Source organism: Pseudomonas sp. MF6767 (assembly GCF_016405475.1).
Classification (GTDB): Bacteria; Pseudomonadota; Gammaproteobacteria; order Pseudomonadales; family Pseudomonadaceae; genus Aquipseudomonas; species Aquipseudomonas paracarnis.
In genome coordinates this window covers 1-43,284 of sequence record NZ_JAEKCY010000032.1, presented here as the reverse complement: position 1 = coordinate 43,284, position 43,284 = coordinate 1, and the positions used below count along the sequence as shown (strand labels likewise).

Annotated in this window: 52 protein-coding genes, 1 tRNA gene and 1 pseudogene; 5 read left to right on the top strand and 49 right to left on the bottom strand. The window is 60.4% G+C overall.

The window, feature by feature from the left end; all coding sequences use genetic code 11:
- From JFT58_RS28940 to JFT58_RS28885, 12 genes are all read right to left on the bottom strand, one after another.
- Positions 1-1,497 (bottom strand): secretin N-terminal domain-containing protein (locus tag JFT58_RS28940; RefSeq protein ID WP_198834837.1); only part of this gene is annotated, 1,497 nt, incomplete at its 3' end.
- A gap of 5 nt (positions 1,498-1,502) precedes the next feature.
- Positions 1,503-2,003 carry a hypothetical protein gene (locus JFT58_RS28935; RefSeq protein WP_054898353.1) on the bottom strand — a complete coding sequence of 167 codons (501 nt, stop codon included), beginning with the start codon at positions 2,001-2,003 and terminating at the stop codon, positions 1,503-1,505.
- Positions 2,000-2,602: a type II secretion system protein GspM gene (gene gspM / locus JFT58_RS28930; protein WP_032902001.1), complete on the bottom strand. Its 603-nt coding sequence runs from the start codon at positions 2,600-2,602 to the stop codon at positions 2,000-2,002. The genes JFT58_RS28935 and gspM overlap by 4 nt, the downstream gene beginning before the upstream one ends.
- The gene (locus JFT58_RS28925; protein WP_054898352.1) at positions 2,577-3,569 is read right to left on the bottom strand and encodes a PilN domain-containing protein; all 993 of its coding nucleotides are present in this window, start codon (positions 3,567-3,569) and stop codon (positions 2,577-2,579) included. The genes gspM and JFT58_RS28925 overlap by 26 nt, the downstream gene beginning before the upstream one ends.
- Positions 3,566-4,267, bottom strand: a complete 702-nt coding sequence (locus tag JFT58_RS28920) for a hypothetical protein (protein WP_054898351.1) — start codon at positions 4,265-4,267, stop codon at positions 3,566-3,568. The genes JFT58_RS28925 and JFT58_RS28920 overlap by 4 nt, the downstream gene beginning before the upstream one ends.
- A complete protein-coding gene (locus JFT58_RS28915; RefSeq protein WP_054898350.1) occupies positions 4,264-4,872 on the bottom strand; it encodes a prepilin-type N-terminal cleavage/methylation domain-containing protein in 609 nt (202 codons plus the stop codon). Before JFT58_RS28915 ends, JFT58_RS28920 begins: the two co-directional genes overlap by 4 nt.
- Positions 4,869-5,201, bottom strand: coding sequence for a type II secretion system protein (locus JFT58_RS28910; RefSeq protein ID WP_054898349.1), 333 nt, complete (start codon positions 5,199-5,201; stop codon positions 4,869-4,871). The genes JFT58_RS28915 and JFT58_RS28910 overlap by 4 nt, the downstream gene beginning before the upstream one ends.
- Positions 5,198-5,623, bottom strand: a complete 426-nt coding sequence (locus JFT58_RS28905; protein WP_054898348.1) for a GspH/FimT family pseudopilin — start codon at positions 5,621-5,623, stop codon at positions 5,198-5,200. The genes JFT58_RS28910 and JFT58_RS28905 overlap by 4 nt, the downstream gene beginning before the upstream one ends.
- A gap of 7 nt (positions 5,624-5,630) precedes the next feature.
- Positions 5,631-6,041 carry a type II secretion system major pseudopilin GspG gene (gspG, locus tag JFT58_RS28900; protein WP_087715863.1) on the bottom strand — a complete coding sequence of 137 codons (411 nt, stop codon included), beginning with the start codon at positions 6,039-6,041 and terminating at the stop codon, positions 5,631-5,633.
- 20 nt (positions 6,042-6,061) lie between these two features.
- Positions 6,062-7,258, bottom strand: coding sequence for a type II secretion system inner membrane protein GspF (gene gspF, locus JFT58_RS28895; RefSeq protein WP_054898347.1), 1,197 nt, complete (start codon positions 7,256-7,258; stop codon positions 6,062-6,064).
- Positions 7,255-8,922: a GspE/PulE family protein gene (locus tag JFT58_RS28890; protein WP_371264153.1), complete on the bottom strand. Its 1,668-nt coding sequence runs from the start codon at positions 8,920-8,922 to the stop codon at positions 7,255-7,257. The genes gspF and JFT58_RS28890 overlap by 4 nt, the downstream gene beginning before the upstream one ends.
- Positions 8,923-9,179: 257 nt before the next feature.
- Positions 9,180-10,217, bottom strand: coding sequence for a LacI family DNA-binding transcriptional regulator (locus JFT58_RS28885; RefSeq protein WP_054898346.1), 1,038 nt, complete (start codon positions 10,215-10,217; stop codon positions 9,180-9,182).
- Between the two features lie 201 nt (positions 10,218-10,418).
- Between JFT58_RS28885 and JFT58_RS28880 the strand changes: the two genes are divergently transcribed.
- Together JFT58_RS28880 and JFT58_RS28875 are read left to right on the top strand one after the other, a co-directional pair.
- Positions 10,419-12,611, top strand: a complete 2,193-nt coding sequence (locus JFT58_RS28880) for a TonB-dependent receptor (protein ID WP_054898367.1) — start codon at positions 10,419-10,421, stop codon at positions 12,609-12,611.
- A gap of 1 nt (position 12,612) precedes the next feature.
- Complete coding sequence (locus tag JFT58_RS28875; protein ID WP_054898345.1) at positions 12,613-13,944, top strand: LLM class flavin-dependent oxidoreductase; 1,332 nt, start codon at positions 12,613-12,615, stop codon at positions 13,942-13,944.
- 70 nt (positions 13,945-14,014) lie between these two features.
- Here JFT58_RS28875 and JFT58_RS28870 read toward each other — a convergent pair whose 3' ends face one another.
- Complete coding sequence (locus tag JFT58_RS28870) at positions 14,015-14,413, bottom strand: VOC family protein (protein ID WP_072446255.1); 399 nt, start codon at positions 14,411-14,413, stop codon at positions 14,015-14,017.
- A gap of 374 nt (positions 14,414-14,787) precedes the next feature.
- On the opposite strand from JFT58_RS28870, the gene JFT58_RS28865 reads away from it, so the two are divergent.
- Positions 14,788-15,192 carry a hypothetical protein gene (locus tag JFT58_RS28865; protein ID WP_140915296.1) on the top strand — a complete coding sequence of 135 codons (405 nt, stop codon included), beginning with the start codon at positions 14,788-14,790 and terminating at the stop codon, positions 15,190-15,192.
- 432 nt (positions 15,193-15,624) lie between these two features.
- Positions 15,625-15,984 carry a hypothetical protein gene (locus JFT58_RS28860; RefSeq protein WP_198834836.1) on the top strand — a complete coding sequence of 120 codons (360 nt, stop codon included), beginning with the start codon at positions 15,625-15,627 and terminating at the stop codon, positions 15,982-15,984.
- Here the strand turns inward: JFT58_RS28860 and JFT58_RS28855 are convergent.
- Positions 15,976-16,185, bottom strand: coding sequence for a hypothetical protein (locus JFT58_RS28855; protein ID WP_057978572.1), 210 nt, complete (start codon positions 16,183-16,185; stop codon positions 15,976-15,978). The two genes, JFT58_RS28860 and JFT58_RS28855, sit on opposite strands and share 9 nt — an antisense overlap.
- 83 nt (positions 16,186-16,268) lie before the next feature.
- Here JFT58_RS28855 and JFT58_RS28850 point away from each other — a divergent pair, with 83 nt between their 5' ends.
- The gene (locus JFT58_RS28850) at positions 16,269-16,949 is read left to right on the top strand and encodes an SOS response-associated peptidase family protein (RefSeq protein WP_057978574.1); all 681 of its coding nucleotides are present in this window, start codon (positions 16,269-16,271) and stop codon (positions 16,947-16,949) included.
- 153 nt (positions 16,950-17,102) lie between these two features.
- On the opposite strand, the gene JFT58_RS28845 is transcribed toward JFT58_RS28850, so the two are convergent.
- The 35 genes and pseudogenes from JFT58_RS28845 to JFT58_RS28680 all read right to left on the bottom strand — a co-directional run.
- The gene (locus JFT58_RS28845; protein WP_057978576.1) at positions 17,103-17,618 is read right to left on the bottom strand and encodes a lysis system i-spanin subunit Rz; all 516 of its coding nucleotides are present in this window, start codon (positions 17,616-17,618) and stop codon (positions 17,103-17,105) included.
- Positions 17,615-18,040 carry a structural protein gene (locus JFT58_RS28840; RefSeq protein ID WP_082631627.1) on the bottom strand — a complete coding sequence of 142 codons (426 nt, stop codon included), beginning with the start codon at positions 18,038-18,040 and terminating at the stop codon, positions 17,615-17,617. The genes JFT58_RS28845 and JFT58_RS28840 overlap by 4 nt, the downstream gene beginning before the upstream one ends.
- 43 nt (positions 18,041-18,083) lie before the next feature.
- Positions 18,084-19,094: a phage tail fiber protein gene (locus JFT58_RS28835; RefSeq protein WP_198834835.1), complete on the bottom strand. Its 1,011-nt coding sequence runs from the start codon at positions 19,092-19,094 to the stop codon at positions 18,084-18,086.
- A gap of 28 nt (positions 19,095-19,122) precedes the next feature.
- Positions 19,123-19,770, bottom strand: a complete 648-nt coding sequence (locus JFT58_RS28830) for a hypothetical protein (protein ID WP_057978641.1) — start codon at positions 19,768-19,770, stop codon at positions 19,123-19,125.
- Between the two features lie 325 nt (positions 19,771-20,095).
- Entirely contained in the window at positions 20,096-23,929 is a 3,834-nt protein-coding gene (gene gpJ, locus JFT58_RS28825) for a TipJ family phage tail tip protein (RefSeq protein ID WP_198834834.1), read from the bottom strand.
- Between the two features lie 57 nt (positions 23,930-23,986).
- Positions 23,987-24,568: a tail assembly protein gene (locus tag JFT58_RS28820; protein ID WP_198834833.1), complete on the bottom strand. Its 582-nt coding sequence runs from the start codon at positions 24,566-24,568 to the stop codon at positions 23,987-23,989.
- Complete coding sequence (locus JFT58_RS28815) at positions 24,565-25,320, bottom strand: C40 family peptidase (RefSeq protein ID WP_198834832.1); 756 nt, start codon at positions 25,318-25,320, stop codon at positions 24,565-24,567. Before JFT58_RS28815 ends, JFT58_RS28820 begins: the two co-directional genes overlap by 4 nt.
- Before the next feature lie 3 nt (positions 25,321-25,323).
- Entirely contained in the window at positions 25,324-26,073 is a 750-nt protein-coding gene (locus tag JFT58_RS28810) for a phage minor tail protein L (RefSeq protein ID WP_160049498.1), read from the bottom strand.
- A 10-nt stretch (positions 26,074-26,083) separates the two neighbouring features.
- Complete coding sequence (locus JFT58_RS28805) at positions 26,084-26,422, bottom strand: phage tail protein (RefSeq protein WP_160049496.1); 339 nt, start codon at positions 26,420-26,422, stop codon at positions 26,084-26,086.
- Positions 26,423-26,424: 2 nt separating this feature from the next.
- Positions 26,425-29,511, bottom strand: coding sequence for a phage tail tape measure protein (locus JFT58_RS28800; RefSeq protein ID WP_198834831.1), 3,087 nt, complete (start codon positions 29,509-29,511; stop codon positions 26,425-26,427).
- A 10-nt stretch (positions 29,512-29,521) separates the two neighbouring features.
- Complete coding sequence (locus tag JFT58_RS28795; protein WP_198834830.1) at positions 29,522-29,770, bottom strand: DUF1799 domain-containing protein; 249 nt, start codon at positions 29,768-29,770, stop codon at positions 29,522-29,524.
- A 62-nt stretch (positions 29,771-29,832) separates the two neighbouring features.
- Positions 29,833-30,216 carry a phage tail assembly chaperone gene (locus JFT58_RS28790; protein ID WP_198834829.1) on the bottom strand — a complete coding sequence of 128 codons (384 nt, stop codon included), beginning with the start codon at positions 30,214-30,216 and terminating at the stop codon, positions 29,833-29,835.
- A 3-nt stretch (positions 30,217-30,219) separates the two neighbouring features.
- Entirely contained in the window at positions 30,220-30,873 is a 654-nt protein-coding gene (locus tag JFT58_RS28785; RefSeq protein WP_198834828.1) for a phage tail protein, read from the bottom strand.
- A gap of 72 nt (positions 30,874-30,945) precedes the next feature.
- Positions 30,946-31,362: a phage tail terminator-like protein gene (locus tag JFT58_RS28780; protein WP_198834827.1), complete on the bottom strand. Its 417-nt coding sequence runs from the start codon at positions 31,360-31,362 to the stop codon at positions 30,946-30,948.
- Positions 31,359-31,784: an HK97 gp10 family phage protein gene (locus JFT58_RS28775; RefSeq protein WP_198834838.1), complete on the bottom strand. Its 426-nt coding sequence runs from the start codon at positions 31,782-31,784 to the stop codon at positions 31,359-31,361. The genes JFT58_RS28780 and JFT58_RS28775 overlap by 4 nt, the downstream gene beginning before the upstream one ends.
- An 11-nt stretch (positions 31,785-31,795) precedes the next feature.
- A complete protein-coding gene (locus tag JFT58_RS28770) occupies positions 31,796-32,182 on the bottom strand; it encodes a hypothetical protein (RefSeq protein WP_160049490.1) in 387 nt (128 codons plus the stop codon).
- A complete protein-coding gene (locus tag JFT58_RS28765) occupies positions 32,182-33,237 on the bottom strand; it encodes a hypothetical protein (RefSeq protein WP_160049488.1) in 1,056 nt (351 codons plus the stop codon). Before JFT58_RS28765 ends, JFT58_RS28770 begins: the two co-directional genes overlap by 1 nt.
- The gene (locus JFT58_RS28760; protein ID WP_198834826.1) at positions 33,234-33,755 is read right to left on the bottom strand and encodes a DnaT-like ssDNA-binding protein; all 522 of its coding nucleotides are present in this window, start codon (positions 33,753-33,755) and stop codon (positions 33,234-33,236) included. The genes JFT58_RS28765 and JFT58_RS28760 overlap by 4 nt, the downstream gene beginning before the upstream one ends.
- 51 nt (positions 33,756-33,806) lie before the next feature.
- Complete coding sequence (locus JFT58_RS28755) at positions 33,807-34,196, bottom strand: hypothetical protein (protein ID WP_198834825.1); 390 nt, start codon at positions 34,194-34,196, stop codon at positions 33,807-33,809.
- A 10-nt stretch (positions 34,197-34,206) separates the two neighbouring features.
- Positions 34,207-35,166 carry a DUF2184 domain-containing protein gene (locus JFT58_RS28750; protein ID WP_198834824.1) on the bottom strand — a complete coding sequence of 320 codons (960 nt, stop codon included), beginning with the start codon at positions 35,164-35,166 and terminating at the stop codon, positions 34,207-34,209.
- Position 35,167: 1 nt separating this feature from the next.
- Complete coding sequence (locus JFT58_RS28745) at positions 35,168-35,647, bottom strand: structural cement protein Gp24 (RefSeq protein WP_198834823.1); 480 nt, start codon at positions 35,645-35,647, stop codon at positions 35,168-35,170.
- A gap of 9 nt (positions 35,648-35,656) precedes the next feature.
- Positions 35,657-36,784, bottom strand: a complete 1,128-nt coding sequence (locus tag JFT58_RS28740; protein WP_198834822.1) for a DUF2213 domain-containing protein — start codon at positions 36,782-36,784, stop codon at positions 35,657-35,659.
- A complete protein-coding gene (locus JFT58_RS28735) occupies positions 36,781-38,136 on the bottom strand; it encodes a DUF1073 domain-containing protein (RefSeq protein ID WP_198834821.1) in 1,356 nt (451 codons plus the stop codon). Before JFT58_RS28735 ends, JFT58_RS28740 begins: the two co-directional genes overlap by 4 nt.
- A complete protein-coding gene (locus tag JFT58_RS28730) occupies positions 38,133-39,413 on the bottom strand; it encodes a terminase large subunit domain-containing protein (RefSeq protein WP_198834820.1) in 1,281 nt (426 codons plus the stop codon). Before JFT58_RS28730 ends, JFT58_RS28735 begins: the two co-directional genes overlap by 4 nt.
- The gene (locus JFT58_RS28725) at positions 39,388-39,771 is read right to left on the bottom strand and encodes a hypothetical protein (protein ID WP_233095464.1); all 384 of its coding nucleotides are present in this window, start codon (positions 39,769-39,771) and stop codon (positions 39,388-39,390) included. Before JFT58_RS28725 ends, JFT58_RS28730 begins: the two co-directional genes overlap by 26 nt.
- 114 nt (positions 39,772-39,885) lie before the next feature.
- A pseudogene (locus JFT58_RS30905) lies at positions 39,886-39,957 on the bottom strand (HGGxSTG domain-containing protein); the annotation flags it as partial.
- Positions 39,958-40,027: 70 nt separating this feature from the next.
- Entirely contained in the window at positions 40,028-40,243 is a 216-nt protein-coding gene (locus JFT58_RS28720; protein ID WP_198834818.1) for a hypothetical protein, read from the bottom strand.
- Positions 40,240-40,449: a hypothetical protein gene (locus JFT58_RS28715; protein ID WP_198834817.1), complete on the bottom strand. Its 210-nt coding sequence runs from the start codon at positions 40,447-40,449 to the stop codon at positions 40,240-40,242. Before JFT58_RS28715 ends, JFT58_RS28720 begins: the two co-directional genes overlap by 4 nt.
- Before the next feature lie 49 nt (positions 40,450-40,498).
- Positions 40,499-40,795: a hypothetical protein gene (locus JFT58_RS28710; RefSeq protein WP_198834816.1), complete on the bottom strand. Its 297-nt coding sequence runs from the start codon at positions 40,793-40,795 to the stop codon at positions 40,499-40,501.
- 49 nt (positions 40,796-40,844) lie between these two features.
- Complete coding sequence (locus tag JFT58_RS28705) at positions 40,845-41,180, bottom strand: hypothetical protein (RefSeq protein ID WP_198834815.1); 336 nt, start codon at positions 41,178-41,180, stop codon at positions 40,845-40,847.
- A complete protein-coding gene (locus tag JFT58_RS28700) occupies positions 41,177-41,506 on the bottom strand; it encodes a hypothetical protein (RefSeq protein WP_047274405.1) in 330 nt (109 codons plus the stop codon). Before JFT58_RS28700 ends, JFT58_RS28705 begins: the two co-directional genes overlap by 4 nt.
- A 189-nt stretch (positions 41,507-41,695) precedes the next feature.
- Positions 41,696-41,771: transfer RNA gene (locus JFT58_RS28695), tRNA-Met, on the bottom strand.
- 16 nt (positions 41,772-41,787) lie between these two features.
- On the bottom strand, positions 41,788-41,952 hold the full coding sequence (locus tag JFT58_RS28690; protein WP_178089428.1) for a hypothetical protein: 165 nt from the start codon (positions 41,950-41,952) through the stop codon (positions 41,788-41,790).
- Positions 41,953-42,086: 134 nt separating this feature from the next.
- Positions 42,087-42,764 (bottom strand): hypothetical protein, encoded by a 678-nt coding sequence (locus JFT58_RS28685; RefSeq protein ID WP_198834814.1) that lies wholly within the window; start codon positions 42,762-42,764, stop codon positions 42,087-42,089.
- A partial coding sequence (locus tag JFT58_RS28680; RefSeq protein WP_198834813.1) for a recombination protein NinG occupies positions 42,761-43,284 on the bottom strand: 524 nt, incomplete at its 5' end. The genes JFT58_RS28685 and JFT58_RS28680, both read right to left, overlap by 4 nt.

Below are 43,284 nucleotides of genomic sequence, written 5' to 3'. Positions count from 1 at the left end.
CCCCAGCCCTGCCCCGCCACCGCCCAGGGCGCCTTGGCTGCCGGAGGCATTGGCCACCGTAGTACTGGTGGAATTACCGGCCAGGCGGCCCAGGTACCACTGCACCCCCAGGTCCAGTTCGCCGGTGAGCTTGACCTCCAGAATGCGGGTCTCGATCTGCACTTGCAGCGGTGGGTTGTCGAGGCGTTTGATCGCCGCTTCGATTTCTTTCCATTGCGCCGGGCGGGTGCGCACCAGCAGTTGGTTGCTGCTCTTTTGCGCGGTGATGCGCGTGCCCGCTTCGAGGTCGCTGGTGGGCGATGCCTGGGTGTTTTCGGCAGGCTCGGATTCAGGTTCTTCGGCTGCGGGCACCGGGGCGCTCGCCTGCAAACCGGCACTGGTGGATGAGGACAAGGTGGTGGTACGCAACCCCGGCGCTACTTTCGCCGGGGCGTCATCCTTGATCGCGCCATTGCCGTAGATCTGCCGCAGGTACTTGGCCAGATCGCCGGCCTTCATATTGCGCACGTCGTACACATACATCTGCGGCTCGTTGCCGCCGCCCTCGTCGATGGTACGGATCCAGTCGCCCACTTCGCTGAGGTACTGGGGCTGGGAAGAAATCGCCACCACCGAGTTGGTGCGCTCGACCGGCAAGAACCGCAGCATGCCGGCCAGGGGTGTGCCACTGTCCGCGCCGAACATGGCTTGCAGCTCGGGCATCAGCTCGGCCACCGAGGCGCGTTGCAGGCCGAACACCGCCACCGACATGCCCTTGAGCCAGTCCACGTCGAAAGTGTCGATGGTGTCCTGGTAGTTGGCCAGTTCGTCGGGCGTGCCGGCCAGGCTCAGGACATTGCGCGCCGGGTCCACCAACAAAAAAGCGTTTTCACGAGCGAAGGGTTTGAGCAGTTTCTGCATCTCGGTGGCCGAGATATAGCGCAGTGAAAACAGACGTGCCGAGAGGCCGCTGGCCGGTTGCGCCACGCGCATCTGCGGCACCAGCTTGCCCGCCACTGCCTGGTTGGCCGGCAGGATCACATAGCGGTTGCCCTGTTTGATCATGGCGTTGTCGGTCCAGGACAACAGGGTTTCGAGAATCGACAGCGCTTGCTGTTTGTCTACAGGCTTGGAGGTGGAGAAGCTGACCGTGCCCTTCACGCCCTCGGCGATGCTGTAGTTCTCGTGCAGCAGGTCGCCCATCACGCTGTTGATCACGGCCTCGATGGGCTGATCGGCGAAGTTGAACACGATGTCGCCGCCCTGCTCCGGCACGTTTACGGGTGCCGCGGGCTGGCGCACAAACGCTTGATTGCCACGAATGAGCTGGCGCTGCGGCGGAGCCTGGGTGGCAGGTGGAGCGGTTTCGGCCACAGGCGCCTGAAGCGGCGGGCGTTGTGCGCCGGTGCCCTGCAGGGCCTCGTGCAGCAGGTCGTCGTCCGGGTCGAGGGTGTCGGGCAAAGAGCCACAGCCGCCCAGGGAAACGGCGGTAGCCAGGCAAAACAGCGAAGTGCGCATATCAATCAAGGGAGAGACTCGCGGGGATGTGAGATCAGGGGTAACCGCTTACCGTAGAGGCTCAGGGTCTGGGTGCGCCCGTCCAGGGCAAAACGAGCGTATTGCGGGGTCAGGTGTTCCAGGCGCCAGCCGTTGGGCAACGCCTGGCCCAAGCGCACCGTGAGCGTTGGGCCACCGGCTTGCTTGAGCATGGCCATTTGCAGGTTGCCGGTGATCATGATGCCGCTGAGGGTCAGGTTGGCCAGGCTCGCCACTTGGGTTTTACCCACCTCCCGGTCCGGACGGCGATCCGGGCTGAACAGCGGCGCTTGCCAGGTACCGGCAAGGTCTTGCAACGCTGGCGTGGGAGCGGCCTGCACCTGGAACGAGGGTGGCGCGTGCACCGGCGCATCGGGTAACCACCGGGGGGCGTCGCCGATGCTGCTGAGGATCATCGCCATCAACAGCCCCAAGAGCCCGGCCACGCCGAGCCAGCCCCATTCAAGAGGACGCAAGGGGCCAATCATGGTGCCACCCGCGCCGGTTGCAGGTAGCCGCGCACCAGCAGTTGCACCGCCAGCTTGCCCGCCCCGCCACTGGCTGGCGCCTGTTTGTCGCGACGAATATGCAGCTCATCGACGAACAGAAAAGGCGGTTGATATTCCAGCCCATGCAGGATCGCGGTCAGCGGTTCGATGGCGCAATTGAGCGTGAGGCTGACCTTGACCTGACGATAGGGCTCGCTGTCGTTCTGTTCAGGCGTGATCGGTTTGCGCTGGGTCAGGTTGCAGCCGCCGCCGAGGTTGGCGTGGCTGTTGATCAGGTCGGCGAGACGCTGCATCAGGTCGGCGGCGACCACGTCCGGGTCGTCCCCTGGCAACAGGCTGGCGCTGCTGGCCGGGTCTTGCTGTGCTTGCGCCAACTGTTCGCGCAAAGCATCGCCCTGGCGTATGACGCTGGCATAGCGCTGCTGCTGTTCACGCAACTGTTCGGCCTGTTCACCCATGGCCCGCAGCGGCCCGGCGAACCAGCTGTCGATCAACAGCCAATAGGCCGCGCCGAGCACCAACGCCAGGGTCAACAAGGCGGCGCCGCGGCGTTCACGGCGTGTGAGGGGTCGGCGCATCGGCGGCCTCCTGGCGTAAGTGGGCACGCAAGGCAAACTGGTCCTTGCCGGTGCGTGCGTCGGGTTGGATCACCCCTTCGAATTGCGCGTTGTCCAAGCGCTGGCAGCCTTTGATGCGGCTGATCAGGCCACTGGCCTTGGCGCTCTGGCCGGAGAAACTCACCTCGCCGTCCTTGACGTCCAATTGGTCGAGCCAGGTGTCTGCGGGCAGGCAACTGGTCAAGTCATTCAGCAGCGCGGCCAGGGGCGGTTGCGCCCGTTTACGCTGGCTGAGGTACTGCGCCGCGCCACGGGTGTTGAGCAGTTGCTGGCGCAGGGCGTGCACCTGGGCGACCTCGGCTTTTTGCTGTTGGACAGTGGCGTGCATGCTGTCGAGTACCCGCTGGCGGTCGTTGAGCCACAACAGCATCGCCGCGATCAGCAACGCGCCGCACAACCACGGCAGGCTGCGCTGCAATTGCTTGCCGGCAGGCCGCGAACGCGGGCGTAACGGCGCGGGCAGCAGGTCGATACCCAGGCCCGCCACATCCACGCGGTGTGGGTACAGGCCGAGGGCGGCGCAGTCAGTGAGGACCTGGTCAAGGCGCTCGCGCAGGATCGCCACCACCCTCACCTCCAGGTGGCTGGGTGTGCGCCGCTCCTGGCGGGCGACGAAATAGAGCTGCCCGGCGTTGAACGGGGTGTAGCGGTCCAGTTCATAGCCAACCACCTCCACGAGGTTGCGCGCGGCAGCCAGAGGCAGTTGCACGCTTTGCTGCAACACGGCATCAGGAGCAAGCATCAGCACCTGGCGCGCATTGCCTGGCAACACTGGAGCCGTCAGCGGCCAGTGATGAACCTGCTCAGGCGGTTCCTGGAACGCCAGCCACTTCGGCACACAGCCGCGTAACTCCGTGAGCCACAGGCGCCAGCCTTGTTGCAGCAGGCTGCCGCGCCAGTAGCGGGCAATCGGTTCGAGTTGAATCATTCTTGCCACCGCACCACCCGATAGGGCTGTGCGCTGTCCTCCGCAGGGCTCAATAAAAGGGTCAGTCGCAGGCGTGCCTGATAGCCGCCGGGGCGCTCGGCGCGGCTGTCGATTTCCACGACCTGGCCGGGGTCGACGCCCTCGGCGTCCTGGCGTGGCAGGTTCAACGCCTTGCGCATCAGGGGGCTGGCGAATGCCGGAGCGGGCCGGTCGAGGTCGCTCCACAAGGTGATGTGCGGCAGTAGTTGGCTGTAGAGCGCCGGGGTCATGCCGGGAAGTTGACGTACCTCCTCCAGCACCCGAAACGGCGCCAGGCCCTGATGGCGGCGAGTCTCAAGGGCCTTGGCCAACTGCTGGGCCTGAACCGGTGTGGCGCCGCAGGCCAGGGCCAGGCGCGTGAGGTCCTGGGGGGCAGCGTTGACCAGGTACAACTTGCCGCGCTCACTGCGCAGACTGACCTGCAAGCGGGCGTCGTCGAAGGTCAGCGCAATAGGACGCCCGTCCGCCACCCACTGCCCTTGCGCCATGACCTCTGCGATACCGGCCTGGGCGGCCAACAGTGTCTGAGTGTGCTGGCGCAGCCATAGCGCCTGGCGACTTTGCAGTTGCACCCACCCGGCCAGGCCACCCAGCAATACGCTGAGCAAGGCCAGCACCCACAACACCAGCAACAGGGCCGCACCGCGTTGGCGCTTCATTCTTCGCTGCTCGCGCTGGACAGGTTCAGGCGCAGCGCAACCACCTGGGCGACCCATGGCACCGGCCCGTCGACAGAGGCGTCGATACGCACCGCAGTGGGCAGGCGCCGGGGCCAGGGCCACGGGCTCAACCAGTCGGTGGGCTGGCCCAGTGGCGAGACACCGCGATAGCTGAACTGCAGCGCCTCGACGTCATGCAAAAGCACCTGCGGCTCATCGCGCTGCGCGTTGGCGTGGGAGGCCCTCTGCGAAAAAGCCACCTGCAGATCCTGCCCGACCCGTTGCAGGGTAAAGCGCTGGATACCCCCGCCCAATACACCGGGCAAGGTCGCCACAAACTGCAGACGCTCAGGCGTGCCGATAAAAAAACCTTCGGCCTGGCTGTCATCGTCAGTGAGCTTTAGCGGCAGCGCCTCGCTGATCGAGGTGCGCAAAAACTGTTGGGCGGCGCGCATTTCATCCAGGCTGACGGTGTAGGCCTGGGCCTTGGCCACCGCCCGATTGGCCCCCAGCAACGCTGCGCTCACCAGCAGCAACAACACCGACAGCAAGCTGAGCACCACGAGCACTTCCAGCAGGGTGAAACCCTGCTCACGGCGCTTCACAGGCGCGCCTTCAAAGTGCTGAAGTGCGCCTGATGCGCGCCTTCACGCACGTTAAGGTCGAGACGAAACAGGTGCGGCTGTTGGCGGGTACTGGTCAATTGCCAATAGATACCCTCGAGTTCGCCTTGGCGGGTTCCCTCCGTCAGCGGGCCGGCGGCTTCCTGGTCCAGCAGCGTGAGCGCGGCATGGTTGAGGCGGTCGCTGCGGGCCACCTGGGACAAGGCGCGCGCGCTCTGGCCGAAGGCAACCAGCAACACGCTGCTGCACACCGCCATCAACGTCAGGGCGGCGAGCATTTCCAGCAGGGTGAAACCGGCCTGGTGCTTCATGGCAGCGCCTCGGACTGCACACTGCCGGTAAGCCAGCCAATGTCGATACGCCAACGACGGCTGCCGTTGGCCAGCAGCAGGTTACCGCCTGTGGAACTGCCGTCGGGATAGAACACCACGGCGGCCCCGGCCTGCTCGGCACTGTGCAAGGTCACTTGCACCTGCGCTGGCCACTGCTGTGACGCACGCCCTGGGGCCTGGAACGAGCGGCCCTGGAGGTCGAACTGAGTGCGCGCCGCCTGGCCGCTGACGATGGCGCTCGCCCGCGTGGCGCGCAGCGCCTCGACCATCTGCGCGACCACCCGGCGCTCCTTGGCCACCTGCAGCCCTTGCCGTACACCCAACCCCAACAACCCCGCCGCAATGCCGATCAATAGAATGACGACCAGCATCTCCAGCAGGGTAAAGCCTCGCTGGGTCACGGGCGGGTTATTCCCAGTTGCCCAGGTCGGCACTGTAGCCCTCGCCGCCGGGTTGGCCGTCCTGGCCGTAGAAGATCAGGTCGAAGGCACCGTGCTCACCGGGGAAGCGATAGCCGAACCCGTGGCCGAACGGGTCTTTCAGCTCCGAAGGCTTGGCGTAGGGGCCGGACCAGTTGGAAGCACTGGCCGGCTTGTCGAGCAGTTGTTGCAGGTTGTTGGGCGGCGCCCCCACGTCCAGGGCGTAGCTGTCGATCTTCATGCTCAAACTGGCCAATTGCGCCTTGCCCGCGCCGTACTTGCCCTTGTCCACATTGCCACCGACCTGGCGCACCACAATGGTCGCGACAATGCCCAGCAGCACGATCACCGCCAGCATTTCCAAAAGGGTGAAGCCGCCTTGGCGGTGTCGGGTTTTCATCGGTTCTGCTCCTTGAAAGTTCATATATGGCTGGTGAGGCTCATCAGCGGCAGCATGATCGCGAGCATGATCACCGCCACCAGCACCGCCATGACCACGGTCAGGGTCGGCACCAGTGCAGCGAGCAAGCGTTCGATGGCGCGCTTGGCCTCGACGTCGAAGATGTCGGCGACCTTGAGCAGCATGCTGTCCAGTTCACCGGCCTGTTCACCGACTTCAATCATGTGCAGCGCCAGCTCCGGTAGCAGCGGCTGGCGACCGAACGCATCGGCCAGGGTGCCGCCGCCCTTGACCCGTTGCGCGGCCAGCGCCACTTGCGCCTGGAGCGCACGGTTGCTGCAGACTTGCCGGGCGATCACCAGCGCGGGCAGCAGCGCCACGCCGTTGCTGAGCAACGTGCCGAGGGTGCGGGTCAGGCGGGCGGCTTGCACCCGTTGCAATAGCGGGCCGATCACGCGGATGCTCAGCAGGTGACGGTCGTAACGCTCACGGCGAAGGGGATCGCGCAGGCGCGCCGCCAGAATCCACCCACTGATCGACAACCCGGCCAGCACCACCAGGCCATAGGCGCCGAGGAACTCGCCGAGCGCCAGGATCACCTGGGTGATCAGTGGAATCGGTACACCAAGGTCCTGAAAAATCGGCACGAATTGCGGCACTACATAGGCCAGCAACAGCGCCAGGGAACCCAGTACACCCACCACCAGGAACGCCGGGTAGATCAGCGCATTGATCACCTCGCCGCGCAGCAACTGGCTACGCTCCAGGTAGTCGCTGAGCTGGCGCAGGGTACCTTCCAACGCCCCGCCGGCTTCACCGGCGCGCACCATGCTCAGGTACAGCGGGGAAAACGTGCCGCCCTCCTCCTCCAGCGCAGCCGACAGCGGTTTGCCGGCCTTGACCTGGTCGCGGATACGCTCGATCAAGGCCCACACCTGAGGATGGCGGGCTTGCTTGAGCAACAGGTTTAAAGCGCGTTCGAGGGGCTGGCCGGCGCCCAATAACGTGGCCAACTGCTGGGTGAAACTCACCAGCGCGGCGCCCTTCAACTGCCCGCGTGCCTGGCGCAACAAGGGGCTGCTGGCCGTTTCGATGTGCAGCAGCAACCACCCGCGCTGCTGCAAGACGGCGACAGCAGCCGCCTGGTCAATGGCCTGCAACGTGCCGTTCTGGGCCACGCCCTGGCTGTCCAGGGCACGGAACTTGAACAGGCTCACACGTCATCTCCACGGGTGACACGCAACACTTCTTCCAGGGAGGTGACACCGGCCAGGGCCTGGCGCAAACCGTCTTCATACAAGGTGCGCAAACCCGCGCGGCGGGCGGCGTGCTCGAGGCTGGCGGCGTCGGCGTGGCCCATCAGCAGGCCACGCAACTCGTCGTTCATTACCAACAACTCAGTGAGGGCACTGCGGCCGTGATAGTCACCGCGGTAAAGCAGGATCGGACGCTGCTCGGTCAGGCGATCCAGGCCGTGCTCCTTGATCAGTTCCGGCGGGGCCTGGAAGGCCACGCGCGTGGCCGGGTCCAGGCGCCGCACCAGGCGCTGGGCGAGAATACCGCTGACCGTGGAGGCAATCAGGTAGCTCTCCACGCCCATGTCCAGCAAGCGCGTGATACTCGCAGCGGCGCTGTTGGTGTGCAGGGTTGAGAGCACCAAGTGACCCGTGAGGGAGGACTGTACGGCGATGCGACAGGTTTCCAGATCGCGGATTTCGCCGATCATGATCACGTCCGGGTCCTGGCGCACGATGGCGCGCAGCGCTCCGGCAAAGTCCAGGCCGATGGCGGGCTTGACCTGGATCTGGTTGATCCCTTCAAGCTGGTATTCCACCGGGTCTTCCACCGTGATGATCTTGCGTTCAGCCGTGTTGAGTTGCGACAGCGCGGTATAGAGCGTGGTGGTTTTGCCCGAACCTGTGGGCCCGGTGACCAACAGGATGCCGTGGGGCCGCGTCAATAGATCCTGGAAGGCCGCCAGGCGCGGGCCGTCGAAGCCCAGGCTGGGGAAATCGAATTGCACGGTTTGCCGGTCCAACAGGCGCATCACCACCGACTCGCCAAAGCTGGTGGGCACCGTGGACACCCGCAGGTCCAACGCTTTGCCCTGGATGCGCAGCATGATGCGCCCGTCCTGGGGCAGGCGTCGTTCGGCGATGTCCAGGCGCGCCATGATCTTCACCCGCGAGATCACCGCCGCCGACGAACTGGCAGGCGGTGCTTCGGCGTCGTGCAGCACGCCGTCGATGCGGTAGCGCACCTTGAGTTGGTTTTCGAAGGGTTCGATATGGATATCCGAGGCGCGCTGTTCCACGGCGCGCTGCAGGATCAGATTGACCAGGCGAATCACTGGCGCTTCGGAAGCCATGTCCTTGAGGTGTTCGATGTCCTCCAGCACGCCGCCCTGCTCATCGAGGTTTTCGATCAGGCTGCCCATGGCGGAACGGCCCTGGCCGTAATAGCGCTCGATCAGCGTCTCGACTTCATTATGCGAACCGACTGCCAGCCAGACCGGCACCTCACAGGCATACGCCAGGGCCTGGAACGGATACCACTGCGCCGGGTTGGCAGCCATTACGCGCAACCCGCCCTGATGCCAACCCATCGGCACTAGCTGGTAATGGCGCATAAAGCGCTCGGTGAGCACGGGAAGCGGGTCGAGCAACGGCGGCGCCGCGTCGGCCACCAGTAGTGGCGCATCCAGCAAATCGGCCCAGGCGCGAGCCAGTTCGACTTCGGACACCAGGCCCAGGCGCGTGAGTAAACCGAGCAGGTCGCCAGGCTCAGTGGATAAACGCTGGGCGCGTTCCAGATCAGCGATTTTGAGCCCGGCGTGCTGCATCAGCCACGCGCACACTTGGTCGGTGTGCGGGATCTGCATCTTGCAAGCATCGATGGGCGCTGACGACATCATTGAGGAATATCTAACGTTGCGAAAAGTATGGCTATTTAGAACTACCGAACAATGCCATTAGTTCGCCATAGCCCAGGCAGGCGTTAGCCGGGTGTATCGACTGGAAGTTATAGCCCTAGTTCCGGATAAGGGGGTAATTAAATACAAAACATTGCCCAATGCACTGATTTAGAGCGTTAGCAGCCAATAGCCACTAGTTGCAATTAGCCATAACGGCGGGTCATTCAGGTGCTCTCTCTTTCAATTAACTGACAGTGCAAAAGATTCAAGCGCTTAACTTCATCGGTGGCTAATACGCCCAGACTTTGCAGGACGCGTGTGGCAGCGAGTACACCAATCTCCAACGCGGGTGGCTGGAGGGTGCTGAGGCTGGGCAGCAACATGTGGGCAAACGGGTAGTCGCCAAATCCCAATACGGCGCAGTCCTGGGGAATGCTCAGCCCGGCGCGTTGACCGGCCAGCAAACCGCCGGCGGCGAGGTTATCGTTGGCGAAGAAAATCGCGTCGGGCGTGACCGCCTGCCCCATCAGCGCTTCCATGGCCTGCTTGCCGGCTTCGAAGGGCGCACGGTCGGCGTCCGGCACAAAGACCCACGGCTGCACACCCAACTCGGAGAGGGTCGCGGTAAACCCATCGCGCCGCTCCAATGCGCTGAAGTCGCCCACTGCACTGTTTTGTACGAAGGCGATGCGCCGATAGCCTTTGCCATGCAAGTAGCGAGCGGCGGTGACGCCCACTTCATGATGAGAAAAACCCACTTGCAACGGCGCGCGTTCCGGCACGTAGTCCCAGGTTTCGACGATCGGTATATCTACCTCGGCGATCATCTTCTCGGTGCCAGGGCTGTGAAAGCGGCTGGTCAGCACCAGCGCTGCCGGCGACCAGCCGAGAAAGGCACGCACCGCACTTTCCTCCTGCTCGACGCTGAAATAGCTGGAGGCCAGCAACAGCTGGTAGCCGTGACGACTGAGGGTGTCGCTGAAGCCCTGCAGCGTATTGGCAAAAATCGGGCCCGAGATATTCGGAATCACCATCGCGACGATTTTGCCTCGCGCAGAGGCCAAGCCACCGGCCACCAGATTGGGCACATACCCCAATTGCGCCACCACCTCGGCGATACGCTCGCGGCGCTCGGGCGAGACCTGTTCAGGTTGGTTGAAGTAACGCGACACGGTAATGGCCGACACCCCGGCCTGGCGTGCCACGGTGTTCAGGGTGACGCGTCCGGCGCCCCGGCGTTTGCGCGGTGGATGTTCGCTCACGAAATAGCCCTATAAAAAAGGAATATAAAACTAATTTTTTAGTATTTGACGCTCTAAACGGCCCGCTTCAATAATGCCGATGTTAGCGCTAACAAAGCGCGCTGTCTGCTACTCGCTCGAGCGAATGCCCAAGACATGTTCACAGGCGCTGACGGTCGCAGAACCGCAGCGGACCAGGGTATTTTTTCGAGCGGGCACAGCATGCATAACTTTCCACGGCACACCCATTTGTTGCTTCTGGCCGGCCTCAGCGCCTTGCCCGTCTGCGGCGCTGTTGCAGCTGATGAGCAGGAACCCACGCTCCAATCCGTGACAGTCACCGCTACCCGCCGCGAAGAATCGCTGCAAAAAGTCCCGGTGGCCGTCTCGGTGCTTGAGGGCGAGCAACTGGAGCGTGACAATCGCAACGAAGTGGCGAGCATCGCGCAGCAGGTGCCATCGCTGAACTTTCGCACCGGTGCTTCGAACAAGGACACCTCATTGTTCGTGCGCGGCGTGGGCACCATTTCTACCTCGCCTGGAGTGGAGCCCACTGTGGCCACGGTGATCGATGGCGTGGTCTATGCACGCCCCGGCCAGGCCACCCTCGACCTGCTGGACCTTGAGCGCATCGAAGTACTGCGCGGCCCGCAAGGCACGCTGTTCGGCAAGAACGCCTCGGCCGGCGTGCTGAATATCACGAGCAAGGCGCCGACGGCCCAGACCCACGGGTTTATCGATCAGTCGTTCTACAGCGGCAATGAAAGCCGCACGCGCTTCGGCATCGGCGGCAGCCTGGTACCGGAGGTACTCAAAGGCTCGATCAGCACCTTGTTCGGCAGCTACGACGGCAACGTCGACAACCGCCATAACGGTCAGGAGGTCAATGGCTACAACCACAAGGGCGTTCGCGGCAAGCTGGAGTTCACGCCCAACAACGACGTGAAGCTGACCCTGATCGCCGATTACATGCAGTCCCACGATGACGCGCCCAATGGTGTGGTCAGCAAGTCCCTGAACCCGGCGTTCAGCAATGCCTTGAGGCCGGTGCGCGCCTCAAGCGACAACCGCGATATCAACACCGATACCCGCAGCCATGTGCAAGACACCAACAAGGGCCTGTCGGCACAGTTGGACTGGAACCTGGGCGACTACACCCTCACCTCGATCACCGCCTGGCGCGGCTGGGACAACATTCAATATCAGGATGGCGACCGTCTCGGCACGGTCACCGCCGCATTCCCCGGCACCGCTGACAAGGGCGACCTGGCGTTCGACCAATACTCCCAGGAGCTGCGCCTGGCCTCGCCCAAAGACGAGTTCCTGGAGTACGTCGGCGGCCTGTTCTACATGCATGGCAAGGATGAGGAGACCTATCAGCGCACCCTCACCACCACGACGCGTGTCGATAGAGGCATTGCTAACTACAAGACCACCAGCGACAGCTACGCGGCGTTCGGCGAGACCACGCTCAACTTCACCTCGCGCTTTCGCGGCATCGCCGGGTTGCGTTACACCCATGACGACTTGAAGTACGACCATCGCCGCGTGTCCACCTCGCTCACCACCGTCAGCGGCATCCAACCGGCAACATCAAGTTCGGGTTCGGTGGATGAGGACGGCTGGTCCGGTCGGCTGGGTGTGCAGTACGACCTCAGCGACAACATCACCAGCTACCTCACCTACTCGCGTGGCTACAAAGGCCCGGCCTATAACGTGTTCTTCAACATGCAGCCGCGCGACACCGACGCGCTCAAGCCGGAGACTTCCAATACCTGGGAAGCCGGAATCAAGGCCACTGCCTGGAACAACCGCCTGACCACCAACCTGGCGGTGTTCCACAGTGACTACGACAACTACCAGGCCAACTTTTTCGACACCGTCGCCGGCCAAGTCGTGACACGCCTGATCAACGCTGGCAGCGTCAGCACAGAAGGCGTCGAGCTCGATTACGCGTTGCAAGCCACCCAGCAACTCAAGCTCTCCGGCGCCCTGGCCTATACCCGAGCGCGCATCGATCAGTTCGCGTGCCCGCCAGGCGCGGCGGCGACCTGCAACGTCAATGGCAAGCCACTGCCCTTCAGCCCGGACTGGAAAAGCTACGTGCGCGCCGACTACAGCATCCCTCTGAATAACGGCCTGGATATCGAACTGGGCACTGACTACAGCTGGCAGAGCGAAGTGCAATACGACATCAGCCAGAACCTGAACACCAAACAAGGCGCCTACGGCATCTGGAACGCCAGCGTGGCCCTGGTCGACTACACCAATGGCTGGCGCGTGGCGCTGTTGGCGAAGAACCTCGCCGACAAATCCTACTCACCGCTGCTAGCCAGCGGCGGCAACTACATCTACCGCGCCGTGCCTCGTGACGATGAGCGTTACTTCGGCGTGCAACTGCGCAAGGATTTCTAGCATGAGCCGTCAACTCAAACTCGGCGCCTTCCTGATGGCTACCGGGCACCACGTGGCCGCCTGGCGCCACCCCGACGTACCGGCGAATGCTGGCCTGGACTTCGCCCACTACAAGCATTTGGCACGGGTGGCGGAAGCGGCGAAGTTCGACGCACTGTTCGTGGCCGACAGCATCGCCGCCGCCACCGGTGAGGTCGCGAGCCAGATGGCGCGTTCGGATCATTTCGAGCCGCTCACCCTGCTCTCGGCCCTCAGTGCCGTGACCGAACATATCGGCCTGATCGCCACCGCTACCACCAGCTACAACGAGCCGTACCATGTAGCGCGCAAATTCGCCTCGCTGGATCACCTCTCCGGCGGCCGCGCAGGGTGGAACCTGGTGACGTCGGATAACGCGGCCGAGGCGCTGAATTTTGGTCGTGACGAGCACCTGGGTCACGCCGAACGCTACAGCCGCGCACGGGAATTTCATCAGGTGGTGACGGGACTGTGGGACAGCTGGGACGAAGACGCCTTCGTGCGCGACAAGGCCAGCGGGCGCTATTACGAACCAAGTAAACGCCATGTGCTGGACCATGTGGGCGAACACTTCCGAGTCAAAGGCCCCCTGAACGTGGCGCGCTCGCCCCAGGGCCAGCCAGTGATCGTGCAGGCTGGCTCCTCGGAAACCGGCCGTGAACTGGCCGCGCAGACCGCCGAAGTGGTGTTTACCGCGCAGACCTCACTGGCCGACGCGCAGGCCTTCTACAGCGACCTCAAAGCTCGCCTGGGCCAATACGGGCGCGAGGCCGATTCGCTGAAAATCATGCCGGGCGTGTTTGTGGTGGTGGGGCAAACCGAAGCCTTGGCCCAGGCCAAATTCGAAGCGTTCCAGGCGCTGGTCGAACCCAAGGTGGGGGTGGCGTTGCTGGGGCGCATGCTGGGTAATTTCGACCTGTCCGGCTACCCCCTGGATGGGCCGCTGCCGCAGCTACCCTTGACCGACAGCGGTCAACGCAGCCGCCAGCAACTGCTGAGTGAACTGGCCCAGCGTGAACAGCTGACACTGGCGCAACTGGGCCGACGCATTGCCGGTGGCCGCGGTCATTACAGCGTGATCGGCACGCCGATTCAGATCGCCGATGAACTGCAGCGCTGGTTCGAAGAAGGTGCGGCGGATGGCTTCAATATTCTGGTACCGCACCTGCCGGGCGGGCTGGAGGATTTTGCCCGCTGGGTGGTTCCCGAGTTACAGCGGCGCGGTTTATTTCGGCGCGAATACACCGGCACCACACTGCGCGAAAACCTTGGTTTGGTGCGCCCGGTCAGCCGTTTCAAGAAGACGCGATCATGAAGCCGCAGGTAAGACGGCAGCCAGAACGGCACTGCCGCAAACACCCCGTACAAGCCAGAATGTGCCGAACTTACAAATCTCCACGATGAACAACATGTACCTTATTGCCATCTGGATCACGCAAGTATGCGCCGTAGTAACCTTCACCATACTGCGGACGTAAGCCGGGCATTCCCTCATCCGATCCGCCCGCATGAAGCCCGGCGGTATAGGCAACGTCTACCGCATCTGGAGAGGGAGCCGAGAAAGCGACCATGCTGCCATTCCCTGCCCTGGCTTCGTTGCGATCATAAGGGCTGTACACATAAAAGCGAGGAAGAGCGCTATCTGGCTTGACCCAGCATGCCGACGTCGGTCCACCATCAGGAGTTACGGTGCGGCGACACAGCCCCAGCGGGATCAGTACAGCGTCGTAAAAAGCGGCAGCCTGATCAAGATCATTTGTACCAACAGTGATGTGACTGAACATCCGCGACCCTCCTTTGTTTTTGATGCGAGGGATTCTATCTTGCCTTTCAGGCAGAAGGTTACACAGTCACCATTGGCGGCTGAAAGACAGATACCCCGCCTGGCGACACTCCCCAGATAAGGTCCGAGCCCATTGTCATTGCTGAATCCTGAAGGAACTCATATAAAGGTTTCGGCCGAACCATGGCGTTCGATTCTCGGACGTCCGCTAAGATAAGGCAGTCGGATCTCATCTCATTCACAAAGCTGAGCGTGAAAATGCCGAAAGAACATAATTAACAAGTACATCCGAGAAGCGGGTGGGCTAAAGCGGGCACAGTAATCGCGGTATTGGTGCCTGCCCTCACACTGCTCGGTGGTGCGGGCTACCAACTCATGGAATTCGGTAACGTCAAAGCTACTGTTAAGCAGCAAAGCTTAAGAATTGATGAGTATCGAGAGCAAAACCGTAAGCTTTCGGACACCAGAGATGAACTGTCGAAAGAACTCAACTTAGTGAAATCGAAACTCACGGCAGCGGAAAATAAACTGGTAGAGGTCGATAAACAACTCGGCACTGCATACGCAACGATCGAGCATTACACCATAACGTCTGATCGACTCCAGAGGCAGCTCTCTAGGAACGACCCGTGCATCGCCATACAACAGACCATCGCGAAACTTGAGGCGACCCTGGCTCGTAATGATTACTTTCGCTTAGCGGATGATCGGAGGGAAGAGACGAAAGCCCAGATTATCGAACATCAGGGATCACTGAGAGCCTGCTTAGGCCGAGCCTAATAAACGCAATGGCGGAATGACTGAAAGCTCCCAGGGAGACCAACGAAGAATCATCTGGTCCGAGGCAATACTGGACCTGAATATCATTGAGATCACCGGGTAGTTTTTGTGCAAGTTTTTGCGCAGGCACAAAAAAGCCGATCTAGCTGATCGGCTCAAGTGTCTGATTTTACTCAGGAATAATGGTCGGGACGGAGTGATTCGAACACTCGACCCCTAGCACCCCATGCACGCAGTACACCTGTAAGACCTTGTTAAGTAGCTGTTTTTATTGGCGCTCGCTGCAATCGACTGCCCACAAGAGCTTACAAGTGCGTGAGAGAGTCACGCAAATGTCACGCACCCTCCCCGGCGTCCTGCCGACGAACACCACTCCCCAAACCTGCCACACCTCGATTACTGTACGCACATACAGTATTTGAGGTTCTAGCTATGAACGTAGACATGGACACCGATGATTGGCTCGGTTGCCCCACTCCCCTAGAAATGTATCAGCACCAGTGCTCAATTCTCGTAGATGAGCTGGTGGAGACCGAGCGCATGCTGCGTCGAGCGCGGGCGAATATCGCGGGCCTGGTGCAGATGAACGACCTGCTGTCCACGGAGAAGGCCAAGGCTGAAACGGAACTCAGGCAGGCAATGGCAGACCTGAGCCGAGCGAACGTGCATGCTTCAGAAATGAGCAAGGACATCATGGGCTTGAAGATGATTGCCAGCCAGAACGAGCATTTACGCAGGGAAAACCAGCGACTACTGCTTGAGCTTAGCGTTTACAAGCAGCCACTAGCCTAACTCGTCGGCATAGGCCGCAACTGCCTCCTCAGTCAGCTCACGCCACTCACCTTCGTTGATCAGCCCCTGTTGCTTGAGGTCGTCAGCCAGGGCCAGTCGCGTTTCGTAGCGTTCTTCCGGTGTGGCCGATATGAAGGTTGGATCGTTACGCAGCGCAAACCACGTCTCCATTGCGTTCACCTGATCAATGTTGATCGCCATGACGAATACCTCGGGCCAGTGTCTACAGTGTAGAGATTGGCCGGGGATCGGCTGTTCATCGGGGCCGACGAGCGGAGATGCTTATGTGCGGGAGACTTTCGCAGTACCGGGGGATCCACGACTTCGTTGCAGCGTTGAGCATGCCCAATGCTCTGGCGAACTCACTGGGCGATCAGCCGATTGAGCGGTACAACGTCGCACCGACAACCTCGGTTGCGCTGCTGCACCTGCAGGGCGACCTACTCCACGCCGATCCGGTGCGCTGGGGCTGGCGGCCGCACTGGGCAAAAGACCGGGCAGCGCCGATAAATGCCCGAGTGGAGAAGGTAGCCCACGGCCCGTTCTTCCGGGCGATCTGGCCGCACCGGGCGATCACGCCTATCGACAACTGGTTTGAGTGGGTGGATGAGGGCGGGCCCAAGAAGCAGCCATACCTCATCCGCCGGCGGGATGGTGCACCAATATACTGCGCTGCCATTGGCCAACTGCCGGACGCTGATGAAGGACCGGGCGAGCATGACGGCTTCGTCATCATCACCGCGGACAGCGCCGGGGGAATGGTGGACATCCACGACCGGAGGCCCGTGGTGCTGACGCCCGACCTGGCCCGGGAATGGTTGGACCCGGCCACGCTCAAGGAGCGCGCCGAGCAAATGGTTCTGCACCAGGGCGAGCCGTCCGACGTGTTCGAATGGTTCAAGGTCAGCATGGCCGTGGGTAACGTGCGGAATAAGGGACCAGAATTGATACGACCTTTAGGTTAATTGTCGTAGAAATACCACATGACAGACGCCACTGTGACGACCCATCCAAGGGTGAGCAGTATTGACAGCCCCGCAAGCCGCTTATCCATGGTGCCCTTCAGTTACCAAAATGATCGAAGTTAGAGCGCACCCGGCAATATTAGCTCAACGCACTCATCGTGCAATTGCGCGGACATAGGCCTGGCAAGCACGCAAAGCGATTATGGCGTTATCCCCGTCATCGGTGATGCGGATAATTCTTTGAGAATGCGCTGGGTCAAGTTGGGCTCGACGGGCTGCATGAACCACGCCGGCGGTGCCGGGGGTGGTAGGCACGTTGCAGCCACTGGCTGAATCCTCGGCAAGGAGGACTGACAGCCGGACATCAGCAGTAGCAAGCTGGTCACGCAGGCGAGCCTGGTTGCGCTGGGCATCGGATAATTCCTTTGTATGTTGTTGGTCCTGGCCAGCGAGCTGCTGCTCCAGACCCAGGCGCTTGCCCTGCTCGGCGCGGGCTTGGGCGGTGGCGGCATTACTGATCGCGGCAAGGTCATCCCCGTGCAGGACGGCCTGCTGGGCGAGCTTATTGCCCATCCGCCAGTCTTGAACCTGCCAGGTAACGCCCGCGGCACTGGCCATCAGCACCAGGATCAGCACCACCAGGCCGGCCAGCTTCTGTACCGACGTCATGCCAGCGCCCGCCGCACGCCTTCTGCCAACACCGCATCAGGGTAGGCATATCCGGCGTTCTCGTGATGGATGATGGCTTTGACGAAGCCAGCCATTACCACCGGGTTGACCAGGTCAATCTCGGCGCCAGGCCGGGTGCCGGTGTTCGCTTCGACCGCGCGCACGTACGCCGCAGTGTCGTTCTCTACCGAAGGCGCCCACCGGCTGATGATCGCCTTCACAGTTTTCAGGCCATGTTTGCGCTGATAAGTCAGCAGGAGCTTGCCCAGGGCGCGGATACCATTCTCCGGCGTGTCGAACCTTGCGAAGCGCTTCTCTAAAGCAGGGTCTGCCTTCAGCTGGCCCTGCCACTGGTTGGCCGGGTTGTAATCGATGTTGCCGGGGTTGTTGTTGCGTACCCCGCGAGTTTCGGTGATCGACATGCTTTTCTCCAGGCGTAAAAAAGCCCGCTCAATTGGCGGGCTGCTATTCTTCGGTCGATCTGAGTGGCGGCGGCGTATCGACCTTGGGCATTTCAAGCCGCACATCGATCCAGCTATTCAGCGGGACATCCATTGGCGCGCCACGGCCCGGCACCATCTCTCCGTCATCGGTGAGCGTCCAGCGCTGTTTGAATAGGCGAATGATGACAGTGCCATCCTCTTCCTGATGACTGTCGGTGATACCAAGCATCCGGCCGCCGTCTGGTGAGCTTGGGTCGTGGGTCCGCCAGCCCTCCAGCGCCAAGCCAAGACTTCCCGTCACCCGATACTCGCCAACGCCGAGGCGCTCAACAATAACGCCGCGTGCTTCATCGTTGGCCACACCCCATTCGCCGGCGGGGAGAAACGATTCCTCTTGGAGGTCGCGGCGCTCGCTGGCGGACACACTCGCGATTCTCAGGATTGGCGATGCCGCAGAAAGCGCACCGCCCGAGCCGCGGGTGGTGTTGCCTGTGTGATAAAGCTTGTATGTGGGGCCGAAGGCGCCGCCACTGTTAGATTCCGTAGTTCGAAAATGTAAGTTACCGGTACCTTGAGAAACGGGAATGAACAACTGCGCCTCGAAGTCCTGGGCGTAGGGAATACGGATAACTGTGCAGTACGACAAGCCTGAAGACGAGCCTGGAGCGCCAAGCCTGGAAAAAGCACCACCTTGGCCGGGTTCGCCAGGCCTATCTGCTTGATATGTCGTCGGCGCATTGTTCGAATAAAACCCACTGTAAGTACCCGCAGGGATAAGCTCGCCTTCTTGCAGCCCGAAGCTTTTAGTTGAGGCAGCGCCTAACCCTAAGCCTTGCCGGGCAGCACTCTGCGTAGTCCCGCCTGTTCCGCCTTTCGCAACGGGCAGCGCCGCAGGCAGCTGTCCGTTAGCCGGAGCCCCAAGGGCAGTATAAAGCTCGTTCGAGTTGTCGTTATTCTTCTGGCTGGCAGTGCGGAACGTATCGCCGCCTTGACCTGTCGGCGCCGTGCCAAGATTAATGCCTTGTCTTGCCATTGAATTAAACCCCTATACGAAATGAAAATTAAACAGCCAGCTTCCCAAATACCGCAGAGAGCGAAAAGTATGTTGGATTCGTCACGGTAGTAACGCTAAATCTGATAAGCCCGGCCGGGAAGTCATATCGCAGCCCCGTCCCTCTAGACTCATTATTTCCCGCCATCATGGGCATCCTTGCATTATTGATCATCAAGTAATCACCTAGTGCATAGTTGAGAGGAACCGAATACCAATTTGTTATTAGCCCTTGTCCGCTCTGCTCCGCGTGCGTAAATGTCCAGTTTTGCGCGACCCTTGTGAATACTGCTGCCTGAACAGCAGAGTCAAATATCTGTTTTCCATCCGCGCCCCACATTCTTAAGCCATATGTGGACAAAGACTTGGATGAAAACGCAGCTACGAATATGTTTCCAGAGTGAACCTGACCAGATGTAACGGTAGCACCGGTCCACGCCCCCGCCGATCCTTCAAGAAGAACGCCAAGCTGAATCAGCGAGCCATTATTTGGCGGCCTGATAAAAACAAGGGGCGGTTCCTGAGTGTCAACCACATTCTGAAAGACGACGGACGCGCCAGAGTTATAGGTACCCTTATGAAAGACGCACAATCTCGCATATTCAGAGTCTAGGGATATAGCGCCAGAATCATTTACCACTTGTAACCCGTAATTCATCACGCCCACCTTGCAACAATGAGACGCATGGTTGCGGAAGAGAATGAATCGGAAGGACGAGCCTTGAGAAAATTCCTAACATAAACTTCGTTCGTGCCCATTTCGCACTCCAACTGCCTGTTAGATACGACCTGCGAGTTATCGTTATTGATCGGTAACAAAAAGCATATCGCGTTGTTTGTGGTGCACCCTGGCGCTGCAAACGTCCTAGTGCCCAGCGGTCCTGAGGAATAGGACACAAGTACCGACAGAACAATCCTATAAGTGGATATGCTTGTATCGAACTCAAAGGTGCCGTTAGGAGACCAAATTCTTAAGCCGGAACTCATTCTGTTTGGTCTCCTAATTGCAGTCTTTTGACGTTGTTTGCGTCCCAAAAGCGCAGAGATCTGTTCGTCATCATTGATCGCCCTTGCCCAGGAGCTACACCGTTGATTTCGAAGGTTCCGTCGAAAAACAATTTCCAGCCTGTCTGCCCTGCGACGTAGTTGTTCGACTGGATGTAGCTACCTATCTTCGCGTTGGTTATCGTCCCGTCCTGGATGAATGCCGACTTGATATAGGTTTCTGTGCCGTTCACCGCGAATGGCACGCTTGACCCTGCCGCCCCTACCTCGCCGTTGTAGATTGCAAACTGATCCGCCTGGATGACGAAGCGCGAAGTAACCTGACCGTTCGCCCCAGTCTCAATGCCAAGTCCTACGCCGGTAGAGTAAGGCGCCCCATTCACATCGAACTTGAATCGGAACGAGTAGGTGCCGGTGATCTTTCCGTTTACGTCTTGGTTGATGCTTGCTTGTTGCTGGAACTGCTGCGTGTGTCCGTTGACGGTTGTTTGCAGCTGAGTAGTCTGGCTTGCGGTGGCTGACGCCTGATCGGATACCGTCTTAATCTGCGTCTGTACGGTGGACTTGTTCCCGTCAAAATCTGAGCGAAGCGCCGTTACTTGGCTGGTTGTAGCGGTCTGCTGGTTGACGAGCGCGGTCGTTGTCTCCTCATAGGTGGCGTAGTTTTTGATAACTTGAGCTTCGACAGTTTGAGTCAGCTTGCCTTGGGCGTAGTCACCATCGGTAATAGCAGACTGGATCGACCAAACGCCCGCATAGCCCTGGGTTCCGCCAGCCAGGTCATTCTCAGAACCAGCCATAGGCGCGTTGATTTCAGCGTAAACGCCATCAATTCGCTCCGTCTGCGCGGTCAGCTTGTTATCAACGTTGGTTACTCGCTGATTCACTTGGGTAACGTTATTTACCGTAGCCGCCAGGCCGGTTACCGGGTCATTTACCTTTGTCTGGAGCTGGGTAAGCTGTTCCTGAGTGGCAACCACCCTCCCATCGACTGCGGTGATTTCCTGGTCAAGGTTATCAACCCGTATTGCCAAAGCGTTCGTTTCAGTGAGGATGTCGCCGACGTCTTTCCAGTTTTCGCTGGGAGGCTGCGAGCCACTGTTAGCCTCCAGGGCTTGGTACAGCTTGTTTCCCTGGCGAACGATGTCACCCTTGACGTAAGCCTTTGCTGCATCCCACAACAGCGCATCAACGTATGGCTTGATTTGCTCCTCTAGATCCTTTCTAAGCTGCTCATTTCGAGCGTTTACGGAGCCAGGCCCATCTCCGTCAATCAGATCGATGCGACCGTTAAGGGCTGGAGCCAACGATGATTCATCAATCTGCCCCTTGACCTGCTCAAGGAGCGGCCAAGCATCCGAAACAGACTGTCCCATCACTCCGTTTACGGTCGGATAGAAAGGGCCAATGTTCCCGGTACGATCAACCAGGCGCGCCCAGAAGAACAGCGTAGCCCCGGATAAAAGCGACTGCATACGGTAGTCGGCCTGCGGATATGCCAGGTCGGCCAGCTTCGTCGCCGCCTCCAGGTTGTTCGCAGGCCCATACCACAGCTCGGTCCGCTGGGTGTCCTCGGCGCCAGCAGGGAAGCCCCACTTGATGCTGATCCCGAACAGCTCTCCTTTAGTGGTAAGGGACGAAACTGCCGGCGGAAGGCCGGTCTTGCCTTCAAGGCTGGTCAGGGTAGAGCTTTTCCAGATCGACGAAATTTCGAAGGCGCTCACCGAACGCACACGTGCGAGATAGGCGCCCGAGTAGATGCCGGTGACGTCAACGCTCGTCGAGCCGGTACGCTGCACCTTGATCCAGTTGCCGCTGTCCTTACGCCACTCCACGTCATAGGCGACGGCGCCAGCGACGGCTGGCCACGAGATGTTCATAGTACTGATGGCCAGGCCCTGGTCGATCGATACGTTCGACGTAACGGTGACGCTCGCCGGCGGCGGTACCACAGTGATCGGTATCACGCTGATTGGGCGTTCTTCCAGCCGTGCTCCGGTGTCGATGCTGGGGAACTTGCTTGGCTCGTACTGCAAGGCGCTGATGTCGTAATCACCCTCTGGCGTCCGGGCAGTCCTCATAACCCTATATAGAGGGATTGCCAAGTCGTCAGCGTCGATTGCCCACTGAAGCTGTGCAGCCGGAGCCTCGCTGTAAGCAACCGTCACGGTTACATTGCGACCGCTCACGCTTTCCACGGTGCGCCCTTCTGCTCGCCCGCCGGGAAGGTTGATCACCAGCCGGTCGCCGGCCTTGGCCAAGGTGTCGCGGTCCAAGGTGATGACCTTCCCCGCCGCCGCTGCGATGCGCCCGCCGATCTCCCAGCCCGCCAGCAGCGAGTCGGCGACGGGAATGATGAAACCAGGCAACGGGATACGGCCTTCCATGCCGGTCCTGAAGCTGATCGTGCGGTCCTGGTTGTTGCTCAGGACCAGCCACTTTGCCCGGCGCTGGGCCTCAGATGCGCGAGTGCAGCCGATGGCACTGATCTCCGTAGGCTTGTCACCCAGCCGGCGCTGGAGTGGAAGGTCGGAATAAACCGTAACGTCGGTGTCGTAGTTGTTCAGTGGGTTGTCATAGCTGACTAGGCAGCGAGTAAAGCGGGTCTTCGCCGATGCGCTGCCGTAGGAGATTTTCCCGTCGATGACGTTGGATCGGGTGAAGACGTAGTCGATGTCTTGCGCCCGAGGCATATCAGCCTGCATAACCAGCTGGCCCTGGGCCCAGTATGTCATGCCGCGGTAAATGCCAGCGATGTCACGCAGCAGGGACCAGGCGTCGGCCTTGCCCTGCAGGTTCATGTCACACAGGAAGCGCGGCTCAACGCCGTCCGCACCATTGGGCACCATCTGGTCGCAGTACTGCGCGATGCGGTACAGCTCCCACTTGTCCACCATCCACGGCTTGATGCGCCGGCCAAGGCCGAAACGGTCCTGGGTGCAGATCCCGTAGGTGATCCAGGCCGGGTTGTTGGTCCAGGCCTCTTTCATGGTGCCGTCCCAGGCGCCGGAATAGGTGCGGGCCACTGGGTCGTAGTTGCTCGGCACCTGCCAGCGGCGGGCTTTGCACTTCACGGTAACGGCCGGGATATTGGTGAATTGTTCGGCGTCGAACTCGATAAAGAGCAGTGCGGTGTTCGGGCAGCGCAACTTTGCGTCGATAACCTGGGTGTAGCCAGCGATGAAAAGGCTGTCCGCGATTTTGTCGGTGTTCTGGTTTGGGGTGATGCGGCGAACCCGAATCAGCCAGCCACTGGTGGCCGGTGGGAGATCGATACGCATGGACTTTTCGTAGCGAGTGGTGGCCTTTCCTGTAATGGCTCCAACCAATACCTCCTGATACGCCCCGCCGTCGGTGGCGACGTCGACCGCATACTGGATGCTGTAACCACCAATATTCCCTTCTGCGTCCTGGCTCGCCAGGCGTGGAGTGGCCAGGCGAATGCGTGCCGCCGACAGCTGTAGGTTGGTAAGCGACTGAACCCATGGGGTACCGCTGCGCAGCTCGATATTCAGCGAGGTCTCGTTGTCTACAGACGGAATACCCGGGATATAAGTTTGCTCAACAGAGCCAGGCCGCCAGTCCCACTTGACGTTGGTGAAGTTGAAATTGCCGCTGGCATCTTGGATCGGGGTGTTGTCGAGGAAGATATCGCGCGCGGTTGGTGTGCCATCGAACTCACCCTCGCCAACGGCGATCAGAATCTTGGCCACGTTGGTGGAACGCAGGCTGTCGGGCGCCTCTACCGGAGACTTGGGCTTGCTCTCGCCACCTTTGGCACCGTGAATATCCAGCTTCTGTGCTGCGCCCATGCTTTCCTCCAGGCAATAAAAAACCGCCTCTTGGGCGGCCTGATCGATGCTTCGTAGTTATGTCTTGTCTTCGGCGTAGATCGATGCCGAGATAATCGCCCCGCCCCACCGGCGCTCGCCGATGCAGATAGGGACGGGGTTACCGCTGGCCGTGGTGTTCTTGGCGCTGCCGAATGCGTAGCTGGGCATGTTTTCAGGCGAAGCGCTCTGCTTGAGGCCGGCGGCCTGTGGGCTGAGCATCTGGATCACGCCGCCGGCAGTCAGGGCGATACCCGGCGCTAGGGTTGCGCCGTTGGTTATAGTGCTCATGGCAATGAGGATGACGCCAAGAACTGTCTGCAAGAGTCCTGCTCGCTTCGCACCCTCTACCACTGGAACAATCCTGACCTCCTTTGTGCCTCCCATGCCGAACTGATCCTGCCCGGCGTTCTTCCGGTTGCGGAAGATGGCAAAGCGAAGTCCGAGCCTGTCAAGGCGCCGGATCTCGGCTTCGAACCCTTCAATGGTTGCCTTCAGCGCCCTGAACACCTCCCAGGTATCGCCCGAAGCAACCTGGCGCCGATGCAGCCTGCCAAACCTTTGGGCCAGAGACCCGGATAACTTGATGATAGTCATCGGTGAATAACTGATGGCGCTCATCGGGCCTCCTTGTGTCGAAGAATCAAACGGGTGCGCTGCAGCCACGGGCCACCGTATACGATCACCTCGGACGGCCGGTCATACAGGTGGTGCAGCACAAAGGGGCCAGGGCCGAACACGCCGGAATCTTCGCCAGGCAGCGCCGGCTCTGTCCCCAGGTATATCCCTGCGTGGTTTGGGTGGGCCGTTCGGCCGACCTCCATCACGATCATGTCGCCGCGCTGCGGGCTGTCGACTTGCTCAAAGCCCGCGGCTGCGTAGTTCGCCTCGTACAAGCTGGTGCTGTCTGCGCTCTCCCACCAGCAATCAGCGCGCTGGAAGGACTCGAACTCAAGCCCCCACTCGCGCTGGTACCAATCAGCGCAGACCTGCCAGCAGTCCCAGGCGCCATGTACGAACGGGCGCTTGAGCAGCGGTGTGCTGCCGGTCGGCGTGATCGTGCGCAGGTCGCCTTCGGGCCAGGACAGAATGTGCCAGGGCAAAGCCGTGGCCTCGCACATCGCCAGGTCTCGCGAAGACGGTCTGCTGGTTGCGTCCGGATGAGAGTGCACGATGCCGATCACCTGACCCTGGTCTTCCGCCGCGGCGTAGTCCTCTGGCTCAAGCCGGAACTCTTCGTTTGGCTCGGTTGCTATGTTCCGGCACGGGAAGTACTTCTGGGCCCGGCCCACGGCCAACAAAAGCCCACAACACTCCTTCGGATATTCGGCCGCCGCATGAGCCTGGATGGCCGCAATGATGTGTTTGCGCATTATTCAGCTCCGGGCAATGAGTGACACAGCGGGAAAACCCCCGAATGGGTAAGGGTTACCCTCGCCAAAACGCGGGATGCAGCCCTTGCCCAGGGTGGCGTCGCACACGTCCAATTCAGGATCATCGGTAACCACCCCGTCCTTCGTGACGTAAGGGCCGGTGTATCCACAGTTGGGGCCTCTGTATCCACCCGTCAGGCACCAGTGGCACAGAGTGGTCATCTGCCTGCCGATCGTCTCGCCGCCGACATCGCCCGGACTGGCCAGGTCCCAGCTGACTGTCTCGCCGTCCTCGTTGGTTTTCTGGTCGACATACCAGACCTCGATCGATTCCTGGGTGGGATCGGCCGTGGGGTTGCCGCCTTCGAAGTTCACGGCGTCGAGAAACTCGGACAGCGTATTGCGAATGGTCAGCTTGAACTCGAGCAGATCCTCGAAGGCCAAGCAGAGCGCGGTGATTCGCCCGTTCACGTTGCCGACCGAAAGCTTGGGCCGTACCGCGGTGCCGTCGCCATTCGCCTCGCTGCCCTCGTACTGCATGGGCCAGGCACCGTACTCTTCGCCCTTCCACCAAATCGACTTGGCCGGCAACTGGTCAGCGTTGCCGCCGGCGGCGATCAGTTCGGCAGGTGTATGCGGGATCGCATGGCCGTGGAAGCGCAGAACATCGGCACCGTAATCGCTGCCATCCAGTTCAAACAGAATGACTTCGTTGCCAGGCTCAAGGGTCTGGATAGCATTGATCAGCGACATGGATTGACCTTTACGGGTGGAAAGCGCGCTCGAACGTCGCCGTCAATTTGAAAACGCCCCCGCCCATGGGCGTAGGGGTTGGGTTCTTGCAGGTGAACAGACCAAGCTGGCCCAGTGGGGTGGTCCACAAGAAGGCCCTGGCGCCCTTGTGACGGTCAAAGAACGCCATCATGGCCAAGGCCGTGGCCGTGTTGCCCGTGTGGGTGATCGGGTAGGCATCGACTTTATTGTTGATCCCGTCCCCGACCTCTTGCTTGTAGCCGTCCCCGAACTGCGAGGTGCGCACTCGATAAGTGATATCGGGCGCCTCCCCGTGCTGGGTGGGCCAGGTGAATGTTTCAATCGCCATGGTTACCTTCCGTTGATCAGGCGCCAGATTGAGCCACCAGGCTGCAACCCTTTGGAAATAGCGGTTTCTGCCTCGGTCTTGGCGGCCTGCTGGATGCCCTTGCCGAGCTGCGTGGTGTCTTCCTGCGTTGCGTTGCCGCCAGCGCCTGCCGTTTGCACGGATACCGAGACGGGGAAGTTGTAGGTGTTGCCACTCCCGCCACCGCCTGACGCCGCCATAATCGAACTGCCGCCCGTCATTAATGGCGTGACGCTGCCGCCCTGCGCACCGGTCATCAAGTAAGAGCGGCCACCCTGACTGAACAGCTCTGGCCCTTTTTCGTTTACCTCGTACAGGGTATTTGGATCGACCGGGCCGCCAGATGCTCGCCCTTCAACGAGAGCGCTACCGATGCTGGAGCCGAAGCTTCCAGCTCCTGACCCCGCCGCTGCGCCGCCACCAAACCAGGCGCCTATGGCAGTGCCCGCCAAGCCCGACAGCAAGCCGGACGCCGCCTGCCGAGTTGCGATACGCGCCATGTCGGCGATGATCGACTTGGCGAAGTCGGAAAAGGAGAACTTGCCGTTGGTGGCGAAGCTGGCCACCGCGTCTTCCATGGAACTGAAGGCGTTAGTGAACAAGCTGCGGGTTTGCCCGGCGACGTCCCGGGCCGAGTCCAGGTAATTGCTGAATGCCGACGTCGCCCCGTTGCGCCAGTCGCTCTGGGCCACAGACATCTGCTCGTAGTTACTCAGCGTGGTCTGCGTCAGGTCGCGTTCGCTGCGATTGATCGCCTCAAGCTTGGCCTGGTACTCCTCGGCGCTCATTTTGCGGGCCTTGTCGGCCTTGTCGCGCGCCAGATCCAGACGCTGTTGGTTGGCTCGATCCGCTATGCCGTTCAGTTCGCCGTTGATCGCGTTCTCACGATCGCCACGGCCAACACCTTCGGCCGCACGACCACCAGCGCGCCGCAGGGCGACGTTCTGCTGGTTGAGGGCTTCGGTGAAGCTTCGGACTGCAAGATCACGCTTCTTGATTCGCCCTTCCTCGTCAGCGTCAAGCACTCGAAGCTGACTATCGGCCTCCTTCTGAGCCTTGACCATGTTGGCCCTGGCATCAGCGATCTTTTGGTCGAGCTGAATGCGTTGCGCTGCCGAGGTGCTGGCCTTGCCTTTCGCCGCCTCCAACGAACTGATTTCAGCCTGATACGCTGCGGTTACCTCGTCGCGCTCATTGCCGATCAGTGCCTGGCGTTTGAGCAGGTAATCTTCCTGCGTGACAAGTCCAGCCTTCTGCGCGGACTCCAGTTCCTTTTGGGCATTTTTATATTCGCCAAGGATCAGCGAAAGCTGGTTTTTCGAGTCGTTGAACTCGGTCAGGTTGACTGCGCCGGCCGGCGTCTTCTTATCTGCAAATTGCTTGCGCGCTGCCTCGCGGAGCTGCTCGAGCTCGGCCTCGGTATAAACCCTACCGCCGGTTCCCCCTTTTGCGTCCCTGGCGAGCTTATTGATCTCCTCAAGACGATTTTTGAGCTTTTTGGCGTTGCTTTCGGATGCCGCCAACTGGGCATTGAGCGCAGCCTGCGAGTTAACCGAAAGGTCATTTTCTTTCCGCGCCTCGCCTACCCACTTCGTGCGCTCGCGTTCTGCATCGATTTGCAGCTCAAGAAATGCAAGGTCTCCACGATCTTTGGCAGTATCGCGGGTTTCCAAACCCAGAGCCGCCGCCCTCCCGCCGCGTCCTTGATTCGTTTGAAGTCTTTGGCGAATGACCTCTGCTTGTTGCTCCAGGGTCTGGATCCGGCCGATATCCTTTGCGGCATCCAGCGCACCAGAAGCGGCGGCTTTGATCTTGTTCCACGCGCTCTCGATCAAGCCAAGGTTTTGGGTGACCTGACCGGTTCGTTCTTGAATAGTGTTGGCATAGGTGTCAGTGAGCAGTTTTGTAGCGCCAATGGTGTCGCCTTGATCCTTGAGGGCAACGATCTGGGCGTACGTGCTGGCTGTTAGAAAATGGTACTGGTCGTTGAGCTCCTTGGCTGCGGCGACGGGGTCCTTGGCAATCTTTGCGAACTCGGCAATCGTTTCGTCGATGGCTTTGCCAGTGGCCTTTTCCATCTGCAGAGCAGCTTCGGTGATCTCTTCGAAGCTGCCGCTGGCGATCTTTCCATTGCCTGCCAGCTTTGCCAAAACCTCAGCAGCCGCGCCAGTGGTGCCGACCGTTGCGCTCACCTGCTGCGCCATCGATGCCAACTGAGTAGCGCTTGTTCCGGCGGAGTTGCCGGTGAAGATGATTGCCTTGTTGTACTCGTCGGCCTCCTGGCTGCCCTTGTAATACGCCAGTGTCAGCGCACCAACAGCCGCCGCAGCGACAGTAAATGGGTTGACCAGGCCAAGGACGTAACCGCCAAGAGCCCTGGCTGCCGGGCCCGCACCGCCAAACATATCTTTGAGCTGTCCGCCTTGCTGGAGGAAGACGGTGAGAGGTGCTTGTCCGCCCTGCAGCGAAGTAACGATGTCGGTGAACTGTGCAGGAACACCCCGGAGAGCATTCTGCAGCTGCTTGGCCGACATTTCGGACTGCACAGCAGACTTACTGAATGATCCAAGACCTGCGCCCGCTTCAACACTCTGCTTGCTGATCTGACCAAATACCGGATTCCCCGGTCCTGTCCAAGCACCAAGACCTTTCATTCCAGTCGAAAGGAACGTCAGTTTCTGTCCAGACTCGGCGAACGCATTGCCAGCTGTTTTGGTGGAGACGGTCAGCGAATCTAGCCACTTCCGTGCTTCCTGAGTCGAAGATAGCGACTCGACGAATGTGCCGTTTTTAATGGCGTTGCCGAGAGAGAACATGCCAGCTTCTGCGGCGGTAGTGCCACCGTAGAGCTTGCGGAATGACTCAGTGGCTTGGTCGACGTCTCTAGCCTGATCTTTCAGCTGCGCCGACGACTTCCGCGACGATGCTTCAAGCTTTTCTGCGCTTTCGGATACGGCCTTGACCGATTTTTCTGCGCGCCCACCTGCTGCCGTGAGCTTGTCGAGGTCGGAGCTCGCCTGCGCAGCATCGGTCGAATCGACCTTGATGCCGAGTTCAGCAATAGAAGTCATGCGGGCTCCGTTATTTCGATTCGCTCATCACGAGCATGGCTTCTGCTTCCATGACGCGAATGTCGTGGAAGACTTCAGGGATTTCGCGCCGCTTCATGCCCAGCATCGAGGCCACCGGCGGCAGGGCGTTGTAGTCCAGTCCGGTGGCCCCGCCCATGCCTACGCGCCACTGCGTGGACATCGCCTCGAACAGCAGAAAGGCCGACCAGTTGTCTGGCCAGACCTCGTACTCAACGTCGGGAATGTCCGCCTTGGTCAAACCAAAGGCCGCCAGATCTGCATCTGATGGCCCTTGCTCGTAAAGGACGCGGGCGGCGCCAGTCAGTTTCCCAGGCGGGCCGGCTGGTAGGCACCCTGGTATGCGGAGAGCACTGCCTGAGGAGCGCCAATGCAGGTGGTGACCAGAGCAGTCAGAGACTCATCCGAAAGTTTCTCGTCGAAGCCCCAGCCCGCGATGATGTCCTTGAGCTGCCCGACCTGCAGTGCGATCTCGGCGCCGGTCTCTTCTTGCCAGTTCAGCTCGTCTTCCTGAGCCTTCTTGGCATGCTCGTCACGTGCCGCGTTCCACTTATCGAAGTGCGCGGCCAAGGCCAGTCGGTCCATGTACTTGAACTCGAACTCAACGCTGACCGGCTCAGCACCAACACGCGGAATCGCGACCTTCGCCTTGAAGGTCGGGTTCTGGGATATCTTGATCTTGGCCATGGGTTACACCGTCGCTGCGTAACGGGTTGGGCGGCCAGCGAGCGACAGAGTGATGACACGGGTCATCAAGTTGTTGCGGCTGAGGGCCGGGGTCGACGTGATCGAAACGTAGCAGTTGTAAACGATGCTGCTACCGCCAGGCAGATTCAGGCGGAGCACACGGGTCTGCTTGTCTTCGTCAGCCGCTTCGACAATTGCCACGTAAGGCAGGTCAGGATCGTCGGCGACAGTTACCGCCATACTGATTGGGTTCTTGGTCGTAGGAAGCTGGCGATCATCGTCATCTGCCAAAAAGCCGAAGGTGAGGAACTGCTGATCGCCGCCGCTGGAGTTCAAGTCGGTGATCTGCGATATCTCGGTAAAGCCGGTTACTTCGCGCACGGAGCCAGCACCAGATCCGGCCGGGTACGGTTGGAGATTGGTGGTGTTGATGCCTTCCAGCGCAAAAGTACCGGTCAGACTGTTCGCAACGCGGGCAGCCCGATCATTCAAGCGAGTCCAGCCCGAGGTCACGGCGATGATGTCGCCATCAGACAGGCCGTGCGCTGCTGCGGTCGCCACGGCTGGGTTGGCATTGCTCAGTGCCGTGACAGGAATGGCAGGGCCGAATGCAGAAGCGATTTCAAGCGTGGCGCCGTTGGGGAGTCGAAAGCCCATGGTTGTGTTTCCTCTGTGCAGAAATGACAAAACCCGCTCAATGGCGGGCTCTGGGTTTGCCCAACGGGCGGATTAGTTGGTGTCGGATCGGTATTGGAACGAGGCAGGTACCGTGAAGGTGTTGCCGTCTGGTATTCCCGGCCCGGGCGCTACCGGCGTCATCACCAGCGCGACAAGTCCGGCGCGGGGAATACGCATGTTCAGCGGGAAAAGCGCGGCGAGTTCATCCACGACGCCGCTCGCCTCGGTGCGGTACTTGCCGGAGGCCGTCACGATGTTGACCTGGAACACGCCGGCGTAGACCCGGTGATCGCCGCTCAGCGTATTGCTAGCCGTGATCGCTGGCAGCGTGAAGGCTCGCAGGTACGTCTCGCCGGCCGCTGGGGTGTAGGTTTCGTTCTCGACCACCACCTTCAGCTTCGGAACTCTGGCCTTGGCCCACGCGAGCAGGCGCGACTCGAAAGCCGCAGCAATGATGTTGTGGCTCATACCTGGCTGTTCCTGATGGCTTCTTCTACGATCTGCTGGAAGCGGGCGAGCGTGATTTGCACCATGCCGGCCGGCGCCTGGTCGGAATGTCCGTATTCGAGCGGCACGCCGTACACCAGGTTGTTGACGATGTAAGCGACCTGCCCTGCCTCCAACTTGCTGACCTCGGCCACCAGAGTCGCAATAGTTTCGTGCCCTGCCTTGTCGAAGGTGTCGATGCTCTGGTTCGAAGGCGCACCCACAGTGAACTGCCAGTTGCCTTTGAATCGCCCAGTGTCCACCGGTGACAGGCGGATCACCGAGGTGCCGATCTCGATCACCACCTCGCGGAACACGTCGTCGATGGCTTCCTTCGCCTGCTCAGCGAATGCCGCCAGGCTCTCGGCAAAGCCGCCTTGTTGGCCGCCGTAGCGGCTGGTCATGTGATTGGCCATTACTTGCGAACCTGCAGCTCGAAGCCAACCGCCAGGCCGGCATAGTTCCATGGGCCGACGGTGATCACGGTGTAGGTTGTGCCGTCGAACTCTATTCGGTCGTTGCTCAATGGGATCGGCATATCCGCCCCGCTGAGCTGCACCGGAGACACCAGCAACTTGACGTCGCCGCGAACGATCAGCGTGCCATCGATGTACTTGTTGTCGTATTCCTCACGGAAGCCGGAGCCGTTCACGACCAGTTCGCTGGGCGCCGGCGGTGCGTCTGGGTCGTACTCGCCCAGGGTCTCGCGGCGCAGGACCAGCTCAAGGCCTTTCCCGCCTTTGCTGCGCGGCGCAAGCATCCGCGCGGCCAGGGCCTTGGCGCGATCATAGATATCTGGCATCACTTGCGCCTTATTTTGTAGATGGCCGAACATCGGCAGTTGGCACGCTCACTCCACCCGGCCCCCAGGCTGGTATCGCCCGGATATCGAAGCAGCGCACCGGTGGGGCTCTGGAATGGCTGATCCTTCTGCACCTCTTGGCCGCCCATCACCGAATGCGTGTGGCGGACCTTCTTGTCGCCTCGGTCGCGCCAGGTCTTGGTGACCGAGTCGCGATCGAGACCCTGAGCAATCAACTGCTCGTACACCTGGTCACGGCCGGCGCCGAACGACTCGAGCGCCTCAGCCTTGGACAGCATCTCGGCATAGGTCTTCATGAGGCGATCGGCGTAGCGACCGGCAATCTTGTCCACGTCAGTCTGGGCGACTGGCGTGCCGGCCTTGATTGCCCTGTTCACGATTCCGTCGAATCGTCGGTCCCGGCGCGTGCGCTGCAAATACTTGCGCATCTCATCTGGGTTGCCGCCAAGCAGCTGCGAACGGGCATTCAGCACAAACTGCGCATAGTTGCCGGGAAGACCGATAACGCCACCAGAGCGCGCCCCGGTCTGCGCGCTCTTGCGGCCGATCAGGTCCAGCGCTGCTTGGCGAGGGGTGCGCACCATCGGCGTAGCGCCGACTTCGACCTGTACAGCAGCAGGCTGTGCACTTGGCCAGCCTACAATGCGGCGGCGACTGCCCATCACTTCGCGAATAGCTGCTCGCACGTCAATAGCTGAGTTCGCTCGGATCTCTTCAGCCTTGGCAGAAACCCACTTTTCTGCGACTGGCGCGCGGGCATCGAACTCGAATCGCCCGATGTCGCGAGGAATCACGATCGCCTTCACTTCGAACTTGGCGCCGGCGATAAATACCGACCTGGCCAGCTCAAGGAATGCGGACAGCGCACCAAGACTGAGCAGGGCAACTAAGCCATCCTCATCCTCTTCAGCGATCAGGCGCTCAACTTCTGCAACCGTTGCCGCGCCGACCACCGTCTTGACCTGCTTCAGGTACGCCTGCTGCATCGCAGGCTCCATTCCTTCGATGGCCTGGATGATCTGCGCCGGGGTCATACCGTAAAAACCGCAGGCAGCGTGTAGCGAGCCACCAGCACCGGGGCAATCATCTCGTCGATGATGCTGATCACCGGGCGGACAGAGCCGGCGGCGTCTGCACCCACCGACACGGCGAATTCAGTTTCCAGCGGGCCGACCTTCTCGCGCTTCACCATGGAGGCGGACACGAAGTCAGGGCTGAGGCTTCCAGGCTCGACGATTTCACGCAGTGCGGCTTCGTACGTTGCCTGCTCAACCTCGACGGGCACCTGGTCAGCTGGGATCTGGTTGCCCTCGTAGTCATAAGCTCCTGTGCGCGGCCACTCCCTGGCTTGCCCTCTGCCCTCGGTCTTCACGCCGGGGAACAATGACTGCCACACGCCAGAAGCAAGAAGCTTCCGGTAGCGGCCGTCGATGTAGACCGATGCCCGGATCAGTGCGGCCTGCTTCGCCACTTCATCACCAGCCCAGGCGGTATTCGCGCGCGCAGCGTGATAGGCGTCGGCTTCTGCGACGGTTCCGTAAAAGTCTGGCATCGGGAGATCTCGAATAGGTGGAGCGACTTGCGCTCCGGGTTTTGCGGGGTGTTACGCCTTGGCGGCAGCGAGTGCTGCCTGGAGGTCTTCCAGACTCGCTTCCTTTTCGAACTCGACATTCAGCGCGGTCAGCTCATCCATGACCTTCTGCTTTTCAGCAGCGGCCTCGGCCTCTTCCAGCTTTTTGCGCAGGGTTTCGACTTTGCTGTTGCCAGCTGCGTCGATGCCCAGCGCCTTCAGCTTGGCGAGCAGATCGGCCTTTTCATCTGCTGCTGGCGCTTCGACCACCTCGAAACTGAGCGCTTCGACCTTCTTGGCCTGCTCAAGATCTTCCTCGGTCAAGGTCAGTTCACGGCTTGCGCCAATGCCGATCAGTTTGATCGCGCCCAATGCCCAAATGCCCCGCGGGCAAAGACCGCTGTTGGTGACTTTCACTTTCATGACAACCCCCTTATGCAGGCTCGGACACGCCGTCCATGTAAGCCATGGCGCCTGGCAGGCGAACTTCGACACCACCGGTACGCGCGATGATGCCGGTCTCGAAGCCCATGATGGCCTTCTGGTGAACCGGCAGCACCATGCGAGGCATTGGAAGGTGGAAGCGGATCACGTCCAGCGCCTTGCGGTAGGCCACGATACGCCCGCCACCACCAGCACCAGCGGTCGACAGGGAGTCGGCAGTGGTAATGGTCAGCGGTCGACCGGTGCGCGCCGTGTAAACGTTGGAGGTGCGGAAGCGCTCCAGAATGGTCGGGCTATTCGCTTCGGTGCCCACAAACACGGTGGCAATGTAATCCATCACCTCCAGAGGCAGGGACAAGGTGTCAGCCAGTTCTACGTTGTTCGAAGCCTGCGGCACCAGCTTGAGCAGACCGTTGAGATCGATCAGGATCTGCTGCGGAGTCTTGTCCGCGAACAGAGTAGAACTGCCGGTGCCGGTGGCCGCCGCGGTGATGGTCTGCACGTTGGACTGGTTGACAAAACCACGCCAGTTTTTCTCGGTGCTACCGGTGGTTGCGATGTCGTAGAGCAGGCGCTCGGTGGAGCGACTTGCCGACATGGCCTTGAGGTCGTTCAGGTTGCGACCATACAGCGCGGCCTGATTGACCTCTTCCAGGTTCCACTCCCAGCCGGAGCCGATCATGGCGTAGTCGTGCGAGCCTTCACCGAAGGAAACCTGGTTGAACGGCATATCGTTCGCGGCGCCGGACAGGAACTTGGCTTCGCCCGCGAGTTGCATGCTGTAGAACTGGGTACCGATCGCCCACTGGTTGCCTTCGGTTACGACAGGCATCAGGTCGCGGTAGCTGTATTCCGGGTAGCGAGCTTCATAGATCGCGGTTTCGATGTTGCGGCCTTGGGCTACAACGAATGGCAACGCTGCTTGAGCGTCTGCGAATGCTTGTCGCATGTTATGCGCTCCGGTTCTTGATGGAGATTTCGACGATGTCGTCAGCGGCACCAGTGGTATCGAAGAAGACATTTGCGAAAGGGCCAACGATGCCGGTGCCGGCGGCGTTGGTGTATTTGTTGGTGGCGGTGATGTAGTAAACGGGATCACCGTCGACAACCGGGGCGCCGACCTGCACGTACATCTGGCCGCGCTCACGGATGGCAGCGGTGAAGTACTGCGGGTAGCCGTCGACCAGAGTCGAGCCAGCCGCTACCGCTGGAACAGCCGGGTTGAGTTTGGCAATACCGACAAACTTGCCGCCGGCAGCAAATGGAATCACGCCATGGTCGCCAGCACCTCGCATCACTGGCTCGCCGAAGCGAACGCCGGAAGCGTTTTCGATGGTGCGGCTGATGTCGTTCTTGATCTCTTCGTTCGCCGAGGCACCATGCAGGCCCTTGGCTGGACGATCAGAGTAAGTCGTTTGATAAGCGGCCATGATGGCTCCTTACTTGGCGGGCTGAGTGGAGTTGAAGTCGGCCAGCATCTTCGCGCGCGCTTCGGCTGCAGGATTGCCGGTGGTGTTGGCGTCCTGCTGAATCATGTGCTTGCGGAATGGGTCAGCGGCCGGGTCTTTCGCGGCGTCTTCCACCAGGATCTCGAAGCGCGCATCGATGTAGGCGTCGGCCTTGCCCGTTACGGCTGCATCACCCAGCTTAGCGATGACCACGGCCTTGCGAATCTCGGCATCGGTCTTGCCGGTGTAGTCGGCATCGGCGATGGTTTTGGCCTTGGTGAGCAGGTCAGCACGTGCGGTGACGCGCTTGTCGATATCGGCATCGCTGATCACAGCCGCTTTCAGCTTGGTGATCTCGTCGTCTTTCTTGGCCAGTTCGCCGTCCTTCAGCGCAATCGCAGTAGCGTGCGCGTCGGTCAGGGTCTTGGTGGCGGTGGCAGCATCGGCAAGCTTGGTGTTCAGCTTCTCGATGGCCTGGGCGCCTTGCTCGGTGACATCAATGGAGATGCCATCGACAAGGAGTTTTCGCAGTGCATCAGCCATGTCATGGCCTCCTGTTGGGGTATTTGGTTTGCTATCACCGATACGAAACTCTTCGCCAGCCCGCGCGCTGTGCACCAGGCTGAGGTGATTCATTTTCATTGGGCCAAGACTGACGTGATAAGGATCGCCCTCTGGCGTTACGCCATCTTGGAAGATGATCTCAGCGCCATAGCCCATGGAAAGTTGTCGTTTTCCTGCTTCGAAGTCCGAGATGGCGGTGGCATCCATGAGGACCAGGGGCACCTTCACCCGCTGACCATCACGGATAACCTCGCCGCCCGTGTTACCGACAGCCACGTCCTTCCAGTTCTGGGAGTTGACACCGTCGCCGCCCGGGTGGTCGTTGGTCATGGGCCGATAGGCATAGGAGTTCATCGCGTCCTTGTGGAACACCGAGCTCTCTGGCCGGTACACCTTGACGATGGGAACATCCCGCAGGCCGTGCTCGTTGTTCGGGTCAATCTCGGAGCCGAGGTAATCCTGAATACCGGTGCGTGCGACGAAGGCCTCGGCCACCAGGTAGCCGTCTGCCGTGCGTCGAACACCGGAGACAGGCACGGAGTCGGTAAAGATCATGGGATGATTTCCTCAGGGTCTGGTTTTTCGGCGCCTGGTGAGGACGGAAGATCATCACCGCCCTCTTCGTCCGGAAGCTCTGCGCCGAACTGGTCGATGGCCGCTTCCAGCCCAGGCATCACGCTCAGCTCCACCAGCAGGTTCACCGATGCAGCTGATAGCGCGTCCTCAGGGAACAGGCCCGAATCCTTCAGCGCCTTGATGGTGTCGGCGGTGGTCTTGCCGATGTCTGCCCGCTCTTTGGCCGTGGCCTGCCACAGTGGCGCCCATGAGTAGTGGATCTCCTTGGGCCGGACGCCCAGTGCTGAGCGGATCAGGCACTCATCCAGCACGCTCATGGCGGGCTTGATCTCCAGCTTCTGGCGCGACGCGACGTTGTCGTAGTAGTTGCGGGTGTTCTCTTCGCCGTTGGCGCCCAGGCCCGTGGAGGACTGGCCGAACATGCGGGTGCCGGGGATATCGAACGCACCGGACACCCCCTGCTCTGTCTTGGCGATGACCTCGGGCAAATTGCCGAAGCTGGCCGACTTGGAGCTGTGGGTCTCGGCGCCGTCGAGGATCAGTGTGCCGTTGATACCCTTGGCGGTAGCAGCCAGACGCAAGCGCTCCAGCAGCAAGCGCTCGTAGTTCTTGTCCTGCATGCTCGACATCAGGTTCGGAATGTTGATGACGTCGATCTTGGCCTCGTAGACCAGGCTGACCACGTTGGCCACCGTCTCGTCGTAGTGACGCACGGCAGGCATGGCTGCCAGCAGCACCGAGTCACCCCAGCCGAAGCCGCAACCGACAGCAAACTCAGGGTCAGGGTGTGGCGTGCCAATGAAGATCACCAGTCGCGACGGGTGGATCTCAACCTGGCTGCCCGGCAAACGGTAAGCCTTGGGCTTGCCAAAGCGCGGGCTCTGCGGGTCTTGTTCAATCTCGGTCGCGCTGAGTTGCCGGCGGGTCATGACAGTGAGGTACTTCACGCCTCCCTGCTTGACGCGCTCAGGGTTCAACTCGGATGCCGTATCACGCTCACCGGTGCCGATGAATACAGCAGCACCACCAAACAGACGGGCCTTAAATAGGGCCTCAAGCACCTTGCCCTTGACGTTCAGGCGGTCTTCTTCGGCCTCGATCAGTTCGATCTGGCCCTTGTCGGCCTGCCAGCTGCGCCAGTTACGGCACGCGTCCACCGCGGGGATGGTCACGCCCTTCTGCGCCGTCCACGAACCACGGAAGGCGTTCAGCAGCTGCTGGTCGTCCATCTCCGGGATGGCATAGTGCGAGTGAGATGCCTTGTCGCGCGCAGTACCCAGTCCTGCGACCAGGTTCTGCAGGCTGTCTTTCAGGTAGCTGAATGCGCTCATGAGTTGCTCACGTTTGCGAGTGTGTAGCTGCCCGCAATCGGGAAGCGCTGGACAATGAAGTAACCGAGTGCGTCGACCGGGTCTTCAGTGCTGTCCTTGTTGGGTTCGCCGTTTTCGGTGTATGCCTGTTGCTCCAGCACCTGGGTGGTTACTGGGCAGTTGTCGGTGTTCACCAGGTAGCGGCGCTTATGGTCGATATTCAGGAACATGGCGTTCACGGCCAGTACCCGGTCCCTAACCGCTGGGTTCGACGGGTTCACCATCACCATGAAGCCGGCGGCGCGGAGCAGACTGTGATCTGACTCGCTGCCGTTCACGCTCTTGCGGTTCTTGCCGCTGGCGTCCGGATAGACCGTGATGCTGTGCCCAGGGAAGCGGCGCTTCAGCTCGACGATCATCGCCGGCGTGTCGAAAAGGTGCGTGGCTTCCTCGAGTAGCAGCGGGAGACCGTCACGAATGACATGCACCGTCGCGGCCATCCGGCTGATGTTGAAGTCCATGCCGACGTGCAGCTGCTCGCCCGGGCGAATGGTCGCGTCTGTGTGGTTCTGCTTGCGGCAGAAGTTCGGGTACACGCTGCCCGAGGTCAGGTTTACGAACAGGCCATCGATGTACGCGTCCACCAGGTTCGCCGGGTAGGACTCGCGCAGCGACTTGATGTAGTCCTTCGGCAGGTTCTTTGCGTTCTGCCGCGTCGAGGCGTGCACGATGCCGTACAGCGGGCGCTGGCTCGGATTGGATGCAAGCTCCTTGACGAACTTGCGGTACACCCAGTTGAAGCCCTCCGGCGTCGTGGTGACGTCGATGGTGTTCATGTCGCGGCCAGGCCACACAGTGGACATCCGCGCAATGATCTTCTTCCAGGCGCTATCGGCCTTCTTGATCGGCATACAGTCGATCTCGTCGACCAGTGCATGCGCGATGTTGAAGCCGACGATGCGGTGCGGATGCTCCATGCTCTTGCAAACGATGGTCGATAGGCACCGGCCTCGGTTATCACGCAGGTACACGCGCTTCTTACTCGGCACGATGTCGGCGAACAGGCCAAACGCCTCCGCGACCACCGGCATGGTGTCGTAGAAGATGTCAGCGATCTGCGGATAGGTCGGCGCGAAATAGCCCTGGGGAATGCCAGGGTTCTCCAGCGCGTTGATGCAGAGCCGAACACAGCCCACGAAAGTCTTACCGCTACGGTAGCCGCCGACGAACGCCGAAAACTTCTTGGGGTGACTGATGAACTCGAACTGGGGCTTATTCAGCTTCAGGGTCGCTTGCATCTTCTACCCCGATGATTACTTGCTTAGGCTCGGGCAGGCCCTTATTCGGGTCTTCCAGTTCGCGGCGCAGCTTCTCGTTGGTGAGGCGGCGCGTCTCCAGGTCTTCCTTTGTCCGCTCCAGGCTCTCGACGCGTGCAGTGAGGCGGTCGATCAGGCTGGAGTAATCGCGAACCTTGCTCGTAGTCGTTATCGATGTGAGCGCGGTCTCTTTGCCGCTGACCAGGATCGGCTCTTCCTTCTCCGACTCCACTTCCAGCGTGTTGCCAAATTCGTTCTCCCTGGCCAGCGCACGCATCAAGCGCACTCTCGTCAGCCGCAACTCATCGTCCACGCGCCCCAGCTCGATGCTGGCAAGCATGTCGTTCTCTTCGTCAGTCAGGAATCGGCTGTAGATCGAGCCGGGCTTTGCAGCGTTCTTGTTGCCCCTCTGTTCCTTGGGGCCTGAACTCTTGCCGCCGTGTAGCTTGCAGCGAGAGGAACCCGGTATCGCGTGACGCTTGCATGGTTCCCCGTTGCCGCGCTTGGATGCGCCGCATAGGGCCATAGTCAGCCTCATTCATGGGGTTGGTTTTCGCAGAACGATTCATTCAATGCATTCGAACGTCATTCAATGATCATTCGATGCCTATAACCTTGATCTCACCCCATACGGGTCGGGAGTCGACATGCTCGCCATCGGATGACTTGATGGGCTGGTCAGCAACAACAGCGATACCCGACATGGTGTCGCAGTAGGTCACACACTCAAGGCGCTCTCCGTCAAGGAAGACCTCGCGCCGCCCTCGACCATCATCGGCCCAATGCACATGTTCGCCTGACTGGTCGCTCATGGTGATACCTCATACTGGAACGCCCGATCAGCAGGCATGGCCGTCACGAACCGGCACCTGTGAGTATCGAACGCCTCATTGAACGCAATGGTGCGGCGGTACTCGGAGGTGACCTTACCGGTGAACCGCTCGCGGTGAACGACCACACCCTCACGCAGGAACTCGACTTCAGCCGATCCCTGTAGCTTGGTGACGATTACTTTCATGTGACCTATCTCGCGCCACGATTTGGCGCATTCGAAAACGTGGCGCGGATTACGGTGCAAGCCGCAACTGCTGATCGAACAGCTCCCGGATATCTCCGAGTCTGCCCATCACAATCGGCTCACCCTTCAAATGGATAAGGTGGGCCAGTTGATGGACGATCCCCTCATCAGAAAGCACCTGGCTTGTCGGCAGTTCCTTGAACCAACACACGAACACCGCGAAGTGCATAGCTCCAGGCAGTTCCTTCAGGAAGCGCTTGTCAGTCATCTGGACGTATCGGGCATACTCTTCGCGGAGGTCTTGGTAGCTGGCTGAGTAGGTATGGTCACCGAGGACGTAATCCATTCGGGCCATCCTCAATAGATCGGCGCCGGCAGTACCGGGCGCCTTTGGTTTAATCGGCTTTGCGCTTTAGCTCATCGGCACACGTCATGCAGTGCTCGCAGTTAAGCGTCTTGCACAGCCAGGTCTTCACCGTCTGCCAGTACGTGACCATGAAGATGTGGCGGGCGCCGGCCATGGCCAGGGCGACATGCAGCGTCAGGCCAGCAGTGGTCGGGCCAAAGAAAATGTTCTGGCTGCGCACCGACACGACGAAACCGGTGATGGCGATCGTGGTGTAAATCAGCTTCCCGAGGATACCGTCCCTCACCTTCCCGCTCAGTACGCACCAGGTCGCCCACAGCGCAATCAGGCCGCAGGCGATGGAGTTGATCAGTTCGAGATTCATGGTGGGTTACCCCCGCCGAACCGCTGACGAATGAACGCCCAAAGGTCGGCCGCTTTGATTGCTCGGGTTATGGCTGCAATGAGAGATCCGCCGAATGTACCCAGCAGGAAGCCAATGCCGGCAACACTGCGCGGCTCGACCACACCCAGGTAGGCGCTGATCAGCCCGGTCAGGTAATGAGCGCAGACGGCACCGGAGAAAATAAAGATGGTCCAGGCCTTTCGATCTACCAGGTCATCCCGGTGCCAAAAGCTGGCGGCGATCGCGCCCACAAGCCCAGCGAATGCCCAGTCGAGCTTATCGAACAGGCGCTGTAGAAACTCCATGCGCGCTACTCCGTGGGCATGATGAATAAAAAAGGCCGTCAGGTGGCGGCCAAACGCTGGGGAGCAGCGGCGAATAGATCAGCCCCGGCGGCACTCCCAGCTCAGAGCGAAGGGTGTGGCGGGGCCGAAAACAAGAAGGCCCCGATCAATGCCGAGGCCTCAATAGGCCCTCAATGAGAACCTTTGAATTGGTTGCGAGGGATGGATTCGAACCATCGACCTTCGGGATATGAGCCCGACGAGCTGACCGCTGCTCTACCACGCAAAAATCAGGGGGACGACTACAGATTCTTTTTGTGGATCCGCCAACCCATGGCGACACCGGGGTGCAGATACTCGCCGGTGCGCGGATTGCGCGAGAAGTCGGTCTCGCCAACTTGGCGTGCGACCGCCTCCCAAGCCTTTCTGGCGCGCTCCAGCAGATTGCTTTTGGCTTTCAGCTTCATGCGCAGCTCCAGAAGGTTGAATTCGATGCAATAAAAAACCCGGCACTGTGGCCGGGCTTCGAAGTGGTCGTGCGCTGGAGGTAAGTTGCGCAGTGTGGGAAAAGTACATCGAATTCCCCACCATGGCAACAACTTTATGCCGCATCCTCTGAATTTTCAGAGTGAATCACCTGCCATACTGGCTCTTGCGCCTGAATATCCACTTCCTCGATAGACTTTCGCAGGAAATTCCAGATATCGAGCCAGTCACGATCCCAGTGCTTGGGCTCGATGGTGACCCCATACAGCTTCATCATGGCGTCAGACACTCGAGCCGGGCCCCACGTATCACCGCCGCTCACCTCCACCTTGTAGGACTGCAGGGCGCATGTGATGAGGCAATGAACCTTCGCTGCCTTGGCATCGGTGAGCGCGCCAAAGTCCGTATCCGACCAAATCAGCTTTTCGGCGTTGAGCATGTGCACGACAGTCATGCATGGGTGGTAGAGGTAGTGCCCCAGCTGCTGCACCTGGAACGGCAGCGACTCGATTGCCTTCTGCACCTTCCCCATGGTGAGAAGGTGAGCTGCGCGATGTGTGGAGCGGCCAATCGGTGCGCGCCGTGTTTCGGCAATGCTGATCTTCTGGCGCACAGCCATGATGCGCTCTTCCTTGTCCTCGCCCTGGGCAGCGAAGATGATCTCGCGGAGTGCTGCCTTTTCCTTCCTGACTACGGTTGCGGACTTGGCCCGATCAGCCGCCGCAGCACTGATTGAGGCGTTAGATTCGTGTTGCGCATCAGTCCACGCTTGACGTGCGTTGATCAGTTTCATGCTGCCTGCCCCTTCTTGAGTTCTCTGGTCTTTGCCCGGTATTCGGCGGTCATCGCCTTCAGTTGCTCGACGGTGTACTTCTTGGGCTCATGCGGCCCTTCCAGCCACTCGACAGCCTCGGCGCCGATACGCTTCACCAGCTCAATGCGGTAATTCACGATGTCGCCCGACTTGTGGTTGTTGCATGGAGCGCATTGCTTGTGGACATTCAGCGGCTCGAATCTGATGGCTGGGTTTGCCGCAACAGTCCGATAGTGCCCAGCGTGATATTGGCCGTCATGGTGGCGACCACAGCTCACGCAAGGCAGATCGGCATCACGTAGGCGCACCCATTCGTTGAAGGACTGCTGAGTGTCCTTGGCATGATCCGCCCTGCTCTTCAGCTTCTCCTTGCGGACCTTGATGTCCTTGCGCTCAATGTCGGCCAGGGCCTTGCGTGCCTTTGGCGCATGTCGTGGCCCGTCGATGAGCGCGCAGGCTGGGCTGCACACCGCCTGACCCATCCGCGAAGGCACGAATG

What these genes read in the sequence shown, in the direction of transcription:
- JFT58_RS28765 (WP_160049488.1), bottom strand. Translation starts at nt 33,237, where the DNA reads ATGACCCCGGCGCAGATCATCCAGGCCATCGAAGGAATGGAGCCTGCG.
- JFT58_RS28835 (WP_198834835.1), bottom strand. Translation starts at nt 19,094, where the DNA reads ATGGCAAGACAAGGCATTAATCTTGGCACGGCGCCGACAGGTCAAGGC.
- JFT58_RS28690 (WP_178089428.1), bottom strand. Translation starts at nt 41,952, where the DNA reads ATGAAGCTGAAAGCCAAAAGCAATCTGCTGGAGCGCGCCAGAAAGGCT.
- JFT58_RS28860 (WP_198834836.1), top strand. Translation starts at nt 15,625, where the DNA reads ATGAACGTAGACATGGACACCGATGATTGGCTCGGTTGCCCCACTCCC.
- JFT58_RS28875 (WP_054898345.1), top strand. Translation starts at nt 12,613, where the DNA reads ATGAGCCGTCAACTCAAACTCGGCGCCTTCCTGATGGCTACCGGGCAC.
- JFT58_RS28750 (WP_198834824.1), bottom strand. Translation starts at nt 35,166, where the DNA reads ATGCGACAAGCATTCGCAGACGCTCAAGCAGCGTTGCCATTCGTTGTA.
- JFT58_RS28805 (WP_160049496.1), bottom strand. Translation starts at nt 26,422, where the DNA reads ATGGCGATTGAAACATTCACCTGGCCCACCCAGCACGGGGAGGCGCCC.
- JFT58_RS28815 (WP_198834832.1), bottom strand. Translation starts at nt 25,320, where the DNA reads ATGCGCAAACACATCATTGCGGCCATCCAGGCTCATGCGGCGGCCGAA.
- JFT58_RS28800 (WP_198834831.1), bottom strand. Translation starts at nt 29,511, where the DNA reads ATGACTTCTATTGCTGAACTCGGCATCAAGGTCGATTCGACCGATGCT.
- gspM (WP_032902001.1), bottom strand. Translation starts at nt 2,602, where the DNA reads ATGCGCCGACCCCTCACACGCCGTGAACGCCGCGGCGCCGCCTTGTTG.
- JFT58_RS28785 (WP_198834828.1), bottom strand. Translation starts at nt 30,873, where the DNA reads ATGGGCTTTCGACTCCCCAACGGCGCCACGCTTGAAATCGCTTCTGCA.
- JFT58_RS28780 (WP_198834827.1), bottom strand. Translation starts at nt 31,362, where the DNA reads ATGAGCCACAACATCATTGCTGCGGCTTTCGAGTCGCGCCTGCTCGCG.
- JFT58_RS28715 (WP_198834817.1), bottom strand. Translation starts at nt 40,449, where the DNA reads ATGAAAGTAATCGTCACCAAGCTACAGGGATCGGCTGAAGTCGAGTTC.
- JFT58_RS28910 (WP_054898349.1), bottom strand. Translation starts at nt 5,201, where the DNA reads ATGAAGCACCAGGCCGGTTTCACCCTGCTGGAAATGCTCGCCGCCCTG.
- JFT58_RS28790 (WP_198834829.1), bottom strand. Translation starts at nt 30,216, where the DNA reads ATGGCCAAGATCAAGATATCCCAGAACCCGACCTTCAAGGCGAAGGTC.
- JFT58_RS28685 (WP_198834814.1), bottom strand. Translation starts at nt 42,764, where the DNA reads ATGAAACTGATCAACGCACGTCAAGCGTGGACTGATGCGCAACACGAA.
- JFT58_RS28880 (WP_054898367.1), top strand. Translation starts at nt 10,419, where the DNA reads ATGCATAACTTTCCACGGCACACCCATTTGTTGCTTCTGGCCGGCCTC.
- gpJ (WP_198834834.1), bottom strand. Translation starts at nt 23,929, where the DNA reads ATGGGCGCAGCACAGAAGCTGGATATTCACGGTGCCAAAGGTGGCGAG.
- JFT58_RS28870 (WP_072446255.1), bottom strand. Translation starts at nt 14,413, where the DNA reads ATGTTCAGTCACATCACTGTTGGTACAAATGATCTTGATCAGGCTGCC.
- JFT58_RS28820 (WP_198834833.1), bottom strand. Translation starts at nt 24,568, where the DNA reads ATGAGCGCCATCAGTTATTCACCGATGACTATCATCAAGTTATCCGGG.
- JFT58_RS28840 (WP_082631627.1), bottom strand. Translation starts at nt 18,040, where the DNA reads ATGTCGATCACCGAAACTCGCGGGGTACGCAACAACAACCCCGGCAAC.
- JFT58_RS28920 (WP_054898351.1), bottom strand. Translation starts at nt 4,267, where the DNA reads ATGAAGCGCCAACGCGGTGCGGCCCTGTTGCTGGTGTTGTGGGTGCTG.
- JFT58_RS28740 (WP_198834822.1), bottom strand. Translation starts at nt 36,784, where the DNA reads ATGATCTTTACCGACTCCGTGCCTGTCTCCGGTGTTCGACGCACGGCA.
- JFT58_RS28845 (WP_057978576.1), bottom strand. Translation starts at nt 17,618, where the DNA reads ATGACGTCGGTACAGAAGCTGGCCGGCCTGGTGGTGCTGATCCTGGTG.
- JFT58_RS28755 (WP_198834825.1), bottom strand. Translation starts at nt 34,196, where the DNA reads ATGAAAGTGAAAGTCACCAACAGCGGTCTTTGCCCGCGGGGCATTTGG.
- JFT58_RS28735 (WP_198834821.1), bottom strand. Translation starts at nt 38,136, where the DNA reads ATGAGCGCATTCAGCTACCTGAAAGACAGCCTGCAGAACCTGGTCGCA.
- gspG (WP_087715863.1), bottom strand. Translation starts at nt 6,041, where the DNA reads ATGAAAACCCGACACCGCCAAGGCGGCTTCACCCTTTTGGAAATGCTG.
- JFT58_RS28705 (WP_198834815.1), bottom strand. Translation starts at nt 41,180, where the DNA reads ATGAATCTCGAACTGATCAACTCCATCGCCTGCGGCCTGATTGCGCTG.
- JFT58_RS28855 (WP_057978572.1), bottom strand. Translation starts at nt 16,185, where the DNA reads ATGGCGATCAACATTGATCAGGTGAACGCAATGGAGACGTGGTTTGCG.
- JFT58_RS28830 (WP_057978641.1), bottom strand. Translation starts at nt 19,770, where the DNA reads ATGAATTACGGGTTACAAGTGGTAAATGATTCTGGCGCTATATCCCTA.
- JFT58_RS28725 (WP_233095464.1), bottom strand. Translation starts at nt 39,771, where the DNA reads ATGCTTGCCAGCATCGAGCTGGGGCGCGTGGACGATGAGTTGCGGCTG.
- JFT58_RS28730 (WP_198834820.1), bottom strand. Translation starts at nt 39,413, where the DNA reads ATGCAAGCGACCCTGAAGCTGAATAAGCCCCAGTTCGAGTTCATCAGT.
- JFT58_RS28720 (WP_198834818.1), bottom strand. Translation starts at nt 40,243, where the DNA reads ATGAGCGACCAGTCAGGCGAACATGTGCATTGGGCCGATGATGGTCGA.
- JFT58_RS28865 (WP_140915296.1), top strand. Translation starts at nt 14,788, where the DNA reads ATGGAATTCGGTAACGTCAAAGCTACTGTTAAGCAGCAAAGCTTAAGA.
- JFT58_RS28700 (WP_047274405.1), bottom strand. Translation starts at nt 41,506, where the DNA reads ATGGAGTTTCTACAGCGCCTGTTCGATAAGCTCGACTGGGCATTCGCT.
- JFT58_RS28810 (WP_160049498.1), bottom strand. Translation starts at nt 26,073, where the DNA reads ATGTCGCTGATCAATGCTATCCAGACCCTTGAGCCTGGCAACGAAGTC.
- JFT58_RS28775 (WP_198834838.1), bottom strand. Translation starts at nt 31,784, where the DNA reads ATGACCAGCCGCTACGGCGGCCAACAAGGCGGCTTTGCCGAGAGCCTG.
- JFT58_RS28710 (WP_198834816.1), bottom strand. Translation starts at nt 40,795, where the DNA reads ATGGATTACGTCCTCGGTGACCATACCTACTCAGCCAGCTACCAAGAC.
- JFT58_RS28925 (WP_054898352.1), bottom strand. Translation starts at nt 3,569, where the DNA reads ATGATTCAACTCGAACCGATTGCCCGCTACTGGCGCGGCAGCCTGCTG.
- JFT58_RS28745 (WP_198834823.1), bottom strand. Translation starts at nt 35,647, where the DNA reads ATGGCCGCTTATCAAACGACTTACTCTGATCGTCCAGCCAAGGGCCTG.
- JFT58_RS28760 (WP_198834826.1), bottom strand. Translation starts at nt 33,755, where the DNA reads ATGCCAGACTTTTACGGAACCGTCGCAGAAGCCGACGCCTATCACGCT.
- JFT58_RS28770 (WP_160049490.1), bottom strand. Translation starts at nt 32,182, where the DNA reads ATGCCAGATATCTATGATCGCGCCAAGGCCCTGGCCGCGCGGATGCTT.
- JFT58_RS28850 (WP_057978574.1), top strand. Translation starts at nt 16,269, where the DNA reads ATGTGCGGGAGACTTTCGCAGTACCGGGGGATCCACGACTTCGTTGCA.
- JFT58_RS28890 (WP_371264153.1), bottom strand. Translation starts at nt 8,922, where the DNA reads ATGCAGATCCCGCACACCGACCAAGTGTGCGCGTGGCTGATGCAGCAC.
- JFT58_RS28935 (WP_054898353.1), bottom strand. Translation starts at nt 2,003, where the DNA reads ATGATTGGCCCCTTGCGTCCTCTTGAATGGGGCTGGCTCGGCGTGGCC.